This window comes from Xanthomonas phaseoli pv. dieffenbachiae (assembly GCF_008639345.1).
Lineage (GTDB): Bacteria > Pseudomonadota > Gammaproteobacteria > Xanthomonadales > Xanthomonadaceae > Xanthomonas > Xanthomonas phaseoli.
In genome coordinates, this window is sequence record NZ_CP041380.1 from 1,611,197 (window position 1) to 1,668,867 (window position 57,671).

47 protein-coding genes, 1 tRNA gene and 1 pseudogene (1 of these 49 cut by a window edge) are annotated in these 57,671 nt (G+C 65.3%); 21 read left to right on the plus strand and 28 right to left on the minus strand.

The annotated features are described in order from the left end of the window. The 4 genes from dnaK to FLG15_RS07430 form a co-directional block, all read left to right on the plus strand. On the plus strand, positions 1–446 hold the end of the coding sequence (gene dnaK / locus FLG15_RS07415) for a molecular chaperone DnaK (RefSeq protein WP_057679955.1). It extends 1,483 nt beyond the left edge of the window; the window shows 446 of its 1,929 coding nt (coding positions 1,484–1,929); its start codon lies beyond the left edge, outside the window; it ends in the stop codon at positions 444–446. A 143-nt stretch (positions 447–589) separates the two neighbouring features. Continuing rightward, a complete protein-coding gene (gene dnaJ / locus FLG15_RS07420) occupies positions 590–1,717 on the plus strand; it encodes a molecular chaperone DnaJ (RefSeq protein ID WP_008577236.1) in 1,128 nt (375 codons plus the stop codon). Positions 1,718–2,233: 516 nt separating this feature from the next. Next, positions 2,234–3,142: a pyridoxal kinase gene (pdxY, locus tag FLG15_RS07425; protein ID WP_057679956.1), complete on the plus strand. Its 909-nt coding sequence runs from the start codon at positions 2,234–2,236 to the stop codon at positions 3,140–3,142. After that, positions 3,139–4,260, plus strand: coding sequence for a prephenate dehydrogenase (locus FLG15_RS07430; RefSeq protein ID WP_057679957.1), 1,122 nt, complete (start codon positions 3,139–3,141; stop codon positions 4,258–4,260). The genes pdxY and FLG15_RS07430 overlap by 4 nt, the downstream gene beginning before the upstream one ends. Before the next feature lie 274 nt (positions 4,261–4,534). Here the strand turns inward: FLG15_RS07430 and FLG15_RS07435 are convergent, their stop codons facing one another. The 13 genes from FLG15_RS07435 to FLG15_RS07500 form a co-directional block, all read right to left on the minus strand. Continuing rightward, positions 4,535–4,729, minus strand: a complete 195-nt coding sequence (locus FLG15_RS07435; RefSeq protein ID WP_008577231.1) for a hypothetical protein — start codon at positions 4,727–4,729, stop codon at positions 4,535–4,537. Between the two features lie 440 nt (positions 4,730–5,169). After that, a complete protein-coding gene (locus tag FLG15_RS07440; RefSeq protein WP_039569039.1) occupies positions 5,170–6,573 on the minus strand; it encodes a TolC family protein in 1,404 nt (467 codons plus the stop codon). Continuing rightward, positions 6,570–7,655, minus strand: coding sequence for an efflux RND transporter periplasmic adaptor subunit (locus FLG15_RS07445; protein ID WP_057685027.1), 1,086 nt, complete (start codon positions 7,653–7,655; stop codon positions 6,570–6,572). Before FLG15_RS07445 ends, FLG15_RS07440 begins: the two co-directional genes overlap by 4 nt. Further along, on the minus strand, positions 7,639–9,327 hold the full coding sequence (locus tag FLG15_RS07450) for an ABC transporter transmembrane domain-containing protein (protein ID WP_017156784.1): 1,689 nt from the start codon (positions 9,325–9,327) through the stop codon (positions 7,639–7,641). The genes FLG15_RS07445 and FLG15_RS07450 overlap by 17 nt, the downstream gene beginning before the upstream one ends. A gap of 89 nt (positions 9,328–9,416) precedes the next feature. Then, positions 9,417–10,316 (minus strand): hydrogen peroxide-inducible genes activator, encoded by a 900-nt coding sequence (locus tag FLG15_RS07455; protein WP_057678269.1) that lies wholly within the window; start codon positions 10,314–10,316, stop codon positions 9,417–9,419. A 241-nt stretch (positions 10,317–10,557) separates the two neighbouring features. Then, positions 10,558–12,327 carry an ABC transporter transmembrane domain-containing protein gene (locus FLG15_RS07465; RefSeq protein WP_039569046.1) on the minus strand — a complete coding sequence of 590 codons (1,770 nt, stop codon included), beginning with the start codon at positions 12,325–12,327 and terminating at the stop codon, positions 10,558–10,560. Next, positions 12,324–12,926: an IMPACT family protein gene (locus tag FLG15_RS07470; RefSeq protein WP_057678268.1), complete on the minus strand. Its 603-nt coding sequence runs from the start codon at positions 12,924–12,926 to the stop codon at positions 12,324–12,326. Before FLG15_RS07470 ends, FLG15_RS07465 begins: the two co-directional genes overlap by 4 nt. 266 nt (positions 12,927–13,192) lie before the next feature. Then, positions 13,193–13,786 (minus strand): LOG family protein, encoded by a 594-nt coding sequence (locus tag FLG15_RS07475; RefSeq protein WP_057678267.1) that lies wholly within the window; start codon positions 13,784–13,786, stop codon positions 13,193–13,195. Positions 13,787–14,000: 214 nt separating this feature from the next. Then, a complete protein-coding gene (gene lpdA, locus FLG15_RS07480) occupies positions 14,001–15,437 on the minus strand; it encodes a dihydrolipoyl dehydrogenase (protein ID WP_150145772.1) in 1,437 nt (478 codons plus the stop codon). Positions 15,438–15,678: 241 nt separating this feature from the next. Continuing rightward, positions 15,679–16,893, minus strand: coding sequence for a dihydrolipoyllysine-residue succinyltransferase (gene sucB / locus FLG15_RS07485; protein ID WP_057678265.1), 1,215 nt, complete (start codon positions 16,891–16,893; stop codon positions 15,679–15,681). A gap of 42 nt (positions 16,894–16,935) precedes the next feature. Beyond that, on the minus strand, positions 16,936–19,764 hold the full coding sequence (locus FLG15_RS07490; RefSeq protein ID WP_057678264.1) for a 2-oxoglutarate dehydrogenase E1 component: 2,829 nt from the start codon (positions 19,762–19,764) through the stop codon (positions 16,936–16,938). A 180-nt stretch (positions 19,765–19,944) separates the two neighbouring features. Further along, on the minus strand, positions 19,945–20,877 hold the full coding sequence (locus FLG15_RS07495) for a GNAT family N-acetyltransferase (RefSeq protein ID WP_057678263.1): 933 nt from the start codon (positions 20,875–20,877) through the stop codon (positions 19,945–19,947). Then, positions 20,874–22,361 carry a ribosomal protein uL16 3-hydroxylase gene (locus FLG15_RS07500; protein ID WP_150145774.1) on the minus strand — a complete coding sequence of 496 codons (1,488 nt, stop codon included), beginning with the start codon at positions 22,359–22,361 and terminating at the stop codon, positions 20,874–20,876. The genes FLG15_RS07495 and FLG15_RS07500 overlap by 4 nt, the downstream gene beginning before the upstream one ends. A 343-nt stretch (positions 22,362–22,704) precedes the next feature. Between FLG15_RS07500 and FLG15_RS07505 the strand changes: the two genes are divergently transcribed. Next, the gene (locus FLG15_RS07505; protein WP_057678272.1) at positions 22,705–22,968 is read left to right on the plus strand and encodes a PDZ domain-containing protein; all 264 of its coding nucleotides are present in this window, start codon (positions 22,705–22,707) and stop codon (positions 22,966–22,968) included. Between the two features lie 120 nt (positions 22,969–23,088). Here the strand turns inward: FLG15_RS07505 and FLG15_RS07510 are convergent, their stop codons facing one another. Then, positions 23,089–23,589 carry a DUF3060 domain-containing protein gene (locus FLG15_RS07510; RefSeq protein WP_057678261.1) on the minus strand — a complete coding sequence of 167 codons (501 nt, stop codon included), beginning with the start codon at positions 23,587–23,589 and terminating at the stop codon, positions 23,089–23,091. A 259-nt stretch (positions 23,590–23,848) separates the two neighbouring features. Then, positions 23,849–25,216, minus strand: coding sequence for an adenylosuccinate lyase (gene purB, locus FLG15_RS07515; protein ID WP_041019230.1), 1,368 nt, complete (start codon positions 25,214–25,216; stop codon positions 23,849–23,851). Between the two features lie 166 nt (positions 25,217–25,382). On the opposite strand from purB, the gene FLG15_RS07520 reads away from it, so the two are divergent. Continuing rightward, a complete protein-coding gene (locus FLG15_RS07520) occupies positions 25,383–26,366 on the plus strand; it encodes a CAP domain-containing protein (RefSeq protein ID WP_150145778.1) in 984 nt (327 codons plus the stop codon). 10 nt (positions 26,367–26,376) lie between these two features. On the opposite strand, the gene FLG15_RS07525 is transcribed toward FLG15_RS07520, so the two are convergent. After that, the gene (locus tag FLG15_RS07525) at positions 26,377–27,762 is read right to left on the minus strand and encodes a hemolysin family protein (RefSeq protein WP_209228154.1); all 1,386 of its coding nucleotides are present in this window, start codon (positions 27,760–27,762) and stop codon (positions 26,377–26,379) included. Positions 27,763–27,982: 220 nt separating this feature from the next. On the opposite strand from FLG15_RS07525, the gene FLG15_RS07530 reads away from it, so the two are divergent. After that, the gene (locus FLG15_RS07530; RefSeq protein ID WP_057678258.1) at positions 27,983–29,386 is read left to right on the plus strand and encodes a class II fumarate hydratase; all 1,404 of its coding nucleotides are present in this window, start codon (positions 27,983–27,985) and stop codon (positions 29,384–29,386) included. A 125-nt stretch (positions 29,387–29,511) separates the two neighbouring features. On the opposite strand, the gene FLG15_RS07535 is transcribed toward FLG15_RS07530, so the two are convergent. The 7 genes from FLG15_RS07535 to FLG15_RS07570 all read right to left on the minus strand — a co-directional run bounded on the left by FLG15_RS07535 (position 29,512) and on the right by FLG15_RS07570 (position 34,149). Then, positions 29,512–29,934 (minus strand): hypothetical protein, encoded by a 423-nt coding sequence (locus FLG15_RS07535; protein WP_057678257.1) that lies wholly within the window; start codon positions 29,932–29,934, stop codon positions 29,512–29,514. Positions 29,935–30,289: 355 nt separating this feature from the next. Continuing rightward, positions 30,290–30,820 carry a DUF2884 family protein gene (locus FLG15_RS07545; RefSeq protein ID WP_057678256.1) on the minus strand — a complete coding sequence of 177 codons (531 nt, stop codon included), beginning with the start codon at positions 30,818–30,820 and terminating at the stop codon, positions 30,290–30,292. Positions 30,821–30,851: 31 nt separating this feature from the next. Continuing rightward, on the minus strand, positions 30,852–31,670 hold the full coding sequence (locus FLG15_RS07550) for a DUF4097 family beta strand repeat-containing protein (protein ID WP_057678255.1): 819 nt from the start codon (positions 31,668–31,670) through the stop codon (positions 30,852–30,854). A 10-nt stretch (positions 31,671–31,680) separates the two neighbouring features. Beyond that, the gene (locus FLG15_RS07555) at positions 31,681–32,667 is read right to left on the minus strand and encodes a hypothetical protein (RefSeq protein WP_041019234.1); all 987 of its coding nucleotides are present in this window, start codon (positions 32,665–32,667) and stop codon (positions 31,681–31,683) included. Then, the gene (locus FLG15_RS07560; protein WP_150145782.1) at positions 32,664–33,539 is read right to left on the minus strand and encodes an ABC transporter ATP-binding protein; all 876 of its coding nucleotides are present in this window, start codon (positions 33,537–33,539) and stop codon (positions 32,664–32,666) included. Before FLG15_RS07560 ends, FLG15_RS07555 begins: the two co-directional genes overlap by 4 nt. Continuing rightward, positions 33,536–33,898, minus strand: coding sequence for a GntR family transcriptional regulator (locus tag FLG15_RS07565; protein ID WP_003483692.1), 363 nt, complete (start codon positions 33,896–33,898; stop codon positions 33,536–33,538). Before FLG15_RS07565 ends, FLG15_RS07560 begins: the two co-directional genes overlap by 4 nt. 2 nt (positions 33,899–33,900) lie before the next feature. Further along, complete coding sequence (locus tag FLG15_RS07570) at positions 33,901–34,149, minus strand: hypothetical protein (protein WP_081022799.1); 249 nt, start codon at positions 34,147–34,149, stop codon at positions 33,901–33,903. A 133-nt stretch (positions 34,150–34,282) separates the two neighbouring features. Between FLG15_RS07570 and FLG15_RS07575 the strand changes: the two genes are divergently transcribed. The 5 genes from FLG15_RS07575 to FLG15_RS07595 are packed head-to-tail and all read left to right on the plus strand — an operon-like array spanning position 34,283 to position 39,554. Next, a complete protein-coding gene (locus tag FLG15_RS07575) occupies positions 34,283–34,840 on the plus strand; it encodes a glutathione peroxidase (protein ID WP_057678253.1) in 558 nt (185 codons plus the stop codon). A gap of 35 nt (positions 34,841–34,875) precedes the next feature. After that, positions 34,876–36,045 carry a LacI family DNA-binding transcriptional regulator gene (locus FLG15_RS07580; protein WP_370512615.1) on the plus strand — a complete coding sequence of 390 codons (1,170 nt, stop codon included), beginning with the start codon at positions 34,876–34,878 and terminating at the stop codon, positions 36,043–36,045. A gap of 13 nt (positions 36,046–36,058) precedes the next feature. Next, a complete protein-coding gene (fucP, locus tag FLG15_RS07585; RefSeq protein ID WP_033474070.1) occupies positions 36,059–37,369 on the plus strand; it encodes an L-fucose:H+ symporter permease in 1,311 nt (436 codons plus the stop codon). Further along, on the plus strand, positions 37,366–38,352 hold the full coding sequence (locus FLG15_RS07590) for a carbohydrate kinase family protein (RefSeq protein ID WP_057677689.1): 987 nt from the start codon (positions 37,366–37,368) through the stop codon (positions 38,350–38,352). Before fucP ends, FLG15_RS07590 begins: the two co-directional genes overlap by 4 nt. After that, a complete protein-coding gene (locus FLG15_RS07595) occupies positions 38,349–39,554 on the plus strand; it encodes an AGE family epimerase/isomerase (protein ID WP_057677690.1) in 1,206 nt (401 codons plus the stop codon). Before FLG15_RS07590 ends, FLG15_RS07595 begins: the two co-directional genes overlap by 4 nt. 140 nt (positions 39,555–39,694) lie before the next feature. Here FLG15_RS07595 and metH read toward each other — a convergent pair whose 3' ends face one another. The 3 genes from metH to FLG15_RS07610 form a co-directional block, all read right to left on the minus strand. Further along, a complete protein-coding gene (gene metH / locus FLG15_RS07600) occupies positions 39,695–42,448 on the minus strand; it encodes a methionine synthase (RefSeq protein WP_057677691.1) in 2,754 nt (917 codons plus the stop codon). Between the two features lie 316 nt (positions 42,449–42,764). After that, the gene (locus tag FLG15_RS07605) at positions 42,765–43,895 is read right to left on the minus strand and encodes a homocysteine S-methyltransferase family protein (protein ID WP_150145784.1); all 1,131 of its coding nucleotides are present in this window, start codon (positions 43,893–43,895) and stop codon (positions 42,765–42,767) included. Beyond that, positions 43,892–44,887: an ArsR/SmtB family transcription factor gene (locus FLG15_RS07610; RefSeq protein ID WP_057685053.1), complete on the minus strand. Its 996-nt coding sequence runs from the start codon at positions 44,885–44,887 to the stop codon at positions 43,892–43,894. Before FLG15_RS07610 ends, FLG15_RS07605 begins: the two co-directional genes overlap by 4 nt. 88 nt (positions 44,888–44,975) lie before the next feature. Here FLG15_RS07610 and FLG15_RS07615 point away from each other — a divergent pair, with 88 nt between their 5' ends. The 5 genes and pseudogenes from FLG15_RS07615 (at position 44,976) to FLG15_RS07635 (ending at position 48,481) form a co-directional block, all read left to right on the plus strand. Next, positions 44,976–46,157 carry an acyl-CoA dehydrogenase family protein gene (locus FLG15_RS07615; protein WP_057677694.1) on the plus strand — a complete coding sequence of 394 codons (1,182 nt, stop codon included), beginning with the start codon at positions 44,976–44,978 and terminating at the stop codon, positions 46,155–46,157. Between the two features lie 74 nt (positions 46,158–46,231). Then, positions 46,232–46,297, plus strand: coding sequence for a hypothetical protein (locus tag FLG15_RS23365; RefSeq protein WP_233125238.1), 66 nt, complete (start codon positions 46,232–46,234; stop codon positions 46,295–46,297). A gap of 74 nt (positions 46,298–46,371) precedes the next feature. Beyond that, entirely contained in the window at positions 46,372–46,437 is a 66-nt protein-coding gene (locus FLG15_RS23370) for a hypothetical protein (RefSeq protein ID WP_233125238.1), read from the plus strand. Between the two features lie 51 nt (positions 46,438–46,488). Then, positions 46,489–46,575: pseudogene (locus FLG15_RS07630) on the plus strand (acyl-CoA dehydrogenase family protein); the annotation flags it as partial. Positions 46,576–46,960: 385 nt separating this feature from the next. Beyond that, entirely contained in the window at positions 46,961–48,481 is a 1,521-nt protein-coding gene (locus tag FLG15_RS07635) for a platelet-activating factor acetylhydrolase IB subunit (protein WP_170922367.1), read from the plus strand. 349 nt (positions 48,482–48,830) lie between these two features. Here the strand turns inward: FLG15_RS07635 and FLG15_RS07640 are convergent. After that, a tRNA-Leu gene (locus tag FLG15_RS07640) sits at positions 48,831–48,917 on the minus strand. 121 nt (positions 48,918–49,038) lie between these two features. On the opposite strand from FLG15_RS07640, the gene rnr reads away from it, so the two are divergent. From rnr to FLG15_RS07665, 4 genes are all read left to right on the plus strand, one after another. Further along, positions 49,039–51,567: a ribonuclease R gene (gene rnr, locus FLG15_RS07645; protein ID WP_057677695.1), complete on the plus strand. Its 2,529-nt coding sequence runs from the start codon at positions 49,039–49,041 to the stop codon at positions 51,565–51,567. 280 nt (positions 51,568–51,847) lie between these two features. Continuing rightward, on the plus strand, positions 51,848–52,321 hold the full coding sequence (locus FLG15_RS07650) for a GFA family protein (RefSeq protein WP_057677696.1): 474 nt from the start codon (positions 51,848–51,850) through the stop codon (positions 52,319–52,321). 311 nt (positions 52,322–52,632) lie between these two features. Beyond that, positions 52,633–53,382, plus strand: coding sequence for a 23S rRNA (guanosine(2251)-2'-O)-methyltransferase RlmB (gene rlmB / locus FLG15_RS07655; protein ID WP_057677697.1), 750 nt, complete (start codon positions 52,633–52,635; stop codon positions 53,380–53,382). Between the two features lie 264 nt (positions 53,383–53,646). Further along, positions 53,647–56,682, plus strand: a complete 3,036-nt coding sequence (locus FLG15_RS07665; protein ID WP_057677699.1) for a ligand-binding sensor domain-containing diguanylate cyclase — start codon at positions 53,647–53,649, stop codon at positions 56,680–56,682. A gap of 232 nt (positions 56,683–56,914) precedes the next feature. On the opposite strand, the gene rnt is transcribed toward FLG15_RS07665, so the two are convergent. Then, a complete protein-coding gene (rnt, locus tag FLG15_RS07670) occupies positions 56,915–57,556 on the minus strand; it encodes a ribonuclease T (protein ID WP_104620487.1) in 642 nt (213 codons plus the stop codon). Between the last annotated feature and the right edge of the window lie 115 nt (positions 57,557–57,671).

A 57,671-nucleotide genomic window follows, 5' to 3' on the forward strand; every position in this document is an offset into this window, starting at 1 on the left:
ACAAGGAGCAGAAGGTCGAGATCAAGGCCGGTTCGGGCCTGTCGGACGAAGAGATCCAGCGCATGGTCGCCGACGCGGAAGCCAACCGCGAAGAAGACAAGAAGTTCCAGGAGCTGGTGCAGGCCCGCAACCAGGCCGATGGTCTGATCCACGCCACCCGGACTGCGATCACCGAGCATGGCAGCAAGGTCGGCGGCGATGTGATCGGCAAGGTGGAAGCGGCGCTGTCGGATCTGGAGACCGCCATGAAGGGCGACGACAAGGCGCAGATCGAAGCACGCACCAAGACGCTGGAAGAAGCCGGCCAGTCGTTGTATGCAGCCGCTGCGGCAGCAGAGCAGGGCGGCAGCGCCGATGCGGCCAGCGGCAACGCGCAGGCCTCCAAGGCCGCCGACGACGTGGTGGACGCCGAGTTCACCGAGGTCAAGGACGACAAGAAGGCCTGAGTGGGGAATAGGGAATCGAGAATGGGAGGAGCGGTGCCGCGGCATCGCTCCTTCCCATTGTGTGACTCTCCCACTTTCGATTGCGATTTACCGAGGATGTGCGCTTTGAACGATTCCCGTTTCCCAATTCCCGATTCCCTGTCATGAGCAAACGCGATTACTACGAAGTGCTGGGCGTTGCCCGTGGCGCCAGCGACGAGGAGCTGAAGAAGGCGTACCGGCGCTGTGCGATGAAGCACCACCCGGACCGCAATCCTGGCGATGCGGCTGCCGAAGCGGCGTTCAAGGAATGCAAGGAAGCCTACGAAGTGCTGTCCGATGGCAACAAGCGGCGCGCCTACGACGCGCACGGCCATGCGGCGTTCGAGCACGGCATGGGCGGTGGTGGCGGGCCAGGTGGCCCGGACATGGGAGATATCTTTGGCGATATCTTCGGCAATATTTTCGGCGGTGGCGCCGCCGGTCCGCGCGCTGCGCGACGTGGTGCCGACGTCGGTTACGTGCTGGAACTGGATCTGGAAGAAGCCGTTGCCGGCATCGAGCGCCGCATCGAGATTCCCACGCTGGTCGAATGCGCGCCTTGCCACGGCAGCGGTTCGGAAGACGGCAAGGTCGAGACCTGCGGCACCTGCCATGGGCGCGGCCAGGTACGCATCCAGCGCGGTATCTTCGCCATGCAGCAGAGTTGCCCGCATTGCGACGGCCGCGGCACGCTGATCCAGAATCCGTGCAAGACCTGCCACGGCGCCGGTCGCGTGGAAGAAGACAAGGTGCTGTCGATCAAGGTGCCCGCCGGCGTGGATACCGGCGACCGGATTCGTCTGGCAGGCGAGGGCGAGGCCGGTCCGGCCGGCACGCCGCCGGGCGATCTGTATGTGGAAGTGCGCGTGCGCGAGCATGCGATCTTCCAGCGCGACGGCGACGATCTGCATTGCGAAGTGCCGATCCGCATTTCGCAGGCCGCACTCGGCGATACCGTCCGCGTGGCGACCCTGGGCGGCGAAGCGGAGATCCGCATCCCGGCCGAGACCCAGACCGGCAAGCTGTTCCGTCTGCGCGGCAAGGGCGTGCGTTCGGTGCGTAGCCGCAGCGAAGGCGATCTGTATTGCCGCGTGGTGGTGGAAACGCCGGTGAATCTCACCGCCGATCAGCGCGAACTGCTGCAGCAGTTCGAAGCCACGTTCACCGGTGAGGATGCACGCAAGCATTCGCCCAAGTCGGCCACCTTCATCGATGGCGTCAAGGGGTTTTGGGATCGGATGACGTCCTGACCCAGGCGGCGTGATGTCATGATGGCCCGGCGTGCGGCTTGCTGCACGTCGGGCTTTTTTTGGTTTTTCCCGGTAGGTCGCACGCGACGTGGCCGATGTGCGACGACGCTGCAGATGCAACGCGATAAGCGCGTGAGAATGGCCGGTCGGCGCATGCTTTTCAGCAACGCCTCGGGGTGGGATTTCCAGGGACATGCACGCACATGGCACCTGCGTTTTGGAGCATCGTCCGTGCCTTCAGACGCCACGCTGCTGCCCGCAATGCGAGCCAAAGCCATCCCTGATCGTGCATTCGGGCCCTTGGATTGCAGCATCGTCGATGCGTCTCAGCGTCTGACCTTGTGCAACGACGGTGTTGCCGATCGTGCTGCACTGGCGGCTTTGAGTCTCTGGCCTTGGTGTACGTGACCGAATGCGCGTGTTCAACAGTGCCGTGCCGGCGACATCGTTCGTCCACGACATCCTTGCAAGGTTGCGCGGATAATCGGTGCCATCCTTTCCAGCACGGCCGCCCGCATGAGCGATGCAACCGACAGCCACCTCGTCCATGGTCGCCGCCAGCGTCCGGACGGCCCTTCGCCGATCGATGTGATTTCGGTGCAATCGCAATTGGTCTACGGCCATGCCGGCAACAGCGCTGCGGTGCCGCCGTTGCGCGCCCTGGGGCTGCGTGTGGCCGAAGTGCCCACCACGTTGCTGAGCAACGCGCCGTTCTACGCGACCCTGCGCGGGCGCATCCTGCCGGCCGACTGGCTGGCGGATTTGTTGCTGGGCGCCACCGAACGCGGCTTGCCGCAGCGTGCCCGCATGCTGGTGTCCGGCTATTTCGGCAGCCTGGCCAACGGCGAAGCCTTCGCCGACTGGTTGGAGCAGACCTTGCCGCAGGCGCCGCAGCTGCGCTATTGCCTGGACCCGGTGATTGGCGACACGCACACCGGCCCGTATGTAGAGCCCGGGCTGGAGCGCGTGTTCGCCGAGCGTTTGCTGCCGCACGCCTGGCTGGTAACGCCCAACGCATTCGAGTTGGGGCGGTTGACCGGCCTGCCGAGTCTGCAGCAGGGCGATGCCATCGTTGCCGCGCGCGCGTTGCTGGCGCGGGGGCCGCAGTGGGTGCTTGCACACAGCGTGGCCGGTGCTGCGGGTGAGCTGGTGACCCTGGCGGTCAGCGATGCGGCGGTGTATCGCTGGGCCAGCCCGCACCTGCCGGTCGATGTGGCAGGCACCGGCGATGTGCTGATGGCCCTGCTGATCGGGCTGCTATTGCGCGATGTGCCGTTCGAGCAGGCGGTGGGGCATGCGCTCAGCGGGGTGCATGGCGCCCTGGAAGCGACGCTGGCCGCAGGTTTCGAGGAATTCGACGTGCTGGCCGCGGCGCCGGCCGCACTTGCCGCGACGCCGCGATTTGCCGTCGAGCGATTGGCATGATTGCGCAGCCGGTGATCGGCATCGTCGGCATCGCCGGTGCGTATGGGCGTTGGCTGGCGCAGTTCCTGCGCACGCGCATGCAGCTGGAAGTGATCGGGTTCGATCCGGCCGACAGCGGCAGCATGGACGAAGCCACACTGGCGCAGCGTGCGGACGTACTGATTTTCGCCGCTCCGATTCGCCATACCGCCGCACTGATCGAACGGTATGTGGAACTCGCCGGCGCGCGCGCTGCAGCGCAGTTGTGGCTGGATGTCACCTCGATCAAACAGGCGCCGGTCGCCGCAATGCTGACCTCGCAGGCGGACGTGGTCGGCCTGCATCCGATGACTGCACCGCCAAAATCGCCGACCTTGAAGGGGCGCGTGATGGTGGTCTGCGAAGCGCGGCTGCGGCACTGGTCGGCCTGGGTGCAGACCTTGTGCAGCGCGCTGCAGGCCGAATGCGTGTACGCCACGCCGGAGCACCACGACCGCGTGATGGCGCTGGTGCAGGCGATGGTGCATGCCACTCACCTGGCGCAAGCCGGCACCCTGCGCGACTACGCACCGCTGCTGGGCGAGCTGCGCGCGCTGATGCCGTATCGCTCGGTATCGTTTGAGCTGGATACCGCAGTGATCGCGCGCATTCTTTCGCTCAATCCCTCGATCTACGAGGACATCCAGTTCGGCAACCCGTACGTGGGCGAGATGCTCGACCGCTTGCTGCTGCAATTGCAGCAGCTGCGTGCGCTTGTGGCGCAGGGCGACGATGCCGCGCGTGCGCAGTTCCGCACCCAATTCCTTCACGACAACGCGCAAGCCTTGCAGCACGACGCGCTTGCAGCAGCCAATTACACCTACGAGCGCGTGGGCTACCTGCTGGCCGATCTCACCGAGCCGTTGATACTGAGCGTGTACCTGCCCGAGGACCAGCCCGGCTCGCTGCGCGCCTTGCTGCATGTGTTCGAGCGGCATGGAGTGAACCTGTCCTCGATCCACTCATCGCGCACGCCAATGGGCGAGTTGCATTTCCGTATCGGCTTCGAGGTGGCAAGCGATCGTGCCGCATTGGCGCAAGCAGCAAGCGAGATCGATCGCAGCGGGATCGGTCGGGTGCTGGAGCGTTCCGGTGGCTAGTGGCGCGACCAAGCCCGCCCATTGTGATCGATTTCATCCACACAGGGTGTGGATGAAACTTGTACAAGCGTGTGGATAACTGCGGCTAGCCCTTGCAGCGCAAGGGCCAGGTAGTGGGTGGTCAAAAATTGACCAGTGCCGCCTGAGGCAGCTAACTACATGACGGCGCCAGCTTCCGAGCGCCGCCGTGCCACGAATTGTCTACTACGTCCTGATTATTCATGCGCCGCCCACGTCTGCAAGGCGACCACGCGCGCAGGGTTGACTGCCGTTCCTAGAGCGCGGAAAGGCGCAGCTCGCCGCCGTCGGTGACGAAGCGCTGCCCCTGACGTTGCAGATGTCGGCCGTCGGGAAGCTCGTAACGCGGCGCCGACTGTGGGTTTGCGCGCGGTTGTTGCTCGTCGCGAAATTCGATGATGACATAGGGCTCGCCATCTGCACCGATTGCGGGAAATTGCCGGAAAGACATACGCACCTCCGAAAGTTCCTAAGGTTGCAGTGCAGAGTTCGATGGATCCGCACGCCCGGCGTCGAGCCGGTATGGCGAGCATGCGCACGCGAGTGTTACCCAGATGTCGTGATGCAGTGAGGTCTGCAAGACCGGTTGGTTGAGCTCGTCAGGCGAGGTGGCGATCGTGTCTGGCCGCTCCGACAAGCGGCTGGGTACACGTGTGTTGCATGGGCGGCTGCCTGGCAGCAGACACCTGCACTATCGGGATCGATAAGGCTTCAGGCACGCTGAAACGTCGCTGGGCACAGCAGTCAGACACCTGCGGGGCGGTTGAATGCGTCCGTCGCGTAGGCTTTGCTTGAACCCAACGGATACCACGTTGCGGCACCGCGAAGTCACTTGCACAACGGCGCGATGGCTGCGGCATCACCGCGTCCGCCCGACGCACAGCCGCCCCGTCAACGGCTTAGCTGCAACGCATCCCGGTCGGCGGTGGCCGCCGCCAGTTCGGCACGCGCGGAGGCGATGCGCGCCTGCGCATCGATCAGGCGTACGCGTGCGTCGTTGGCGGTCTCCTCGCGCTGGTTGACCAGGAAAAAGTCACCCGAGCCCAGCTCGAAGCGCCGCCGCTCGGCCGCGGCCAGGCGGTCTGCCAGGCCGCGTTCCTCATCGGCGATCTTGGCCAGCCGTTCGGCGGCGTTGAGCGAGATGACGATCGATTCCACTTCGATCGAAATCTGGTCGCGCAGAAAACGGCTGCGCTGATCCAGCGCTTCGATCTCGGCACGCGCTTCGGCCACGCGGCCCCTGGCGGCGCGGTTTTCCAGCGGCACGCTGAAACGGAAGCCGATGATGGCGTCGGTCAGCGACCGGTTCGGGCCGCCGACGCCGGGCGGGCCCAGATCCTTGCTGACTTCCACGCTGACATCCAGGCGCGGTTTGAGATCATTCTGGGCCAGCATCAGCCGTGCGGTGGCCTGGTCGATGCGGGTCAGCACGGCGCGGTAATCCGGGCGCTCCACCGGCGCGGTGATCTTGCTGGCGCCGGCCAGTCCTTCCAGCGCCGTGGTGTCGGCCGGCAGGCGTTCGGCGGACACGATCAGCGGCATGCCGGCGTCGTCGCGCAAATACAGCGACAAGGCGTTGGCCGCATTGGCGAAGTCCTGTTCCGAGCGCACCACCAGGGCGCGACGACGCACCAGATTCTGGTCGTTTTCGGTCAGCAGGATGGTGGGGCGCGCACCAAGCGTGACCTGGCGCGAAATCGCATTGCGGCGTTGCTCGGCCAGTTGCAGCAGCTCGTTGTAGGCGCGCAACTTCAACCCGGCGGCGACCCAGTTCTGGTACGCATCCACGGCGCGCCGCTGCACGCCGATGGCCACCATTTCCGCCTCGTACTTGGCCACATCGATATCGGTGCTGGCGATACTGCGCTTGGTGCGGCGTTCGTCGATCACGCGGTCGCGCAGCAGCGCGTACAGCGCGCCGACCTTCACTTCGCCGCCGCGATCGGTATAGGACTTGTCCTCGTAGATCGGGAAGGAGCCACGCGAGGAGCGGTAGCCACCGTAGTAATAGCCTCCGTTCTCTTCGAACGGCCGCTTGACCCCGGTTTCGATCGTGCTGCCGTCGTAATAGCCGGCCTCGCGCGAACGGCCTTCGATGTCGAACACCGTGTCGAAGGCGCCATCGGCCGAGATGCCCTTGCCTTCGGCCTGGCGCACCTTCGCCAGCGCTTCGACGATCTGCGGTGCGGAGCGTGCCGACGACTGCAGTACCTCATCCAGGGTCAGTGCAGCGGTCTGGGCGAGTGCCGCAGCGGGGCAGAGTGCGATCAACAGGACGACAAGACGGCCGATCATTTCTTGCCCGTCGCTTCGTCTTCGGACTTGGGTGTGGCCGGCTTGGCCTTGCTCTCTTCCTGCGTGGTCGCAGCCGGGCGCCGGCCGAATTCCAGCGGGAAGTTGTTGAGCTGGCGCCACAGTTCGTAGCCGACCTTGACCGTTTCGCCCTGCACCCAGCCGCGCACCTTGCCGCCCTGGCGGGCGAATTCCTGCGCCGGCCACGCCGGCTTGCCCGGCATCGGCTCCACCAGGATGCGGAACAGCCCATCGGGCGCGGCGTTGGGGTCGATGGCGCGCACCCGGCCGTCGAACATGCCGTGCGCCACCGACGGCCAACCGCTGAACTGGATCGCCGGCCAGCCTTCGAATTCCAGCCGCACCGGGCGGCCGGGGCGGATCAGCGGCACGTCGCGGCCGTCGATGTACAGCTCGACCGCGCGTTCCACCCGTTCCGGCGCGATCACCGCCAGCACGGTGCCCGGCGAGACCATGGCGCTGCCGCTGGCGGCATTGAGCTGCTGCACGCGGCCGTCGCGCGGGGCGCGCACCAGCTGCGCAGACTGGCGATTCAACTGGATGTCGATGCGGGTCAGCTTGGCGCGCGATTCGGCCAGCTTGGCGTCGGCTTCGGCCACCTTGATCTGGGTCAGCTCGTAGTCGCGGCGGCCGGCCAGGCCTTCGGCCAGCAATTGCCTGCTGCGCGCCACATCGATGCTGGCCACCGCACGCGACTGCTGGATGGCGGCGATTTCCGCCTGTGCCTGCGCGCGTTCGCTGGCCAGGCGGGTGAGCAGGTCCGGGTCCAGGTCGCCGACACGCGCGATTGGGTCGCCCTTGGACACATGCTGGCCGTCATGCACGTACCAGCGCTCGACGCGGCCCGGCACGAAGGCGGTGACCGGCTGCTGGCGGTCGCTGGGATCCAGCGACACGACCTGGCCCTTGCCGCTGGCGGTCTGCACCCACGGCGCCAGTGCCAGGATCGCCGCAGCGATGCCGATGCCGATCAGCAGCATCCAGGCCACTGCCTTGGCGATGCTGGGCGGACGCATCGCCGCCAGGGTGGGGAAGTGCGCCAGGCGATCAGGAGCGTGCGGCATGCGACACCTCCTGCGTGGATGCGATCAGCTCGGCGCGCGTGGCGTAGCGTTGCTGGCGCTCCGGCTCCAGCCGGAACCAGCCATCCAGGGTGATGTCCTCCGGCCGCCCGGTGCACAGCAGCACCGTGGTTCCTGCATCCTTCAAGCGTCGCAGAACCTGGGTCAGGCGCTCGGCCGGGATCAGGTCGTACAGCTGCGACAGCATCAACACGCGCGGGCGCACCAGCAGTGCATTGGCCAGTTTCAGCGCCATGACCTCGCCAATCCACAATGGGAAGCCGGACGCGGCAAGCCGGGTGTCCAGGCCTTGCGGCAACGCGGCGATGCGTGCGCGCAGGCCCACCGCATCGATGGCTTGCAGCATCGCTTCGGAGGTCACATCGGCCGAGGCCATTGCCAGATATTCGCGAATGGTGACTTCCACGATGGTCGGGCGGTCGAGCACGGTGACTTCCGAACGCAGCAGGTACATATCGAAGGTGGCCATGTCCGCGCCACCCACCATCACCAGCCCGCGGTCGGGAACGACGTGGCGCTTGAGCACCATGGCCAGCAGGCGCTCGGCACCGCCATCGGCCAGCGTGACCAGCTGCTCGCCGGCTTCCAGCGCGAAATCGAAACGCGCGCCCTCGATCACCACCCCGTCCAGGCGGACCCCGCTATTGCGCGGCGCCTCGCCGGCGGCAAGCACCGGGCGCTCCTGGGGGATGGCGTACAGCAGCGACAATTCCTCCGCGCTGGCCACCAGGTCGTAGAACGTGTCCAGGTAGCTGCCCAGCTGTGCAATGCCGTAGAACACCGCACTCAGAATCAGTTCGGCTGCCACCAGCTGGCCGATCGACAGCTCGCCGCGCAGGATCAGGCTGCCGCCCAGCGCCAGCAGCGCCGCGCTGGCCACCGCATAGGTGAGCAGGAAGGCCAGCGTCTGGGTGAAGGTGTAGCGGAAGTGGCGCCGATGCCGGTCGACATAGTCGGCGGTCACCTTTTCCGAGCGATCCATCGCGAAGTTGAGATGGCGGCTGGATTTGTAGAACCCGTTGGAGCCGCCGACGCTTTCCAGCCAATGCGCGGCGTTGTGCTTGGCCTGGCTCAGTTCGACCGCCGAGCGGATCGAGCCGCGCGACCAGATCATCCAGATCGAGAAGATGGTCAGCAGCAGCAGCGCGTTGAAGCCGAGGAAGAACGGGTGATAGAAGCTGGTGACGATCAGGCCGACCGCCGACTGCAGCACGATGGTGAACGCGCCGACCGCCAGGCTGGGCACTGCCTTCTGCACCACCACCAGATCGAAGTAGCGGTTGAAGACATCGCCGCGGTTCTGGTCGGCGAAGAACGGGTTCTGCGCATGCACCGCACGCACGGTGATCTCCGCCACCACGCGTGCGAACAGGCGACGTTCGAACAGCGCCATCACCCACACCCGCATCGCGCTCAGTGCCGCCACCAGCAGCAGCAGGCCCAGCAGCAGGCCGGACAAGGTCCACAGCGGCGTGGGCAGCGCGGTGTTGGCAACGCTGTTGATCAGCAACTGCACCGAGATCGGCGTGGCCAGCGACAGCAGGCTGATCGCAACGCCGTACACCAGGGTCAGGCGCACATACGGCATGTCCGGGCCGACAACTTCCGTCAGCCAGCTCGCCGCTTCCCGCCATCCAATCCGCTTGGCCGCCATTCGATATCCGTTGATGAGTTCAGTGAAGCATTGACGAGTTGCCGGCCCGCAAACAAGGCCGAAGCGCTTATGTGCCGCATAGGATTTTCCTATGCAGCCACCGCGCGCAGCAGATCGGCGATCAAACCGAAGGCTGGTGCGCGACCGGCGCCCTGGCGCCAGAGCAGACCGATCTCCCTATAGTAGCGCCCGCCTTTGACCGGCCGAACCACCACGTCGTCGCCTTCGCGGATTTCCTGGCGCACGTACAGGTCCGGAAGCAAGGCAAGACCCATGCCCATGCCGGCCATCTGGCGGATCGCGTCCAGGCTGGTGCCTTCGTAATCGCGCAAGACATTGGCACCCACCTCCATGGCGATCGCGGCAACCTGTTCTGCCAGTCGGTATTCCGGCATCAAGGTCAGCAGGTTGGCGCCGCGCAGGTCGGCCGGGGTGATGCAGGCCTTGGTGCGCAGCGGATGATCGGCAGCCATGGTCACATGCAGCAGTTCGCGAAACAGCCGCTCGCTGTGCAGGCCGCGGCCGGCCACCGGCAGTTGCGCGAGGACCAGGTCGTGCGTGCCGTTGCTCAGGTCGGCGGCGAGGGCGGTTGGCAGGCCTTCGCGCACATGCACGCGCAGGGCCGGATGCTCGCGATGCAAGCGTGCCACCAGGCTGGGCATCAGATAGGCGCCGAGCGTGGGCGAGACGCCGAGGCGGATGGTGCCGATCAAGGTATCGGCGGCCGTGGCGCGGACCTCTTCCAGATCGGTGACATCGAGCAGGATGCTGCGTGCGCGGTCGAGCAGCTCGCGACCGAGCGGGGTCAGGATTGCCTGCGCGCCGCGCTCGAACAGCGGCGCGCCGATGATCGCTTCCAATGCGCGGATCTGTTGCGACAACGATGGCTGCGAGACGCCCATCTGCTCGGCGGCACGGGTAAAGCTGCCGGTATCGGCCAGCGCGACGAAATAGCTCAGCTGGCGAAGAGTGGTTTTGGGGCGGGGCATGGGGTCACATCGGATTGCGTGGGAGCGCACGGCCGGCGTGGCCGGTGAGACAAGACGGGCCACGTGCGGCGGGCGAGTGCAGCGGCAGCGCGTCCGGCGAGGGTGGGCGAACCGCGGTCACCGCAGTGTACGAGCGGCGCAGGCCGATGCCGAGCGAAGGCCGCGCCCGTCTCGCGGCGAGCGCAGTCGTTTCGCTGGCTGCGCCAGGTGCCATCGCTGGCACGACGGCGCCTGGCGACGCTCATTGGTCGATGAACTGCAGCCGCGCCAGCTCCGCATACAGACCGCCTTCGGCGATCAACTGCGCATGCGTACCCTGCGCAACGATGCGCCCGGCATCCATCACCACGATGCGGTCGGCCTTGAGCACGGTGGCCAGGCGGTGCGCGATCACCAGCGTGGTGCGGCCTTGCATCAGCCGCTCCAGCGCCTGCTGCACGGCGCGCTCGCTTTGCGCATCGAGCGCGCTGGTGGCTTCGTCCAGCAGCAGGATCGGCGCGTCCTTGAGCAGCGCACGTGCAATCGCCACGCGTTGCTGCTGGCCGCCGGACAGGCGCGTGCCGCGCTCACCCAGTTCGCTGGCGTAGCCCTGGGGCAGGGCGCGGATGAACACATCGGCTTCGGCCGCCGCCGCCGCCGCTTCCACCTCGGCATCGCTGGCCTGCAGGCGCCCGTAGCGGATGTTGTCGGCCGCGCTGGCGGCAAACAACGTGGGTTGCTGCGGTACCAGCGCGATGTGCTCGCGCAACAGGACCGGGTCGACCTCGCGCAGGTCGATGTCGTCGATACGCACCTTGCCGCTGTCCGGGTCGTGGAAACGCAGCAGCATCGACAGCACCGTGCTCTTGCCCGCACCGGACGGACCCACCAGCGCCACGGTTTCGCCGGGGCTGACATGCAGGTCGAACCCGTCCAGCGCCGGCGCGTCCGGGCGTTGCGGGTAATGGAAGACCACCCGGTCGAAATGGATCGCGCCGCGCAGCGGCTGCGGCAAGGCCTGCGGCGTGGCCGGCGCCACGATCAGCGGTTGTTCGTCGAGCAATTCACTCACTCGGCCCATGCCGCCGGCGGCACGCTGCAACTCGTTCCAGACCTCGGCCAGCGCCCCGACCGAACCGCCGCCGATCATCGCGTACAACACGAACTGGCCGAGCGTGCCGGGCGTCATGCGGCCAGCAATCACATCGTGCGCGCCAAGCCACAACACCGCGACGATCGCACCGAAGATCAGCATGATCGCCACCGCGGTCACGGTGGCCTGAGTGCGGATGCGCACCTTCGCGGTGTCGATGGCGGTCAACAGTGCCGTACTGAAACGTTGGCTTTCGTAACGCTCGCGCGCATGCGCCTGCACGGTGCGCACTGCGCCCAGGGTTTCGGCCGCCAGCGTATTGGCATCGGCCACACGGTCCTGGCTTGCGCGCGAAATCTTCTGCAGGCGGCGTGCACCCAGCACGATCGGCAGCACTGCCAGCGGGATGCCGATCAAGGTGAAGCCGGCCAGCCGCGGGCTGGTGACGAACAGCATGACGATGCTGCCGATCACCGTGACCGAACTGCGCAAGGCCACCGACATGGTGGTGCCGATCAGCCCACGCAGCAATTCGCTGTCGGCCGACAGGCGCGACACCAATTCGCCGCTGCGGCTACGGTCATGAAATCCGGCGTCCAGGCCGATCAGGTGCGCATACAGCCGGCCGCGCAAGTCGGCGACCACTTTTTCGCCCAGCAGTGCGACGAAATAGAAGCGCGCCGCCGTTGCCAACGCCAGCACGACCGAGACTGCGAACAGCAGCGAGAACGCCTGGTTGATCTGCGCATCGCCGGAGAAGCCTTGGTCGATCATGCGCTTGACCGCTGCGGGCAGGCTCAGCGTGGCGGCAGCGGAAATCGACAGTGCGACCAGCCAGGCGGCGAACAGGCCGCGCTGGCGTTGGACGAATGGCCACAAGGTGCGCAGGCTGCCCAGCTTCCGCAACGGGCTGGGACGTGCAGCGGCTGGCTCGGTCATGCGGCTTCCGGGGTTGAGAGATGGACACGATTGCGAGTGGCGTCGCACAGGCGGGTTTTCAAGCCGGCGAGCTGATCGGCAGGCAGTTGCACGCGCAACGCTGCACCCTCGGCGTCGAAGTGTTCGTCCAGTTTGTCGGCATGGAAGGCCGCCAGTGCTGCGTGCACCAGGCCCAGATCGTCGAACCGGCACTGTACCTGCACCAGCGACAACGCGATCAGTGGTTGTCGCGTTGCCAGCCGCAGGCACTCGGCCGCGGTACCGCCGTAGGCGCGCACCAGCCCGCCGGCACCGAGCTTGATGCCGCCATACCAGCGCGTGACCACCACCACCACCCGATCGAAGCCCTGGCCATCGATGGCGGCCAGGATCGGCCGGCCGGCGGTGCCGCTTGGCTCGCCGTCGTCGCTGGAACGGTAGTCCTGCCCGAACCGGTAGGCCCAGCAGTTGTGCGTTGCGTCCGGCACTGCCACGCGCTGCACGATCTCCAGCGCATGCGCGGGAGCCTCCAGTGCGGCAGCGTGGGCCAAAAAGCGACTGTGCTTGATGTCCAGACTGTGGTGCGCATCAGCGGCGAGGGTATCGAGCATCGCCGCCATTCTATGCGAGGCGGTACGGCGGATTGCCGCAGCCATCGTGACTGCCGTTGCAAGCTGGCAACACCGCGCCGTGTACGTGCCATCGTGCTGCAGCACCTGCGCAGGGTCGCAGTGACGACAGGTGGTGCGACCACGTGGCATCGTGCTTGCCGACGCCGCTGCAGCCGCGACGTGCGCCTGTCATCGTGGGTCGGGCGACCAGAGAGCGGCGCCTCGGCAAGCCGGCCGACGCGCGGTGAGACGACGTTTGTCTTGGCTGCTTTCGCTCACACCAGGGTGGAGCGACGCTTCTCGTCGATCCACTTCGATGCCTGCGCGGGCGTGTAGTGCTGCATCCATTCGAGCATCTGCTCGATATCTGCGCCGTACCACAGGTCGGTGCGTTGATCCGGATGCAGGAAGCGCTCTTCCACCATGCGATCGATCATGCCGATCAGCGGCGCGTAGAAATTTTCGATATCCAGGAAGGCGCAGGGCTTGTTGCCGATGCCGAGCTGCCGCCAGGTCAGCATCTCGAAGATCTCTTCCATGGTGCCGAAGCCGCCGGGCAGGGCGACGAAGCCATCGGACAACTCGAACATGCGCATCTTACGCTCGTGCATCGAGCCGACGATCTCCAGTTCGGTCAGGCCGCGGTGGGCCACTTCCCAGTCCGCCAGTTGCTTGGGGATCACGCCTGTGACCTGGCCGCCGGCAGCGAGGACGGCGTTGGCCACCGTGCCCATCAGACCGACGTTGCCGCCGCCGTAGACCAGTCGCAGGCCTTGCTCGGCAATGCGCGTGCCCAGGGCAGTGGCGCGTTCGGCATAGGCCGGTTTGTTACCGGCATTGGAGCCGCAATAGACGCAGATGCTTTTCATGGGATTCGGAATTGGGGATTGGGGATTCGTAAAAACGGGCGCCCGATGCGTCGATGCCATCTAGAGGCCCGCCGAAATGAACGTTGCGGATTGTTTTGACCGTGCCTGAAAAACATAACGCCGGGTTTTTAGCCCGGCGTCATGTGCTTGCCGGGAGAGGATCAGGAGAGGGAGTCGTTTACGAATCCCCACGCCCGAATCCCGAATCCCGGTGTTAGTTGGCCTTGTGGATCGCGCGCTTGCTGACCGCCATGGCGGCGTCGTGGATCGCTTCGGACAGCGTCGGATGGGCGTGGCAGATACGCGCCAGGTCGTCGGCCGAGCCGTTGAATTCCATCGTCAGCACACCTTCGTGCACCAGCTCGGACACGCCCACGCCCACCAGGTGCATACCCAGCACGCGGTCGGTTTCGGCATCGGCGATCACCTTGACGAAGCCGGCCGGCTCGCCCATGGCCACCGCGCGACCGATCGCCGCGAACGGAAAGCTGCCGGCCTTGTAGGCAACGCCTTCGGCCTTCAACTGCTGCTCGGTCTTGCCGACCCAGGCAATTTCCGGCTCGGTGTAGATGACCCACGGAATGGTGTCGAAGTTAACGTGGCCGGGCAGGCCGGCGATCAGTTCGGCCACCGCGATGCCTTCCTCGAAGCCCTTGTGCGCCAGCATCGGGCCGCGCACGCAGTCGCCGATCGCCCACACGCCATCGACGCCGGTGTGGCAATGGCCATCGACCTCGATCTGGCCGCGGTCGGTGACATTGACCCCGGTGCCCTCGGCCAGCAGGTTCTTGGTCGCGGCCTTGCGGCCCACGGCCACCAGCAGCTTGTCCACGGTCAGGGTCTGCTCGCCGGTCGCGTCGGTGTAGCTCAGCACCACCTGCTTGGCGTCGCCGCTGCCGGTGATCTCGGTCTTGCTGACCTTGGCGCCCAGCTTGATGTCCAGGCCCTGCTTCTTGAATTCCTTCAGTGCGGTCTTGGCCACTTCGGCATCGGCCAGCGCCAGGAAGTCCGGCAGCGCTTCGAGGATGGTGACCTCGGCGCCCAGGCGCTTCCACACGCTGCCCAGCTCCAGGCCGATCACGCCGGCACCGATGACGGCCAGACGCTTGGGCACGGCGGTGAAGTCCAGGCCGCCGACGTTGTCGACGATGGTGTCGCCGTCGAACTTGGCGAACGGCAGTTCGATCGACTCCGAACCGGCCGCCAGGATCACGTTGGTGCCCTTGAGCTCGATCTCGCCGCCTTCGTGCTGGCTCACCTTGACGATGTTGCCCGGCTGCAGCTGGCCGAAACCGTAGTACGGGGTGATCTTGTTGGCCTTGAACAGCATCGCGATGCCGCCGGTGAACTGCTTCACGATCTTGTCCTTGCGGCCGATCATGGTGGGCACGTCCATCTTGGCGTCGTTGAAGCTGATGCCGTGGTCGCCGAACAGGTGACCCATGTTCCAGAACTGGCGCGAGGAATCCAGCAGCGCCTTGGACGGGATGCAGCCCACGCGCAGGCAGGTACCGCCCAGGGCGGGCTTGCCGTCCTTGCCCAGTGCTGCGTCGATGCAGGCGACCTTCATGCCCAGCTGGGCCGCGCGGATGGCGGCGTGATAACCGGCCGGACCAGCACCGATGACGACGACGTCGTAGTTTTCAGCCATTTCTAGAGTCCTTTGCCTTTCCCTTCTCCTGCGGGAGAAGGTGGCGCGTAGCGCCGGATGAGGGTGCGCTGTGGTCGCTTTCCGGGTATTCCCGATATGAAGCAAACCACTGCGAAATGGAGTTAGTGAACAGCCGATAGTTCGCCCCTGTGGCTCGCGGCGGCTCATTCTTCATTGCTGAGTCGGACGCAGTTGCCTGGCGCCCCCAACCCCTCTCCCGATGGGAGAGGGGCTTTGAGGCTTACAGGCCGAACAGCATGCGGCCCGGGTTTTCCAGCTGGTTCTTGATGTCGACCAGGAACTGCACCGAATCCTTGCCGTCGATGATGCGGTGGTCGTAGGACAGCGCCAGGTACATCATCGGGGCGATCACGACCTGGCCGTTCTCGGCGATCGGACGCTCCTTGATCGCATGCATGCCCAGGATGGCGCTCTGCGGCGGGTTGATGATCGGCGTCGACAGCAGCGAGCCGAAGGTGCCGCCATTGGTGATGGTGAAGGTGCCGCCCTGCAGGTCGTCCAGGCCCAGCTTGCCGGCGCGCGCCTTGGCGGCGTAGTCGGCGATGCCCTGCTCGACGTCGGCAAACGACTGGCGCTCGACATTACGCAGCACCGGCGTGACCAGGCCCTTGTCGGTCGATACCGCGATCGAGATGTCGCTGTAGCCGTGATAGATGATGTCGTCGCCGTCGATCGAGGCATTGACCAGAGGGAAGCGCTGCAGCGCGTTTGCGGCGGCCTTGACGAAGAAGCTCATGAAGCCGAGCTTGATGCCGTGCGCCTTCTGGAACTCGTCCTGCAGCTCCTTGCGTGCGGCCGACACCTTGGCCAGGTTGACCTCGTTGAAGGTGGTCAGCATCGCGGTGGAGTTCTTGGACTCCATCAGGCGCTTGGCAATGGTCTTGCGCACGCGGGTCATCGGCACGCGCTCTTCCGGGCGGGCGCCCGAGGCCTTGCCGACGCCGCCGGCCTTGGCGAAGTTGACGATGTCTTCCTTGGTCACCGCGCCACGACGGCCGGTGCCTTCGACCTGCGACGGATCCACGCCCTGGGTGATTGCGGAGAAGCGCGCACCTGGCGGCAGCGCATCGGCAGCGGACTTGGACGCAGCCGCAGGCGCGGCGGCGGCAGCCGGTGCCGGAGCGGCTGCTGGCGCAGCAGCGGCAGGCGCCGGTGCAGCGGCCTTCTTCTCTTCAGCCGGTGGAGCGGCAGCCACGGCGCCTTCTTCGATGATCGCCAGGATCTGGTTGCCGGTGACCGTGCTGCCGGTGTCGAACTTGATTTCCTTCAGTACGCCGTCGACCGGCGAAGGAACTTCCAACACGACCTTGTCGGTTTCCAGGTCGACCAGATTCTCGTCGCGCTTGACCGCTTCGCCGGCCTTCTTGTGCCAGCTGGCGATGGTGGCGTCGGAAACGGATTCGGGCAGTACCGGAACTTTGACTTCGGTGGCCATTCGGGGAGCGTCCTAGGGTTTTCGTTCTTTGGGGAAGAGGAGTTATTCAGCGACTTGGTCGTTGAACGGGTTGAGCAGCGCATCGGCAACCAGCTTCTGCTGCTCGATGATGTGGTCGGCCATGTGGCCGGCGGCAGGCGAGGGCGAACGGGCACGGCCGGCGTAATGCAGGCTCTGGCCGCTGGCCAGGCAGAAGTTGAGGTGGTGGCGGATCTGGTACCACGCACCCTGGTTCTGCGGCTCTTCCTGGCACCACACCACGTCGGTGGCGTTGGCATAGGCCTTCAACTCGGCGGCCAGCTGCGCACGCGGGAACGGATACAGCTGCTCCACACGCAGGATGGCGACATCGTCCTGGCCGCGCTTGGTCTGGTCTTCGAGCAGGTCGTAATAGACCTTGCCCGAGCACAGCACCACGCGCTTGACCTTGGCCGCGTCGGCCTTGGCGTCCGGGATCAGGTGCTGGAACTGCCCGTCGGCCAGCTCTTCCAGGCTCGACACTGCCAGCTTGTGGCGCAGCAGCGACTTGGGCGTCATCACCACCAGCGGCTTGCGGGTGGTCATGCGCATCTGGCGGCGGATCATGTGGAAGCACTGCGCCGGCGTGGTTGGCACGCAGACCAGCATGTTCTCCAGCGCGCACAGCTGCAGGAAACGCTCCAGACGTGCGGAGCTGTGCTCCGGGCCCTGGCCTTCGTAGCCATGCGGCAGGAACAGCGACAGGCCTGCGATGCGGCCCCACTTGGCTTCGCCGGCGGCGATGAACTGGTCGATCACCACCTGCGCGCCGTTGGCGAAGTCGCCGAACTGCGCTTCCCAGATGCACAGCGCATTCGGGTCAGTAGTGGAGTAGCCGTATTCGAAGCCCATCACCGCTTCTTCACTCAGCAGCGAGTCGATGACGGTGGCGTCTTCCGGGTTCTGCACCAGCTGGCGCAGCGGCAGGTAGTAATCGTCGGTCTTCTGGTCATGCAGGATCGCGTGACGGTGGAAGAACGTGCCGCGGCCGGCGTCCTGGCCGACCAGACGCAGCTTGTGACCTTCGGCCAGCAAGGTGGCGTAGGCCAGGTTTTCGGCAAAGCCCCAGTCGCCAAGCTGGTCGCCTGCCGCCATCTTGACGCGATCTTCGTAGATCTTCGCCACGCGGGCGTGCAGTTCGACGCCTTCGGGGATGGTGGTGATCAGCTTGGCCAGACGGTCCAGCTGCTCGCGCTTGACGCGCGTGTCTACCGGATCGGCAGCGGTGCCGACCAGGTACTTGGACCAATCGATGGCAAATTCGTCCGGCTTGCGCTTGGCCAGTTCGGTGGTGTACTCGCCCGAATCGAGCTTGTTGCGGTAGCCGTCCACCAGGGCCTTGGCCTCGTCGGCGCTCAGCACGCCTTCGCTTTCCAGCTTGGCGGCATACAGCTCGCGGGTGGTCTTGTGCTTGCGGATGGTCTGGTACATCACCGGTTGGGTCGCTGCCGGTTCGTCGGCCTCGTTATGGCCCCAACGGCGGTAGCAGACCAGGTCGATGACCACGTCCTTCTTGAACTGCTGGCGGAATTCGTAGGCCAGCTTGGACACGAACATCACCGCGTCCGGATCGTCGCCGTTCACGTGGAAGACCGGCGCGCCGATCATCTTGGCCACGTCCGTGCAGTACAACGTGGAGCGGGCGTCGTCGCGGGTGCTGGTGGTGAAGCCGATCTGGTTGTTGACCACGATGTGCACGGTGCCGCCGACCGCGAAACCGCGTGCCTGCGACATCTGGAACAGTTCCATCACCACGCCCTGGCCGGCGAATGCGGCGTCGCCATGGATCAGAATCGGCAGGACGGCCTTGCGCTCGGCATCGCCGAAACGCTCCTGGCGCGAACGCACGCTGCCGACCACGACCGGGTCGACGATTTCCAGGTGTGAGGGGTTGAACGCCAGTGCCAGGTGCACCTGCTTGTCGGTGCCGACTGCGATATCAGCCGAGAAACCCATGTGGTACTTGACGTCGCCGGTGTGCGCGCGGTCGTCATGGGCGTGCTCGAACTTGCCTTCGAATTCGTCGAACAGCTTGCGCGGGTTCTTGCCCAGCGTATTGACCAGCACGTTGAGGCGGCCGCGGTGGGCCATGCCGATCACGATGTCCTTGACCTGATCGTTGCCGGACTGGCGAATGATCTCGTCCATCATCGGGATCAGCGAATCGCCGCCTTCCAGCGAGAAGCGTTTCTGGCCAACGTACTTGGTGTGCAGGTAGCGCTCCAGGCCTTCGGCAGCGGTGAGCCGCTCCAGGGTGCGCTTGCGGCTGGCCGCATCGCCGGCAATCTTGCCGCCGGCGTCTTCCAGGCGCTTGTAAATCCACTGGCGCTGGTCGAACTCCTGGATGTGCATGAACTCGGCGCCGATGCTGCTGGCGTAAGTCGCCTTCAGGCGCGTCAGCAGATCCTTGAGCTTCATCCGCGGCTGGCCACCGATGCCGCCGGTGCTGAATTCGCTGTCCAGATCTGCCTGGGACAGGCTGTGGAACGGCAGGTCCAGGTCGGGCGGGTTGACCGGCGGGACCAGGCCCAGCGGGTCGAGCTGTGCGCCGAGGTGGCCACGGGCGCGGTAGGCAGTGATCAGACGACCAACATTGCGCTCGCGCTCGTCGCTGGCGCCTGCGCCGGTACCGGCGTTGGCAGCCTGCTTGGAGGCTGTGAGGATGTGGGCGATGGCCGCCGAATGCGGTACGTCACCGGCACCGCGACCTTCGAAACCATCGAAGTAGCTCTTCCACTTCGGATCGACACTGTCCGGGGCGACGAGGTACTGCTCGTACAGATCCTCGATATAGGCGGCGTTGCCGCCGGCGAGCTGCGATGACTGCGCGAACTGCTTTAGGAGATTATCCACGATGGTAAGTCGGGTCTGCTGTGGGGATGATTGTGCGGAAGCGGCAGGGCGAGATGCCCCGTCGGTCGGTCTCAAATCTCGAAAAATTATACCCCCTTGCGCTAGTGAGGGGGCGTCTGCAAGCTGACCGGCGGGGTAGACCAATTGCGCGCGCGCCTACGTGCGAGGGGCGCTGTGGGGTCAGATGCCGAGCGCGCGCGGCCCGTTCCAGAGCGCGCTGCGCTCCCATATCTGCGCGAATTCGCGCTCCAACTGGCGGCTGCGCGCTGCACCCGACAGCCAGGTTTCGCCATCATCGAAGCGATGACCCGTTGGACGAAAGTAGTAGGCGTCGTCGCCGACAACATAGGCCGATGCAAAACTTGCATCGACCGGGTCGCTGACCGCGCGGAACCGGAACACGCTGGGCAGGCGCTGTGCCAGGCGCAGCATCGCGCTGCTGCTGGCCGCGGCGCTGGCGGTGTCTTGCACCAGGACATGCACGCGCTTGTCGTGGCGGGCGGTGGCGAAACGGCGTAGCGCATCGAGCACCGCGGGGTTGTCGAACAGGGGCGGGTCCAGGGCGCGGGTGTAGATCAGCACCTGGCGGCGCGCGGCGCACAGCAGCCCGGTAGTGGCGGCCAAGGCTGCGGTGAAGGTGTCGACTGCCATCGGGCCGTCGAGGCGACGGTGCACGACGGTGCCGGGTGCATCTTGGGGCTGGCCGATGCGCTCGGCTGAAAAGAGGGGGGCAGCGTCGGGCAGGAAGCCCAGGCGTGCGAAGACCGCTTCCGCTGTGGGGGTGGGGCATGCGCGCAGGCTGGGCCAGCCGTGCCGCCGTGCCGCGTCGACCGCGGCAGCGAGCAGTTGGTCCGCCACGCCACGGCGGCGCCAGCCGGGCAGCACGCCGAGTCGGTCGAGACGGCGGTCGGCAGTGAGCCGCACCGAGGCGATCAGTTGGCCGTCGTCGGTGCGCGCTGCCAGATGCAGGCTGAGCGGGTCCAGTGCATCCCACTCGGCACCGCCGGTGTCGCCAGCGGTGTCGGTGGCACAGGCCAGCCGCAGCGCACGCAGTGCCGCGGCGTCGGCGGCCGGGTCCAGCGTGACGATCTGCGGTCTGGCGTGCGCGCTCATGCAGGCTTGGTAGCGTCGTGGCTGTTGTCGGAATCGGGCTCGTCGGCGATCGCGCTGTCGAGGTCCTCCGCGGCGTCGGCGTCATCGCCAGGTTCAACATCGGCCTCCAGCGCCTCTGCCGGGGTGTCGGCAGCGTCGGCAACCTGTTCGACATCGGCGTCGGTATCGATGTCTTGGTCCGTCTCCGGCGCATCATCCTCGACGTCTTCATCGTCGTGGTCGGCCGACACGCTCAGGGCATGCGCGTGGTCGTCGTCTGAAATGTCGTCCTCGGCATCTTCGTGGGCGCGCTGGTAGTGCCCCTGTGCCAGCAGCTCCAGCACCACCTCGCGGCCACGCGGCGACAACTGCGCGTACAACGTGCCGTCGATCTCTTCGACTGCAGCCAGCCGGGACGCATCCTTGGCCGACAGCGCAAACTCCAGGCCGCTGCAGAACAGCGTGGCGCCACGCTTGGCGCGCCGCCAGGCCAACCGCGACCACGGGTGGCGGTGCAGCAGCACGCCTTCTTCCAGCGCCTGCTCGACCGCTTCGCGCGGGATCGGCTCGGGCGCCGGCACCACGTCGCCGGAGGCGCGATAGGTGGTCATGAAACGGCCGAACCAGTCGCCCAGACGGTCGGGGTCGTTCATGCGCAGCGCGTTGAGCGCAGCGACCACGCGGTTCATCGCGGTGACGTCGATCTCGTAGGGGTCGGCCGGCAGCTTGAGGTCTTCGTCGTGATAGCGCACGGCCTCGTCCGCTGCGGCGATCAAGGTGTCCAGATAATCGCCGATCAGCTCGGCCGAGGAGGGGGCGCGGGTGCCGATGGAGAAGGTCAGGCAGGCGTCTTCGGCCACACCGTGGTGCGGGATCAGCGGCGGCAGGTAGAGCATGTCGCCCGGGCCCAGCACCCAATCGTGGGTGGGCTTGAATTCGCGCAGCAGCTTGAGCTCGACATCGTCGCGGAACGCCAGCGGCGTGGCCTTGCGGCCCTGGACGGTGCGTGCGTCGATCTGCCAGCGGCGGTGGCCCTGGCCCTGCAGCAGGAACACGTCGTAATGGTCCACATGCGCGCCCACCGAGCCGCCAGTGGCGGCGAAGCTGATCATGATGTCGTCGATGCGCCAGCGCGGCAGGAAGCGGAAGTGCTCCAGCAGGGCACGTACGTCGGCGTCCCATTTGTCCACGTCCTGCACCAGCAGGGTCCAGTCATGGTCGGGCAGGCCCGGGAAATCGGCTTCCTGGAACGGGCCGGTGCGCACGTCCCAGCGGTCGGTGGCTCGGTCGTGGCTGATCAGGCGCGCCAGCACGCCGTCTTCGCAGGCCAGCCCAGCCAGGTCTTCCGGCTGCAGCGGCGAGGCGAACTCCGCGAACGCGTTGCGGATCAACAGCGGGTGCTTGTGCCAGTAATTGCGCAGGAAGCGCTCGACCGGCATACCCAGCGGCTGTCCCGGACGGGCCTGGACTTCGATGGCAAGTGGGGTCGCTTTACGTACGGCCATGTGGGGTCCTTACACGATGTAGAAGAGAGTGCGGTGCGCGGCATCGGCCGGCGCCAATGGCCTATTGTCGACTGCCCGAGCCGGATGTGCACCTGTGCGGGGTGCATCTCACGCGTTGCCGGCGGCTGCCTTGGCACTGGTCAGGGTGTCCGACGGCACATGAGTTGGAAGTCCCTGACTGGAACACTGCGGCATCGCAGCCGTGGGGTGCTGCTCCCCTAGTCGGGAAATCGGGTGCGTGAATCGGCGGACGCTGATGTTGCTGTTGTTGACGGCGACGCTGGGGGGGCACGGCGCTGCGCAGGCCACCGATGACAAGGGTTGGTTCGGCCTGGGTTTTGAAGTGGAGGGCGAGGGGTTTTCATTCAATCCCACGCTGACCTCGGCCACGATCGATTCGGTGAAGCCGGTCTCGCCCGCAGCGACTGCCGGGCTGCAGGTCGGCGATGCGATCGTATCCGCGCAAGGCATCACGGTGGCCGGAAGCGGGGCCGACGTGCCCAAGCAGGCCGCCAACCGCAAGATCGGGCAGACCCTGCGTTTGGTCATCGTGCGTGGTGCGGCCGAGCCGCGCGAGGTGGCGCTGGTGGCCGCGCGGTGGCCGTGACGAGGTTCTACATCCGCATTGTCCCAAGCGGTATTGCTTGAGGGCATTGTCCAACGACGCGGCCGTGCAGCAACGCGCTGGTGCGCACGCCCACCTCTGCGGGTGTCGCACCAGCACGCATCACATCACTTTGTTACCGCTGCCACGGTCGTCCAGTGCGGGTTTGCTGGATGGGTTGACGGTGTTGTCGTTGCCCGAAAACCGTACCTGTTTGACGGCGCGCGCCAGCACCAGATTCTTGTTGCCCTGGATATCCACGGTGTCGACATCGGTCAGATTGAGCGTGTTGTCGTGACCGCTCACGCTGAGCTGACCGAGTTGCTCGTTGAGCACCGTGAAGTTGCTTCCCTCCAGCCGAATGCTGCGTGCGGTGTCCAGATTCATCGCGCCACGCGAGGCGGTGATGGTGACCGTGCCGCACTCGCCGTGCAGGATCCATTCGCTGTCATTGCGGGTCAGTCGGACGTCTTTGCCGGCACAGTCTGCGCCGCTGGCCGGATCGGTCAGGGGAGTGGAAACCCCCGACAGCGCCTGCGCAGCGGGGCCCTCGCCGCCGCATCCGTTCAGTGCAAGGACGCTTGCCAGCGTCAACAGTGACAGTGCCGTGTGAGTGACGCGCATCGCCGATCTCCTGAAGGTGAGGCCGGCACGATAGCAGTGCGGTTGGGTCATCCATGTGCAGGCGCTGGCCGGGCGTCCAATACGCCAACGACGTGCAATCCGTCCGGTGCGAGGTGTCTTGGACTCGTTATCACTGGGCCTGATCGGGCTGCATCGGCATGTGGTCATGTCGATGCAGGCTCGCCGATGCAGCTTCGCCGATGAGGTCGATGACGTGACCCGCTGCGCAGGCTCCCTCCGCGCGTGCGGTTCGGTCAGCTCAGATCGCGCGCGCCAACTGCTCGGCCAGGCCGGTGTAGGCGCCCGGGGTGAGCGCGCGCAGGCGCTGCTTGTCGTCTTCGGGCAGTTGCAGGCTTTCCACGAAGGCCTGCATCGAGGCGGCGGTAATGCCCTGGCCGCGGGTCAGCGCCTTGAGTTGTTCGTACGGATTGGGCAGGCCGTGGCGGCGCATGACCGTCTGCACGGCTTCGGCCAGCACTTCCCAGGCCGCATCCAGGTCGGCATCCAGGCGCTCGGGGTTGACGGTGAGCTTGCCCAGGCCCTTGGCCAGCGAATCCAGCGCGACCTGGGTGTGGCCGAACGCGGTGCCGAGTGCGCGCAGCACGGTGGAATCGGTGAGGTCGCGCTGCCAGCGGCTGATCGGCAACTTGGCGGAAAAGTGTTCGAACAGCGCGTTGGCGATGCCGAAATTGCCCTCGGCATTTTCGAAGTCGATGGGGTTGACCTTGTGCGGCATGGTCGAGGAGCCGACTTCGCCCTCTTTGAGCTTCTGCTTGAAGTAGCCCAGCGAGATATAGCCCCAGATGTCGCGCGCCAGGTCGATCAGGATGGTGTTGGCGCGGCGGCTGGCATCGCCGATTTCGGCCACATTGTCGTGCGGTTCGATCTGGGTGGTGTAGGGGTTGAACACCAGGCCCAGGCTTTCCACGAAACGCTGTGCGAACGCCGCCCAGTCCAGGTCCGGGTACGACACCAGGTGCGCGTTGTAGTTGCCGACCGCGCCGTTGATCTTGCCGGTCAGTTCGACTGCGGCGATCTGCTTGCGCTGGCGCTCCAGGCGCGCGACCACGTTGGCGATTTCCTTGCCGAGCGTGGTGGGCGAGGCGGTCTGGCCATGGGTACGCGAGAGCATCGGCTGGGCCGCCTGCGCATGCGCCAGGCTGCGCAGCGAGGCGACGATGCCGTCCAGGCTAGGCAGCAGCACCTCGCGGCGGGCCTGCTCTAGCATCAGGCCGTAGCTGAGGTTGTTGATGTCTTCGCTGGTGCAGGCAAAGTGCACGAATTCCAGTGCCGGCCCGAGCTCGGCGTCGTCGGTGAGCTGCTCCTTGATGAAGTACTCCACCGCCTTGACGTCATGGTTGGTGGTGCGCTCGATCTCCTTGACGCGGGCGGCATGGGTGACGCTGAAGCCATCGGCCAGCGCACGCAGGCGCTGCGCGGCGCTTTCCGAGAACGGCGCCAGTTCGGCGATGCCCGGCTCGCTGGCCAGTGCCAGCAGCCATTCGATTTCGACCTTGACCCGGGCCTTGATCAGGCCGTATTCGGAGAAGATCGGGCGCAGCGCATCCACCTTGGAGGCGTAGCGGCCGTCGAGCGGGGACAGGGCGAGCAGGGCGGAATCCGACATGGGCAAGGGAGGCAGCGGTGACGGTGGGGCCAGCATTCTACGCCGCCAGGGCCGCGGGCAGGTCCGCAGCGCTGCAAAACCGGTCCTCCAACCCCGCGCCGACGTGGGCTGAATGGCGGGCTATCCGCGCGGCAGAGAAGCCCCGACATGGCGCGAGCTGCACTTTATGGTAGAGCTCCCCGCGCTGTTCCGGCCTGCCATGCGCCCGATCTTCGCTCGCCTCGCCTTCGCGATCTTGTCCGCCGCGCTGCCCGCCGCCGCGCAGGATGCCGACTTCGCCGCGCAGGCGGCGGCGCTGTATCGCACCCCGCCCGCGATCGCCGGCTGCCGCGCCGGCGAGCTGCAGCCGGCGCAGCGACAACGCGTGCTGGCGCTGATCAACGACATCCGTCGGCTGCACGGTCTGGAGGCGGTCGACGACGACCCGGCGGCCGAGACCGAAGCCACCCAGGCGGCCTTGGTCATTGCCGCCAACGGCCGCCTCAGCCATACGCCGACGCCTCACTGGCGCTGTTATTCCGACACCGCAGCCAGGGGCGCGCGCCGCAGCCTGATCTATGGCGGGGTCAGCTCGCCGCTGCTGCGTTTTTCCAGCGCCGAACAGATCGTGATCGAGTGGCTGACCGACGCCAACAACGTCAGCGCCGGTGGATTGGGGCACCGGCGCTGGCTGCTGGATCCGTTTCTGCAACGCGTCGCCTTCGGCATGGTGGCCGGTCGCGACGGCGCTGCGGTCAGTAGCGGTGCTGCGCTGCGCTTGGTTCCCGCGGTCGGCGTCGCTGCGCGCACGCGTGAGGATTTCATCGCCTGGCCGATCGGCGAGTACCCGCGCCGCTACTACGTCGACGATGCGCTGTTGTCGTTCACCGCCTTGCCGGACCGCAAGCGCAAGTTCGCCAATCGCGATGTCGACTACGCCGATGCGCATGTGCAGATCCGCGAGCGCGATGGACGCCAACTGCAGGTGCGCAACCTGAGCGACGACCACGAAGGTTTCGGGGTGCCCAACAGCCTGCAGTTCCGGGTGCCGCGCCTGCAGCCGGGTGTGATCTACGACGTGACCATTCGCGGGGTGCGGTTCGGCGGGCAGTCGCGCGATTACCGTTACTGGTTTCGCATCGGCCAATCGCCTGGCGCGTCCGCCGAATGACTCGACGGCTTCAGCTTGCCGCGTCGACGGCTTCGCCCACCGGACGCACCGTGACGGCCTGGATGCGGTGGCCTGCCATGCGCCGCACGGTCAGCAGGTGCCCATCCAGTTCCAGCGTTTCGCCTTCCTCCGGCAGGCGCTGCAGCTGATACAAAATCAGCCCGCCGACCGAATTGACGTGGTCCGGTGCGCTCAGATCCTGACCGAGCAGGCGTTCCAGGCGGAAGATCGAGGTGCTACCGGCGACCAGCAGCGAGCCGTCCTGGCCACGGATCGGGGCATCGCGCACCACATGGCGGTGCTCGTCCTCGATGTCGCCGACCACCACTTCCAGCAGGTCTTCCAGGGTGAAAAAGCCCAGGATGCGGCCTTCTTCTTCCACGCACAGCGCCAGGTGGGTGGTGCCGGTGCGGAATTGCTCTAGTGCGTTGGGAATCGGCGTTTCCAGGGTCAGCACAGTGGGCGGGCGCAGCAGCGGACGCAGATCGTCCAGGTTCTGGCCGCGCGCCATCGCCACCAGCAGATCCTTGGTGTGCAGGATGCCCAGCACTTGCTCGCCATCGGCATCGAACCAGGGGTGGCGGCTGTAGCGCGACTCACTGAATTCGGCCAGCACCGCTTGCAGGTTCATGCCTTCGCGCAGGCTGCGCATGTGCTCGCGCGGACGCATCAGATCGCCGGCGACCAGATCCGGCAATTCCAACGCGTGGCTCATCAAGGCCAGCCCCTGGTCGGGCGTCGCGGCGTTCGGGTCCTGGCGGCCGACGATCAGCATCAATTCCTCGCGTGAGTAACGATGCGAGTGATGTTCCACTTCGCCCCAGCCGAGCAGGCGCAGGAAGCGATTGGCGCTGGTATTGAGGACCCAGATGGCCGGGTACATCAGCCAATAGAAAACGTATAGCGGCGCGGCGGTCCACAACGACATGCGTTCCGGGCGGCGGATCGCCATGGTCTTGGGCGCCAATTCGCCCAGCACGATGTGCAGGAACGAAATCAGGCTGAACGCGATTGCCAGCGCAGTGAACTGTGCCGCTTCCGGCGACAGGCCCAGTGTGTCGAATAGCGGTTGCAGCAGATGCGCGAACGCCGGCTCGCCGACCCAGCCCAATCCGAGCGAGGCCAGGGTGATGCCGAGCTGGCAGGCCGACAGATACGCATCCAGATGCGCGTGTACACCGAGCAGCAAACGCCCGCGCCAGCCGTTGGTCTGCGCCAGGCCCACCGCTTGCGTGTGCCGCAGCTTGACCAGCGCAAATTCGGCGGCGACAAAAAACCCATTCAACAGCACCAGCAGCAATGCCACCAACAGTAGCAGGACGTTACCCCACATGGCCGCCTCCATGCGCTGCGGGAGCGGTACATCGGCATGCGACCGCATGTGCAGCGGCGACAAGCGGTGTCGCGGAAATCGATGCGGAACTTACGTTTCTACAGTCAGGCTCATCGCCCATGGCGGCTTGGTATCTCGTCAGGATCAGCAGGCAGTCTAGCCGACGGCGTGCGACGACATCGTCGCAACGCGGCGAGCGAGTATCGTAGACAGCCTCGCCAGCGTGGGTACGCCCGCCGCCAGCCATCCATCACCACAAATCAGCAATGTGCGGAGAGTGCAGATGAGCGAACGTTTCAGGACCGAACACGACAGCATGGGCGAACTGCAGGTGCCCGCCGATGCGCTGTGGGGTGCGCAGACCCAGCGCGCGGTGCAGAATTTCCCGGTGTCCGGGCAGCCGATGCCGCGCGGTTTCATTCGCGCGTTGGGCTTGATCAAGGCCGCGGCAGCCGGCGTCAACGCCGAGCTTGGATTGCTGCCCAAGTCGATCGGCAAGACCGTGCAGGCCGCTGCGTTGCAAGTGGCCGAGGGTCGCTTCGATGCGCAGTTTCCCATCGATGTCTACCAGACCGGTTCGGGCACTTCATCCAACATGAATGCCAATGAGGTGATTGCCACCTTGGCCACGCGTGCCGGCACGGATGCGGTGCATCCCAACGACCACGTCAATCTCGGCCAGAGTTCCAACGATGTGGTGCCCACCGCCATTCGCGTGTCGGCCTTGCTCGCCGTGCAGGAACATCTGCAACCTGCGCTCAAGCATCTGCGCAAGACCATCGACAAGCGCGCCAAATCGCTGGACAAGATCGTCAAGACCGGTCGCACGCATTTGATGGATGCGATGCCGCTCACCTTTGGGCAGGAGTTCGGCGCGTGGTCGGCGCAGCTGAGTTCGGCGCAGGAGCGTATCGACGACGCGCTCAAACGCTTGCGCCGCTTGCCGCTGGGCGGCACGGCGATCGGCACCGGCATCAATGCCGATCCGCGTTTCGGTGGCAAGGTGGCCAAGGCCTTGTCCAGCCTGAGCGGAGCCAGGCTCCAGAGCGCGGAAAACAAGTTCGAAGGACTCGCCGCACAGGACGACGCGGTGGAGTTGTCCGGCCAGCTCAACGCGCTGGCGGTGGCGCTGATCAAGATCGCAAACGACCTGCGCTGGATGAATGCCGGCCCGTTGGCGGGGCTGGGCGAAATCGAACTGCCGGCGCTGCAGCCTGGCAGCTCGATCATGCCGGGCAAGGTCAATCCGGTGATTCCCGAAGCCACCGTGATGGCGTGCGCGCAGGTGATCGGCCACCACACGGCCATCACCATCGCCGGGCAGACCGGCAACTTCCAGTTGAACGTGACCTTGCCGCTGATCGCCTACAACCTGCTGGATTCGATCACCCTGCTGGGCAACGTGTCGCGTCTGTTGGCCGACACCGCCATTGCCGGGCTGAAGGTGCGTCAGGAACGCGTCCGCGAGGCGCTGGACCGCAACCCCATTTTGGTGACGGCACTGAATCCGATCATCGGTTATGAAAAAGCCGCGGCGATTGCCAAGCGCGCCTACAAGGAGCAGCGCCCGGTACTGGATGTGGCAAAAGAAGACAGCGGGCTCGGCGAAGCGGAACTGCGGCGATTGCTCGACCCGGCGGCATTGACGCGTGGCGGTATCCAGGCCGGCGGTGGTGGCGGGGGTTGATTACCGCAGTGCTTGCGTAGAGCGCACTTGCGCGCGATGGGGCGTTGTCGATGACGCCTGTCGCGCGCAAGCCCGCTCCTACAGGTTTGACGGCCTGGTCGTCGCCTGGCTGAGGTGCCCGAGCGTCAGTGCCGCTCGGCTTGCACGTTACTGAAACTCTCGCGATACGGCTGCAGCGACGGAATTTCATCCAGCAACTCGCCACTGAGGGTCTGGATTTCCGGCGTAGCGGTCAGCTTGATCGACTTGTACTCCGGATCCGGACCGGCCTCGTTGACCGCCTGCTGACGCAGCATCTGCAGGTGGCCGAACAGCAGCTGCAGCTTGGCGCGTGTCGGCTCTTTCTGCGGCAGCGCGATGTCGTCGATCTTGAGCGTGCCGTCGGGGGTGATTTCGGCATTGGCAGCCGGCGGGCGGCGGATCATCACCGATTGCGTGGTGACCGCAACGCGCGGCTTGCCGCGTTCGGCGCGGCGAGACGACTGGTCGCCACAGGCAGCAAGCGTGCACAGCAGCAGCGCCACGCAGAGCATCACGAACTTGTTCATGGGGTCGATGGAATGAGGGGAGCGCACTAGTGTAATCCCGCCCCGGTCTTCGAATCGGCAAAGCGGCGGTCCGGCGCCTGCCAAAATGTCGCAGGGCGTCGATCTGTTTGGTCGCCGTGCACGCATCGCCGGCTCGGAGCGCATTCCGGGCCGGCCACTCAGCCCCCGCACTGGCTGCGCAGGCGGTGAGATACGCAGTTGCCGAGCGTTGCTGAAACAAGCGCTGCCACATCCCCGCGAACGGTCGTCAACCAGGCGTGTGGCGCACAAGCATTGCAGTGGACGAGCGGCACATGCCGCGCCGTGCGACGACCACGCCCGGCCGGCGGTGGGCGTGGTCGGTTTGTCGGCCGCTCTACTTGCGGCAATCGTCGATGTCGTGCTGCGTCAGCGTCGAATACGGCGCAAAGGCCGGCACCAGGTGCGCGGCTGCATCCTGTGCGGTGCGCAGCGTGGCCAGCTGATCGCAGATCTGCAGGGCCTTGTTCTTGAAGGTGTCTGCCTCGGCCTCGATCCTGTCGCCGATCTGGTCGGAGTTGCCGCTGAGCACGCCCTTGATCGCTTCGCCTGCCGCATGTGCGCCAAACGCCGCGCCCTGGGTGCCGATGTCGATGCCCTTCTTGGCCACGCCTTGCACCTGCGCGTAGTAGCTGCGCATCGCCTGACGTTGCGCGTCATTCAAGTCAACCGGCTTGCCGTCGATGCTGAGCGCGCCATCGACGCTGATGGTGGCGGCCGGCAAGCCATCGCGCTTGAGCGTCAGGCTCTTGCCGATAAAGGTCACGCCGGCACCATTGGCCTGGCCGGAGACGTTGACGGTGGGTTCGGACTTGCCGCAACCCACCAGCAACACGCTCATCACTACCGCCGAAACAAGCAATTTCATCAGCAATCTCCCCACATCCTGAAAGAAGTCGTCATTTGTCTGCCGGCACTCGCGTGCTGCCGGTGACATCGCTCACCCTGATATCGCCGCTGCCCTTGCGTGCCACGTTCAGATCGCCGCGCACCTTGCGGACGTTCAACGCGCCGGAAGCGACCGACTCCACGTTGACATTGCCTTGCACATCGCGGATATCGACATCGCCCGAGCCGATCGTGCCGATCTTGATGTTGCCTGCGACGCCGTGCAGCTTGACCTCGCCGGACTGCACTTTCGCCACCTCTGCCGCACCGTGCACCTCGCGCGCCTTGAGGTCGCCCGAGCCCACTGCCAGCACGCGCAGGGCGCCCAGATCTTCCAGCTCGACATCGCCGGAACCCACCTTGGCGGTCACGCGGCCCTTGGTGTGACGAATCGTCATGTCGCCGGAACCCACGTCCGCGCTCACTGCCGCGGCCCCGTTGATCTGCGCATCGCCGGAACCCACGTCGAATTGCACCAGCAGCGTGTTCGGCACGCTGCCGCGCAGGTCCAGGTAGGAATAGCTGTTGCCGAAGGAAAACCGGCGGTCATCGTTCAAGCTCACCACCAGCTTGTCGCCGACGCGCTTCTGGGTCACGGTCAGGTTCTCGAGCAATTCGGCCCTGGCAGCACAGGCGCGCCCGCTCAGTTTCCCGCCGCCGCTGGGCGAGGCGTCCAGATGCAGGTCGTTGGAAGCGACTTCGAACAGGACCGACTTCACGCCGGTCAGTTGCAGGTCCAGGCTGCGTGGCTCGGAGAATTTGCACTGCTCCTCTGCTGCTGCAACAGCGGGCAATGCGAGCAGGATGGCCAGGCTCAGGGTCAGGCGCATGCGATGTCCCTCAGGCTTCGGAGCGCCGGCGGCGCAGGTAGATGGAAGCGGCGATCAAGGCGATACCGACGGCTGCGCCAATCCAGATGTCCGCGCTGCCATAGACGCGCGTGCTGTCGGTGTGCTGCAGGGCCCATTGCACCAGGTCGCTGGGGTTTTGCAGGGTGCTGCTGTCCAGATTGCCGCTGACGGCAAGAGGCGACCAAGTGCCGGGCAAGGCGCTGAGCAGGCCGCGGTAGACGACGACGTACCAGATCCAGCCGATCGGCAGCGACACGCCCGGCATCGCCGAGAGAATGCTCAGCATCACGCAGGCCAGCAGCGGGAACAGCACCGCCCACAGGAACGGCTTGCTGTTGGCCCAGGCCGAGCAGAACATCAGCCAGCCCACGGTCGGCAGCGCCCACAACAGGCTCATCGGCACGGTCTTGAGCAACAGCCACAGCAGCGAAAACGGGTGCGAATGGGTCGCCAGCGCCCAGGGGCTGGGCACACCGGCAATCAGGGCGCCAACGATGGCAATCAACCACAGCGCCATGCCGACCGCCGCACCGATGGCGATGGAGATCAGCGGCGCCAGCAGCAACGCCCAGGCGGCCTTGGACAACACCGTCTGCACGTCCGACACCGGCAACGATTTCCAGAACAGCACGCTGCGGTCGCGACGGTCGTCGTACAGGCTGCCGAGCGCGTAGAAAAACACCACGAACGCCAGGACCACCGAGGCGATGCCGATGCCGCCCAGCAGCAGGCCGTCGCCGACCTGGCCCAGCGTACGGGTGTATTCGGCCAGATCGTCCATGGTGATGCTGTCGCCGACCATGTTGCGGCGCGCACTGATCGCACCGATCACCGCGCCCAGCAGCGCGAAGAACACCGCAATGCCGCCGGTGATGAACTGTGCCCACACGAAGCCGCCACGGTGCTCCCAATATTCGCGCTTGAGCAGCCAGGCGAAGGTACGTGCGGGTGATGCTTGGTTGGTCACTGCATTCATGCGTAGGTCCCCTTCATGACCGCAACGAACAGGTCGGCTAGGCCGGGATTGCGGGTTTCGCCGAAACGGGCGAGCTGCTCTTTCGGCGCGCCATCGAACAACATCACGGTCTTGCCGAACGGCAGGCCGCGCTCGTCGATCGGTTTCAGGGCGCGCGCTGCATCCAGCTGGTCGGCACCGACAAGGACTTCGGTATAGCGCTCAGAGACGCTTTCCATATCGGCGGTGAGCACGATGCGGCCGTCGCGGATGAACATCACATCGGTGAGGATGTGTTCGATCTCTTCGACCTGGTGGGTGGTGACGATGATGGTCTTCTGCTCGTCGAAGTAATCCTCCAGCAGTCGCTGGTAGAACTGCTTGCGGTAGAGGATGTCCAGGCCCAGGGTCGGTTCGTCCAGCACCAGGATGCGTGCGTCGATGGCCATCACCAGCGCCAGATGCAGCTGCACGATCATGCCCTTGGACAACTCGCGCACCCGCGATTTGCGGTTGAGCTGGGTGTTGGCCAGGAAGCGCTCGCATTTGGCACGATCGAAACGCGGATGCACGCCGGCGACGAAATCGATCGCTTCGCCGACCCGCAACCAGCGCGGCAGCACCGCCACATCGGCAATGAAGCAGACCTCGTTCATCAGCGCATTGCGCTGGGTGCGCGGGTCCATGCCGAGCACGCTCAGTTCGCCATCGAAATCGGTCAGCCCCAGCACCGCCTTGAGCGCGGTGGTCTTGCCGGCGCCGTTGGGGCCGATCAAGCCGACGATGCGGCCGGCGGCGATGCTGAAGCTGGTGTTGTCCAGCGCGAGCCGATGCTTGTAGGCCTTGCGCAGGCCACGTGCGTCGACCACATGGTCGGAGGAGACGGCGGTCATGGTGTTTTTCCCTGTGGCAACAGATCGTCGATGGACAGTCCCAGGCGCTGGATCCTTTCCAGCACGGCGGGCCATTCTTCATTCAAGAAACGCTCGCGTTCGCTGCCACGCAGCTTCTGTGCGGCTTCCGGGGTCATGAACATTCCCAGGCCGCGGCGTTTCTCCACCAGGTTCTCGTCGGCCAATTCCTGGTAGGCGCGCGAGACGGTGATGGGGTTGAGTTGGTAATCGGCTGCCACCTGGCGCACCGAGGGCAGGGCATCGCCGGGCTTGAGAATTCCATCGAGCATCATGGCAATCACCCGTTCCTTGAGTTGGCGGTAGATGGGAGCGCCGTCGCTCCACTGAATGTCGTTCATGATCAGCTCCGTGGGCGCAGGGCCTGCGCGAAGGAGAAATAGGGCATCGACAGCGAAGCGCACACATGCCGGCCAGGCCGGGAACGCGCTTCGGGGGGAGTTGTCGCGTTTTCCGTAACCGCCTCCGACACGCCATAATCGGCGCCGGACTCCGTCACCTGACTGGAAGCGGCTCCCAGGCAACCAATGGCAAACAGGGTGCTGCCGAACAGCAACAGCGGAACTGGTCGCGTCAAGCGTGTGCTGTTCATGCTTTCCCCTGCGTTGGGTGACTGGTGTTGTATTCAACTATAACACCGACACGCAGGCAGTCAACTGTTTGTCATCCCCAACTGATGGCACCCCTTGGCGGTGCGCCGCCTCAACTCTGGAAGGGCATTGCTCATGTTGCTCAATCGTCTGCTAGCTCTTGTATTGACTGGCTTTTTTGCAACCTCCGCGTTCGCTGCCGGCACTCCGGTGCTGGATGTGGAGTACCGGCCGTTGGCCGGCAAGACGCCAATCAACCTGAACCGTACCTACGGCGGCAAGGTCGTCATGGTGGTCAACACTGCCAGCAAGTGCGGCTTCACCCCGCAGTACGAAGGACTGGAAGCGCTCAACCAGCGCTTCGGCAGCCGCGGCTTCACCGTACTGGGCTTTCCATCCAACGATTTCCAGGGACAGGAACCGGGATCCGAGAAGCAGATCCAGGAATTCTGCACGCTGACCTATGGCGTGAAGTTCCCGATGTTCGAAAAGGTCCATGTGCTGGGTACCGAGGCAACGCCGCTGTATCAGCGCCTGACCCAGGCCACTGGCGTGGCGCCGGGCTGGAACTTCCACAAGTATCTGATCGGTCGCGATGGCCGGGTGGTTGCGCAGTTCCCCAGCAAGATCAAACCGGACGATCCGAGCGTGCTGGCAGCAATCGAACGCGAGCTCAAGGCGCCGGCGCGCTGAGCGCAGCGCTCGCATCGCCGCGCGCGCATGCGACAATGCACATTCAGCGCCATCGGTGGCGTGTCTTTTCACTTTTGGGAAGTGCATCGAATGAAGATGGGAAAGCGCGGCGCGGCGGCGTCGTTACTGATGGTGGCAATGGCGGGTTACGCGATATCGCCAGCGCCATCGGTGTCTCGCGCGCAACGGTGTCGCTGGTGCTGCGCGGAAGCCCGCTTGTGCATGCAAGTACGCGCGCGCGCGTGGAGGCCGAATTGGATCGGCAGAACTACGTCTACAACCGCGCCGCGGCGAATCTGCGCCAACGCACCTCGTCCAGCGTCGCGCTGGTCATCAACGATTTGTCCAACCCGTTTTTTGCCGAGTTCGCCGCCGGTGTGGACGAGGCGCTGGGCGCAGCCGGTTATGTCACGTTGCTCGGTAGCACCGGCGAATCGACGCAGCGTCAACAAGCAGTGCTGACCTCGCTGATGGAGCACACGCCGGCGGGCATCATCCTGTCGCCGGCCGAAGGCAGCCAGGCGCAGGCGCTGACCCAGGTGCTCGGCCGCCAACGCAACGTGGTGCTGTTCAATCGCGAGGTGGAAGGCGCGCAATGGGATCTGCTGGCGCTGGATAACGCACAAGGCGCGTTCGTGGCCTGCTCGCATCTGATCGCGCAAGGTCATCGGCGTATCGTGTTTTTCGGTGGTCATGCCGCATCCAGTTCCTGCCGGCAGCGTCGCGCCGGTTACGCGCGCGCGATGCAGGCGGCGGACCTGCAAACGCATTACGTCGAGTCGGCCCCAAACCGCCAGGACGCAGCAGTGTGCGGGGCGCGCTTGCTGAGCAGTGCGGCGCACGCGGCGACTGCAGCGGTCTGCTACAACGACAGCGTTGCGCTCGGTTTAATGGCGGCGTTGGCCAAGCACGGCATCGTACCTGGCCGCCACTTTGCGGTGACCGGCTTCGACGATATCGCCGAAGCGGCGCTGTTCACGCCTGCATTGACCACCCTGGCTGCAGACCCGCGTGCGCGTGGCAGGCAGGCTGCGCAACTGGTACTGCAACGCATCGGTAGCCCGGGGCTCGCCGCACAACAGCTGACCGCTGCAGTCGCCTTGAATATTCGTGCGAGCAGCGCCTGCGGACCGACAACGCAGCTGTCATCACCTCCCCCGAGCGGTCCATCCGCCCATTCCCCCACCAAGGCCTCAGGCCGCTGACCAGGCAACTCCTATGGTTTCCCTTTCCACGCAATCCTCCGTGCCTAGCGGCAGCAAGGCGCCTGTCAATAACGGCGTCGCGCTGTCGGTGGTCACCACGATCTTTTTCATGTGGGGCTTTCTGACCTGCCTCAACGACATCCTGATTCCGCACCTGAAGGCGGTGTTCGAGCTCAACTTCGCGCAGGCGATGCTGGTGCAGTTCACCTTCTTCGGCGCGTACTTCCTGATGTCGCTGCCGGCTGGTTGGCTGGTGAATCGGTTGGGCTATAAGCAGGGCATCGTGGCGGGGTTGGCGGTGGCGGCGGTCGGCGCGCTGGGTTTCTGGCCGGCGGCGGAATTGCGCGTATACGGCGCATTTCTCGGCGCATTGTTCGTGCTGGCCACCGGCATCACCATCTTGCAGGTGGCGGCCAATCCCTACGTCGCCTTGCTGGGTCCCGAGCGCAGCGCCTCCAGTCGCCTGACCCTGGCCCAGGCACTGAATTCGCTCGGCACCGCCATCGCGCCACTGTTGGGCGGCTGGTTGATCCTGTCCAACACGGTGATGAGCGGCGACCAGCTGAAGGCATTGCCGGAAGCCGAGCAACTGGCTTACCGCGTGCAGGAAGCGCAGGCTGTGCAAGGCCCGTACATCGGGCTGGGTATCGTGCTGTTCTTGCTGGCGGTTTTCGTGTTCTTGTTCCGTCTGCCGGCGCTGACCGATGCCAGCGCACAGAAAGACGACAGCACGCATTCCTTGCTCGATGCCTTGCAACACCCGCATGTTCGATTCGGTGTGTTGGCGATCTTCTTCTATGTGGGCGCAGAAGTGGCGATCGGCAGCCTGATGGTCAACTACTTCTCGTTGCCGCAGATCGGTGGGTTCACCGAGCGCGAGGCGACCAAGTATGTGTCGGCCTACTGGACGCTGGCGATGATCGGCCGCTTCATCGGCTCGGCGCTGCTGGCCAAGCTGTCGCCGCGCGTGTTGTTGTCGGTGTTCGCGGCAATCAATGCGCTGTTGCTGGGCCTGACCATGGCCAGCGGCGGCATGTTGGCGGTGTATGCACTGGTGGCGATCGGCCTGTTCAATTCGATCATGTTCCCGACCATCTTCACCTTGGGCATCGAGCGGCTTGGTCCGCTGACCGGGCGCGCGTCGAGCCTGCTGATCATGGCCATCGTCGGCGGCGCCATCGTGCCGTATCTGCAAGGGTTGCTCGCCGATGGCATCGGCCTGCATGAGTCGTTCGTGCTGCCGTTGCTGTGCTACCTGTACATCGTGTTCTACGGTATCTGGGGCTCGCGGTTGCGCGGTGCACTGGCGGAGGCACGCGCATGAGTGCGACCAAGCATCAGGTGGTGTGTTTCGGCGAAGCGCTGATCGACATGCTGGCATTACCGCAGACCCAACCGGACCAGGCGCGTACCTTCGCGCAATATGCCGGCGGTGCGCCGGCCAATGTCGCCGTTGCGGTGGCGCGCCTGGGGGGCGCTGCGCATTTTGTCGGCATGCTCGGGCGCGACATATTCGGCGATTTCCTGCTGCAAAGCCTGCAGCAATCCGGCGTGGCGACCGACGGCATCGTGCGCACCGATCAGGCCAAGACTGCGTTGGCGTTCGTTGCGCTGGACGAAGCCGGCGAGCGCAGTTTCAGTTTCTACCGTCCGCCGGCAGCGGACTTGTTGTTCCGTCCCGAGCACTTCGCTGCGGACGGGTTTAAGCAGGCAGCGGTCTTGCATGTGTGCTCCAACAGCATGACCGAGCCGGAGATTGCCCAGTGCACGCTCGACGGCATGCGCCGTGCGCGCGCCGATGGCGCCATCGTCAGCCTGGACCTCAACCTGCGCCCGATGCTGTGGCCGCAGGATGTGAACCCGGCGCCGCTGCTATGGGAGGCGTTGGCGTTGGCCGATGTGGTCAAGCTGTCGCGCGAGGAACTTGAGTATCTGGCGGGAACGCTCGACAGCGATGCCAGTGCGGTCACGCAAAAGCTGTGGCAGGGCAAGGCCAGTTGGTTGCTGGTCACCGATGGCGGCGGGCGGGTGCATTGGCAGACACGCACCGATTCTGGCCAGGTGCCGGCGTTCCAGGTGCAGGTGCGCGATAGCACCGCCGCTGGCGATGCGTTCGTCGGCGGGCTGCTGTATCAGCTGGCAACGCGTGCTGCATCGCTGGAGCAGCTATGCGGCGATCCTGCGGCAGTCAATGAGGTGATTCGGTTTGCTGCCGCGGTCGGCGCGCTGGCGGTGACGCGCAAGGGCGCGTTCGCGGCAATGCCGAGCATCGATGAAGTCCATTCCTTGATCCAGGAACAATCATGAGCCGTTTGCCTGCAACACCCGCACCCGATTTCCGTTTGGCTGACGTCTTGCGCCAGCACATCGCCGACACCATGGCGTTCTACCATCCGCGCGCGATCGATCCGGCAGGCGGGTTTTTCCAGTATTTCCGCAATGACGGTTCGATCTACGACGCTGGGCATCGGCACCTGGTCAGCAGTACGCGCTTTGTCTTCAACTACGCGATGGCCTACCGCGAGTTCGGCGATGCGGCGTACCTGCAGGCGGTGCGTCACGGGCTGGATTATCTGCGCAACGTGCATCGCAACCCGCAAACCGGTGGTTATGCGTGGACGCTGCGCGACGGCGTGGTCGAAGACGACATGAATCACTGCTATGGCGTGGCCTTCGTGCTGCTGGCGTATGCGTGTGGTTTGAAGGCCGGTGTCGATGAGGCGCGTGCGTGGATGGACGAGACCTGGCAGCTGCTGGAAAAGTACTTCTGGGACGCGCAGTTCGGGCTGTATCGCGACGAGGCCGACGCGCAGTTCAATTTCACCAGCTACCGCGGCCAGAACGCCAACATGCATATGTGCGAGGCGATGATTGCGGCGTACGAGGCCAGCGGCGAGCAGCGTTATCTCGATCGCGCGCTGGTGCTCGCGGAGAACATGACCCTTCGCCAGGCAGCCAAGGCCGATGGGTTGGTGTGGGAGCATTACGACCTGCAGTGGAATATCGACTGGGATTACAACCGCGACAATCCCAAGCACCTGTTCCGCCCCTGGGGTTTTCAGCCCGGCCATCAGACCGAATGGGCCAAGCTGCTGATGCTGCTGGATCGCTATGCGCCAGCCGATTGGTTGCTGCCCACTGCGCAGCATCTGTTCGATGTAGCAGTAGCGCGCTCATGGGACGCGCAGCGCGGTGGGCTGTATTACGGGTTCGACCCTGACGGCAACGTCTGCGACGACGACAAGTATTTCTGGGTGCAGGCCGAGTCGTTGGCCGCCGCTGCGTTGCTGGCGCAGCGCAGTGGCGACGATCGCTACTGGCAGTGGTACGACAAGCTATGGGCCTATTCGTGGGCGCACATGGTCGACCATCGGTATGGCGCGTGGTATCGCATCCTGGATGCGGACAACCGCAAGTACAGCGATGAGAAAAGCCCGGCGGGTAAGACCGATTACCACACCATGGGCGCGTGCTACGAAGTCTTGAACGTGTTGCGGCCGGCTGCTTGATGCTGGCCTGATCCAGGCGCCGCCGCGCAATGCGGTGGCGTTGCCGCGTAGGAGCGCAGCCCGGCGCGATGGCCTTTTACCTGTGAAGCCTCGTCGCGCCCGGCTGCGCTCCTACGATATCTGCGGTCTGCAGATGCCCCTTACTCCGGGTCGTAATCCAGGTTCGATGCCAGCCAACGCTCGGCCAATGCCAGCGTGATGCCCTTGCGCTTTGCGTAATCGGCCACCTGTTCCTTGCCCAGTCGCCCGACCACGAAGTACTGGCTCTTGGGGTGGCTGAAGTAATAACCGCAGACCGCGGCAGTGGGCAGCATCGCGAAGCTTTCGGTCAGCGACATATCGGCGTTGCGCTCGGCATCGAGCAGATCGAACAAGGTGCGTTTTTCGCTGTGTTCGGGGCAGGCCGGGTAGCCGGGCGCAGGGCGTATGCCGCGATAGCGCTCGGCGATCAAGGCTTCGTTGTCCAGTGCTTCGTCCTGGACGTAACCCCAGAACTCGGTGCGCACGCGTTGATGCAGGCGTTCGGCCAGCGCCTCTGCCAGACGGTCGGCCAACGCCTTGAGCAGGATGGAGTTGTAGTCGTCGTGCGCGGCTTCGAAGCGCGCCACATGTGCATCGATACCGATGCCGGCGGTCACCGCGAAGGCGCCGATCCAGTCCTGCTTGCCGCTGCTCTTTGGAGCGATGAAATCGGCCAGGCAGAAGTCGGGGCGGTCGATGGGCTTGTCGACTTGTTGGCGCAAGAAGTGCAGGAGTTGCCGGGATTGGGGAGTGGAAATTCGGGATTGGCTCTGCCGCTGCCAATCTCCAATCTCCACTTCCGAATCCCGGTGGTCCGTCAGGACCACCTCGACATCATCTCCGACGCTATTTGCCGGCCACAGCCCGAACACGGCCTTGGCCGTCAGCCACTTCTCTTCGACGATGCGCTTGAGCATGCGGCGCGCGTCGCGATACAGCTCGCTGGCCTGGGTGCCGACGATGTCGTCGCTGAGAATCGCAGGGAACTTGCCGGCCAGTTCCCATGCCTGGAAGAACGGCGTCCAGTCGATGAGTTCGATCAGCTCCTGCAACGGGTAGTCGCCGAATACGCGGATGCCTGGCTGGCGTGGGGCCGGTGGGGTGTAAGTGTCCCAATCGCCATCGAAGCGCTGCGCACGGGCTTTTTCGAGCGACACCAGGCGCTTGGCATCGCCGCGGTTACGGTGGCGTGCACGGATTTCCGCGTAATCGGCATCGTTGGCGGCGACGAAGGCCTGGCGCAGGTCGCGCGAGATCAACGATTGCGCCACGCCCACGGCACGCGAGGCGTCCTTCACCCACACGGTGGGTGCGCTGTAGTGCGGGTCGATCTTCAGCGCGGTGTGCGCGCGCGAGGTCGTTGCGCCGCCGATCAACAACGGAATCTCGAAGCCCTGCCGCTGCATCTCGCGCGCCACGTGCGACATTTCTTCCAGAGATGGCGTGATGAGGCCGGACAGCCCGATCAGATCCGCGTTTTCTTCGCGTGCGCGATCCAGGATCACCTGCGCCGAGACCATCACGCCCAGATCCACCACATCGAAGTTGTTGCAGGCCAACACCACGCCGACGATGTTCTTGCCGATGTCGTGCACGTCGCCTTTGACGGTGGCCATGATGATCTTGCCGTTGGACTTGCCGACATCGCCGGTGCGCAGTTTTTCCGCTTCGATGAAGGGCAGCAGATAGGCCACCGCCTTTTTCATCACGCGCGCGGACTTGACCACCTGCGGCAAAAACATCTTGCCGGCGCCGAACAAATCGCCCACCACGTTCATGCCGTCCATCAGCGGGCCTTCGATCACTTCCAGAGGGCGTGTGGAATGCTGGCGCGCTTCTTCGGTGTCGGTTTCCACGAATGCGTCGATGCCGTGCACCAGCGCATGCGCCAGGCGCGCGCGCACCGGCTTGTCGCGCCAGGCCAGGTCTTCGACTTTCGCCGCCCCCTTGGTGCCCTTGTAGCGCTCGGCGATTTCCAGCAGGCGTTCGGTGCCGTCGCGGCGTCGGTTGAGGATCACGTCCTCCACGCGTTCGCGCAGTTCCGGATCCAGCTCGTCGTAGATCGGCATGCCGCCGGCGTTGACGATGCCCATGTCCATGCCGGCCTTGATCGCATGGAGCAGGAACACCGAGTGGATCGCCTGGCGCACGGTTTCGTTGCCGCGGAACGAGAACGAGACGTTGGAAACACCGCCGGAGACATGGCAGTGCGGCAGCGTGTCCTTGATGATGCGGGTGGCTTCGATAAAGTCCACCGCGTAGTTGTCGTGCTCTTCGATGCCGGTGGCCACGGCAAAGATGTTTGGGTCGAAGATGATGTCTTCCGGCGGAAAGCCTACCTGCTCGGTCAGCAGCGTGTAGGCGCGCGTGCAGATCTCGACCTTGCGCGCACAGGTGTCGGCCTGGCCTTGTTCGTCGAAGGCCATCACTACCGCTGCGGCACCGTAGCGCAACACCTTGCGGGCGTGTTCGATGAACACTGGCTCGCCTTCCTTGAGCGAAATGGAGTTGACCACGCTCTTGCCTTGCAGGCACTTCAATCCCGCTTCGATGACGCTCCACTTGGACGAATCCACCATCACCGGAATGCGCGCGATATCCGGCTCGGACATGATCAGGTTGAGAAAGCGCGTCATCGCCTTCTCCGAATCGATCAGGCCTTCGTCCATGTTGACGTCGAGGATCTGCGCACCGCTGTCCACCTGCTGACGCGCGACCTCCACTGCTTCCTCGTAGCGCTCCTCCTTGATCAGCTTGCGGAACTGCGCGCTGCCGGTGACGTTGGTGCGCTCGCCGACGTTGACGAACAACAGGTCTGGCGTAATGACCAGCGGCTCAAGGCCGGACAGGCGGGTGTAGCGGGGAGTGCTCATGCAAGGCTCTGCTGGACGGTGACGGCGCGGACGGTCTTGGTGGGGTGGTGCGCATGGCCGAACGATGCGGCGCGATGGAATGCGGCCCTCATCCGGCGCTGCGCGCCACCTTCTCCCGAAGGCGGGAGAAGGGCAGTGCGCTGCGCTCGGAGCATCCTTGTGGCAAGCCGAGCAATGCGGATCCCTTCTCCCTCCAGCGAAGGACAGGGTGTGTACTGCGCATGGCGCTTCCTCGTGGCAGCCCAAGCGCTGCGCTGTCCTTCTCCCGCCAGCGGGAGAAGGTGCCCGAAGGGCGGATGAGGGCTCACTTGCCGCATCACGCCGCCAACTCCTGCGTGCCGGGCAATTGGCGCGGTGGAAGATCGGCGACCGCTTCGGCGATGGCGCGGATATGGTCGGGCGAGGTACCGCAGCAGCCGCCGACCAGGTTGAGCAGGCCGGCCTGTGCGAATTCGCGTAGCGTGGCCGCCATTTCTTCCGGCGTCTCGTCGTATTCGCCGAAGGCATTCGGCAAACCGGCGTTCGGATGTGCGCTGACATAGGCGTCGGCGATCTGCGCCAACGTTTCCACGTGCGGGCGCAACTCCTTGGCGCCGAGCGCGCAATTCAGGCCGATCGACAACGGCCGGCCGTGCGCGACGGAGGCATAAAACGCTTCGGCGGTCTGTCCGGACAAGGTGCGACCGGATGCGTCGGTAATGGTGCCGGAGACCATCACCGGCAAACGCCCGCCGCGCGCTTCGAAGACCTCTTCGATCGCATACAACGCAGCCTTGGCATTGAGCGTGTCGAAGATGGTTTCCACCATCAGGGTATCGGCGCCGCCATCGATCAAGCCCTCGATCGCTTCGCGATAGGTTTCGCGCAGCGCGTCGAAACTGGTGTTGCGGTAGCCGGGATCGTTGACGTCCGGGCTGATGGAGGCGGTACGGCTGGTGGGGCCGAGCACGCCGATCACAAAGCGCGGTTTGTGCGGGGTCAACGCCTCCACTTCGTCGCAACAGGCGCGGGCGACCTGTGCGCCGGCCTTGTTCAACTCGTAGACCAGATGTTCCAGGTGATAGTCGGCCTGGCTCACCGACGTGGCGTTGAAGGTATTGGTTTCCAGCAGATCGGCACCTGCATCCAGATAGGCGCGATGAATGCCGGCAATGATCTGCGGCCGGGTCAGCAGCAGCAGATCGTTGTTGCCCTTCAAGTCGTGGCCCTGCGGTACGTGTGCGTGGTCGCAACCGGGCGCGTGCACGTGCGCACTGTCGTAGCCGTCGGCAAAACGGGTGCCGCGGTAATCCGGTTCCTGCAGGTTGTGGCGCTGGATCATGGTGCCCATCGCCCCATCGATGATGAGGATGCGCTCGCGCAACGCGGCAGTTAGCTTGGCCGCGCGCTCGGGGTGCAACCAGGGCAGCGCGTGCACAAGGGGGGAGTGGAGTGCTGCAGGCGTCATGATGCGATGCTCCGTGAGGCAGTGGTGCTGCTTTCGACGATTCCCGATTCCCGACTCCCAATTCCCGGCTTCACCGCAATCAGCGAGATCACCTCGAAATGCGGCGGTCGTTTTTCGCGCGTCACCGTCTCCAGGCTGGACACGTCCAGCCCGGCTTTTTCGACGAACTTGCGCAACTCCTTGGCAGCAAACCCCAGATTGACGTGACCGTACGCATGCACCGCGGCGCGGTGTTCGTGCTTGGCCAGGCTGCACAGCAGCAGGCGGCCGCCCGGGCGCAGCACGCGCGCCGATTCGGCCACCGCCTGCGCCGGTTTGGCCGCATAGGTCAGCGCATGCATCAGCACCACCAGGTCGAAGCTGGCATCGGGGAATGGCAGCGCATGCATGTCGCCTTCGCGCACTTCCACATTGCGGAGTTTGCGCAGGCGCTCGCTGGCGGCCGCAACCACGCGCGCGCTGGTGTCGATGCAGATGTAGCGGGTGGCATGCGGTGCCACCAGCTCGGCCAGCACGCCGTCGCCGGAAGCGATATCGAGTACGTCGCCGGTTTCCAGCAGGGGCAGGGCGGTGCGCGCCAGCGCTTCCCAGGTGCGTCCGGGCGAGTAATGCCGTTCCATGTCGCCAGCCACCGAATCGGCCCAGTTCTGGTCCGCGGCACGGTTGGCCAGCACGGCGGCCACGCGCTCGGCATCCTGGCGCAATAACGGATCGTCGCTGCCTGTGCTCAGCGCCAGCCAGAGCGCCCGCTGGGCCGGGTCCAGCGACACTTCGTCGAAGCGGTAATACGCCGACACCCCGGCGCGGCGGTCGCGGACCAGCCCGGCTTCCTTGAGTTTGGCCAGGTGCGTGGACACCCGCGGCTGCGCCAGGCGGGTGATGGCCGACAGCTCGGCCACGGTGAGTTCTTCCTGCTCCAGCAAGGCCAGCAGGCGCACTCGGGTGGCGTCGGCAAACACCTTCAGGCGGGCCGACCAGTCTTCCAGATCCATGAATATCTCTATATCGCGATATGGAGATATTTTCGGTCCGGCGGCAGGTGCGGTCAACTACATACGCATGCGAATGGTTGGCGCTACAATGGGGCTCAGCTCAGGCCTGAAGGGGTGCGACGTGGATTTCAGCTTTACCGAAGAACAATTGATGATCCAGGATGTGGCGCGCCGCATCGCCCAGGAAAAGATCGCGCCCAGCGCCGAGCACTTCGACCGTAGCGGCGAGTTCCCGCTGGAAAATATCCGCCTGCTGGGCGAAAACGGCCTGATGGGCATCGAGGTGCCGGTCGACTGCGGCGGCGCCGGCATGGACCCGATCAGTTACGCGTTGGCGATGATCGAAATCGCCGCGGCCGACGGCGCGCATTCCACCATCGTCTCGGTCAACAATTCGCTGTTTTGCACCGGCATTTTGAAGAACGGCAGCGAAGCGCAGAAGCAGCTCTATGTGCGCGCGATTGCCGAAGGCACCCACATCGGTGCCTTCGCGCTGACCGAGCCGCAGTCCGGCTCGGATGCCTCGGCAATGCGCTGCCGCGCGGTCAAGCAGGCCGATGGCAGCTTCGTCATCAATGGCAAGAAGAGCTGGATCACCTCCGGCCCGGTCGCCAAGTACATCGTTTTATTTGCGGTAACCGAGCCGGACAAGGGCTCGCGCGGCATCACCGCCTTCATGGTCGACACCGACCGCGCCGGTTTTCACCGCGGCAAGACCGAACCCAAGCTCGGCATCCGCGCCTCGGCCACTTGCGAAATCGAGTTTGCCGATTACGTTGCGCAGCCCGACGACGTGCTGGGCGTAGAAGGCGAGGGCTTCAAGACTGCGATGAGCGTGCTGGATGCCGGGCGCATCGGCATTGCGTCGCAGGCGGTCGGGATTGCACGCGCGGCGTATGAGGCCACGCTGGCCTACGTGAAGGAACGCAAGGCATTTGGCGCGGCCATCGGCACGTTCCAGATGACCCAGGCCAAGATCGCCGACATGAAGTGCAAGCTGGATGCAGCGCTGCTGCTGACGTTGCGCGCGGCGTGGTTGAAAGGGCAGGGGCAGAAGTTCGGTACCGAAGCGGCCGTGGCCAAGCTAACCGCATCCGAGGCGGCGATGTGGATCACCCATCAGGCCGTGCAAATTCATGGCGGCATGGGGTATTCGAAAGAAATGCCGCTGGAGCGCTACTTCCGCGACGCCAAGATCACCGAAATCTACGAGGGCACCTCGGAGATCCAGCGCCTGGTGATCGCGCGCGGCGAGACCGGCCTGCGCTGAGGTCGACCGCGCTCCAGCGCTGACGCTACGCGCGGCAACGCTGGAGCGCTCTCCGCGACGCCAAGATCACCGAAATCTACGAGGGCACCTCGGAAATCCAGCGCCTGGTGATCGCGCGTGGCGAGACCGGCCTGCGCTGAGGTCGACCGCGCTCCAGCGCTGCCGCTACGCGCGGCAACGCTGGAGCGCTCTCCGCGACGCCAAGATCACCGAAATCTACGAGGGCACCTCGGAGATCCAGCGCTTGGTGATCGCGCGCGGCGAGACCGGCCTGCGCTGAGGTCGACCGCGCTCCAGCGCTGCCGCTACGCGGCAACGCTGGAGCGCTCTCCGCGATGCCAAAATTACCGAAATCTACGAGGGCACCTCGGAAATCCAACGCCTGGTGATTGCGCGCGGCGAGACCGGCCTGCGCTGAGGTCGACCGCACTCCAGCGCTGCCGCTACACGTGGCAACGCTGGAGCGCTCTCCGCGATGCCACGATCGCCCAGATCCACAAAGGTGCTCCCGAAATCCGTGGTGACCGCTCCGGCGTCGGTGTGTACTCGATCGCCAGGTATCGCTTGGTAGGAGCGTGCCCGCGTGCGACGAAGCGTTGTCGATCAGTCCACATCGCGCGCAGGCATGCTCCTGCACCGGCTGGCGCGCGTGGCCTGGATGCAGTTGCCTTGCGTGAGCCGCCGAGCCGCCCGCACACATTCGCTATCGCGCAGCGCCTGAGCACGGGCGCTGCATGGGCACGCTTGTCGTTCGCTGCGCCCGCGGACCACAATCGCCGCTTCTTCCCGCTGCTGGTGCGCGCATGTTCCGGTCGTTGCACGCTGTGCTTTCCCGTCCTTTGCTGTCTGCCGTCGCGCCCGCGCTGGTGTGCTGCGCGCTATTGCTGGTCTGCGCCACGGCAGGTGCGCAGACGCCGCCTTCGATCGTGCCAACCGATCGTCTGCGCGAGTCCTGGTGGGCGCAGCGGCATGCGCAGGTGCTGGAACAGGTCAAGCAGCACCCGGATACCAAGTTGCTGCTGATCGGCGATTCGATCACTCAAAACTACGAAAAAGCCAAGGCGCCGGACGAAGACTTCCAACCGACCTGGCAAACCTTCTACGGCAGCCGCGGTGCGCTCAATCTGGGTTTCAGTGGCGACGGCACCGAAAACGTGCTGTGGCGGCTGGCCAATGGCGAAGTCGACGGGCTGCAGCCGAAGGTCGCGCTGGTGCTGATCGGCACCAACAACACCGGCCATCTCAGTCAAACTGCCGAACAGACCCAACTGGGTATCGATGCGGTGGTCGCGACGATCGAACAGAAGCTGCCGCGCACGCACATCCTCCTGCTGAGCGTGTTGCCCAGCGATCTCTCCAGCGAAAAATCGCGTCGCGATGTACAGATCAATCAGGGCCTGGCCGTGCGTTACGGCGACAATCCGCGCGTGACCTATCTGGATGTGAGCTCGGTTTTCCAGTGCGACGGCAAGCTGCGCACCGAGCTGTTTTACGACACCCGGTTCCGTCCGGCGGCCGGTGCCTTGCATCCAGACACGCGGGGGCAGCGCATGCTGGCCGAAGCGATCGAGCCCACGCTGGCGCGGCTGCTGGGCGAGCCACCGGTCAAGCCGGTGGCCGAACTCGGTCGTGACGCGGCGACCTCGCTGATGCCGGTCGACTGGCTGGAGCAGGATTCCTACGACTGGTACGCACGCCACCACGCGGCGCTAGCCGTTGCGCGCAGCCTGAAGCCGGAGGTGGTGATGATCGGCGACTCGATCACCCATTTCTGGTCCGGGCCGCCGCAGGCCACCCGTGTCAGTGGCCCGGAATCGTGGCAATGGCTGTATGGCACGCGACCGGTGCTGAATCTGGGCTTCGGCTGGGATCGCACGCAAAATGTGCTGTGGCGCATCCGCCAGGGCGAACTCGACGGCCTGGATCCGCAATGGGTGGTGTTGCATATCGGCACCAACAATCTCACCGGCACCGCCCAGTCGCGCGCCAGCACCCCGGCCGAGACTGCCCAGGGCGTGGAGGCGGTGGTCGCCGAGCTGCGTCGCCGCTTGCCCAACAGCAAGCTGATCCTGATGGCGATCATGCCGCGTGGCCGCAACGCCGACGATGCGCGGCGCGCGCCGATCGCCGAGACAAACCGACTGCTGGTTGCGCGCTATGCCAAGGATCCAGCGGTGCAGTTGGTCGATATCGGCCCGAAGATGCTGCAGCCCGACGGCACGCTGCCCGACGCGTTGATGCCCGATGGCACACATCCCAGCGAGTCCGGCTACCGCATCTGGGCGCAGGCGCTGCGCGACGCGGGGATTACCGCTGCGCCGTAACGGGGGCGGCACGCCGGGGTGTTCATGGAAAGGCGAGCGCGGCTGGTAAGTGGTGCAGTGCGGCCGCCCGCGCGCCGCTGCATCGTGCGGGCCGACAGTCGCGCTTGATTTTTAGCATTGCGCGGGCCCGCATTCCTGCATGGAGCTGGTAACGGCCAACCGGCTCAAGCCGGGCCTTCTGCGTCTCAGGTACGGCCGGGCATGGCCTGGTCTGCAGTTCCAACGCCGAACGGCCGAGCCGGGGGCCGGGCTCCCGGCAAGGGCTTGGCGCGGCAATCGAGTGCAGAGCACTGCATGTTCGAACCCCAGAAACCAGAAGACCCCCGATTGCTCGGAGGTCTTTTTAAACTGGTGCCCAGAAGAGGACTCGAACCTCCACGAAGTTGCCCCCGCTAGCACCTGAAGCTAGTGCGTCTACCAATTCCGCCACCTGGGCAGGTGAGCCGCGAATTTTGCAGGCTCCTGGAAGTCTTGTCAATGGTTTCTATACGGCAATCCTCGGCGGTCGCGCCGGCCTTGCCGCCCATCTCGCCGCGCCACGCAGTACCATGTAGGCAATGACAAAGAAAAAAACCCCAGATTCCGATCGGCCGAGTCGCCGCAAATCCACCGGCGCAGGCGATTCCAGCACTGCCGAACAGCAGAAGTTGCCGGGCTGGATGCCAGACTTCCTGGTCCGCGCCGCAGCCGGCGCATCGACCAAGTCCGCCGACAAGCGCGCTGCCGACAAAGCATCCAACCCCTCCAAAGCCTCGCCCCAGCCGGCGGCCGCGCCGCCTGCGCCGCGCGCCCCGCATCCGCGCAAGAGTGGTCCGTCTGCGCCGCCGCCGGAACGCTTCCAGACCGCTGCGCCTGCGACTGCCGAATTCAAGGATCCGCATGCCGAGCGCGAGGCGCTTCGGTATGCCGAGCCGATTGCCAGCCGCGAGGCCATCCTGCAATTGCTTGAAGCCTGCGACGGTCCGCAGACCGCCGAAGAAATTGCCGAGCAGCTCAATCTGAGTGGCCGCATCGATGCGCTGGGCAAGCGTCTGGCCGCAATGGTGCGCGAAGCGCAACTGGTGCAGAACCGCCGCGGCGGCTACGCGCCGGTGCAGCAGACCAGCCTGATCGCCGGTGTGGTCATCGCCAATCCGGAGGGCTTCGGTTTCCTCAAGCCCGACGAGGGCGGCGATGACCTGTTCCTGCCGCCGTTCGAAATGCGCAAAGTCATGCATGGCGACCGCGCGCTGGCCAATGTCACCGGCATCGACCGCCGCGGCCGTCGCGAAGGCGCCATCGCGCGCGTGCTCGAGCGTGGCATGTCGCGCATGCTGGGGCGTTTTTTCTATGAGCACGGTGTGGCTTACGTCGACCCCGACGACAAGCGCATCCAGCGCAATGTGCAGATCGCCCCGGACGGTATCGGCGAGGCACGCGAAGGCCAATTGGTGGTTTGCGAACTGATCGCGCCGCCGGACGCGCGTCGCCCGGCGATCGGCAAGATCATCGCGGTGCTGGGTGACAAGCTGACGCCGTCGCTGGTGGTTGAAATGGCCATCCACGGCCACGAACTGCCGCACGAATTCCCGCAGGAAGTGCTGGACGAAGCCGCGGCCGTGCCGCTGGTGGTCGAGCCACAGATGATCGGTGGGCGCGTGGACCTGCGGCAGATGCCACTGGTCACCATCGATGGCGAAGACGCCAAGGATTTCGATGACGCAGTGTATTGCGAGCCCAACGCCGACGGCTTCCGTCTGGTGGTGGCAATCGCTGATGTGTCCAACTACGTGCGTCCCGGGACGCCGCTGGACGACGAGGCGCAAAAGCGTGCCACCTCGGTGTATTTCCCCGGCTTCGTGGTGCCGATGCTGCCGGAAACGCTGTCCAACGGCATCTGCTCGCTGATGCCCAAGGTCGACCGCATGTGTTTCGTCTGCGATATGCAGGTGGGCCGCGATGGCGAAGTGACCGGCTCGCGCTTCTACGAAGCGGTGATGAATTCGCACGCACGCCTGACCTATAACCAGGTCTGGAAGGCGGTGGGCGAGGACGATGCCGACACCAAGGCCTTCATCGGCCCGCTGTTGCCGCAGGTGCAGCGCCTGCATCAGCTGTATCACGTGCTGTCGAAGGCGCGCACGCAGCGCGGGGCGATTGAGTTCGAAACCTCCGAAGTGCGCTTCGTGCTCGACAACACCGGCGAAGTCACCCAGGCCGGCATGCTGGTGCGCAACGATGCCCACAAGCTCATCGAAGAATGCATGATCGCCGCCAACGTCGAGGCGGCGCGCTACCTGCTGAGCGTGCACGTGCCCGCGCCTTACCGTGTGCATGAGCGCCCGCCGGAGAGCAAGTACGAAGACCTGCTGGAGTTCCTCAAGGAGTTCCAGCTGAGCTTGCCGGCATGGAGCAAGGTGCGCCCCGGCGACTACACCAAGTTGCTGAAAAAAGTGCGCGCCCGCCCGGATGCGGCGTTGCTGGAATCGGTGTTGCTGCGCAGCCAGAGCCTGGCGGTGTATTCGCCGGAGAACAACGGCCATTTCGGTCTGGCGTTGGAGGCATACGCGCATTTCACCTCGCCGATCCGCCGTTATCCGGACCTGCTGGTGCACCGCGCGATCAAGCACGCGCTGACCGGCGCCAGCCGGGAAAAATTCATCTACACGCCGCGGCAGATGGCGGCACTGGCGCTGCAATGCTCCGAGCGTGGACGGCGTGCCGATGAAGCCGAGCGCGAAGTGGACGAGCGCTACCGCGCAGCGTGGATGGAAAAGCACGTCGGTGGCCAGTTCGATGGCGTGATCAGCGGTGTGACAGGATTTGGTTTGTTCGTGGAGTTGACGCAGTCCAAGGTCAACGGACTGGTGCATGTCACGCAGCTGCCGCAGGACTATTACCAGTTCGATCCGATTCGCAAGACGCTCAGCGGCGAGCGCCGTGGTCGCGAGTTCCGCCTTGGCGACCCGGTGCGCGTGCTGGTGCTCAAGGCCAGCATGGAGGAGCGCAAGATCGACTTCCGCCTGGCCGAAGAAAATGGCGCAGCGCCCGAAGCGCCGCTGCCGCCACGCGAGAAGCCGACCAAGCGCAAAAAGAAATCGTACTGAGATGCAGAACGCCGCTGCGGGCCGCCGAAACGGCAGCCCGCCACGCGAGGTGGTGACAAGAGCAGCCACTAACAATTGAGTGCGGGTGGTCGGGTAGGTGTAGACGACGCTGATGAACCGCAGCGTGCCGGCGCTTCCGGCCAGGTCCCACTCCCACTGCCAGCCGCGTCCGCTTGGTGATGAGCGCAGTCGTGTTATTAGCTGTTAGCAAAGCAGGTGGGGCCATTGCAGGGAAGCGGGTCTGCAATGGTGTCCGTAATAGACTGACGCGGAGCAGGGCATGGACACTTCAAGCGAATATAGCGGTGGCTGCCAGTGCGGGGCGGTGCGGTTTCATGTGCGTGGTGCGTTGATGGACGCTTCGATCTGCCATTGCCGCATGTGCCAGAAGGCATTCGGCGCGTATTACGCGCCGCTGGTGTCAGTACGAGGCACCGAGTTTCGCTGGACCCGTGGCGAGCCCAGGCGCTTCGCATCGTCGAACGTCGTGCAGCGCGGTTTTTGCGCCGACTGCGGCACGCCATTGACGTATGAGGCACCCGACGGCGTGGCAGTTGCGGCAGGTGCCTTCGATATGCCGGAGCGGCTGCCGCCGCATATCCAATATGGTTTGGATCGCAAGCTGCCCTTCGTCGATGGCCTGGCGCAGCTGCCCACGCGTCCACCCGAAGACGATGCCGCCGCGGAGGCTTTTTTGGCCAGCGTGGTGTCGCGGCAGCATCCGGATCACGACACTGCGCATTGGCCTGCGTGAGACATCGCCCTGGTTGGAGTGTGCTGCTGATCGCGGCATGCGAGCAGTAACGGCGAAACCTCGCTCGCGGCTGCACTCGCCGCGGCAAGACGCGCCGGTGCACCGACTGGCAGGCATCCATCGGCACAAGGGGGTGCGCGGCCAGCATGCGGTCCAATGCAGGCATGCGCCCTCGACCTCGGGCGCTGCGCGTCCAGTACCAGTGCCATCGCCGCATCGCGTCGTTGGCATCGCCGGGCTGCATGCCCCGGCCGTGACGTGACAGGCCGCAAGCCCTACCATTCCCCTTTACCTTTTCGTATGCCCGCGCAATGAGCAAGCAGAACCAGTGGATCGTCGGCGTCAATGCTGTCGCCTCGTCCGTCGAGAACGACGCCGACAACGTGCGCGAGGTGTTGATCGAGGCCGGCAGCAAGAACCCGCGCCTGACCGAGATCGAGGAACAGGCGCGCCGCAAGGGCATCGACGTGCGCCGGGTCAACACGCAGGCGCTGGACGGCGTGGGCGGGCAGGTGCGCCACCAGGGCGTGGCCGCACGCTATGCCGCCGCGCGGCTATGGGCCGAGAACGAGCTGGAAGGGTTGGTCGAGGCCGCCGAAGGACGCGCGTTGGTGCTGATCCTCGATGGCGTGCAGGACCCGCACAACCTTGGCGCATGCCTGCGCAGTGCGGCAGCAGCGGGCGTCACCGCGGTGGTGATTCCCAAGGACAAGTCGGCCACGGTGAACGCCACCGTGCGCAAGACCTCCGCCGGTGCGGCCGACCGCATTCCGGTGGTGGCGGTGACCAACCTGGCGCGCTGCCTGCGCGACCTGCAGAAGCAGGGGGTGTGGTTGTATGGCTTGGCCGGCGAAGCACAGGCTTCGTTGTATAGCGTGGATCTGCGCGGCAATGTCGGGCTGGTGCTGGGTGGCGAGGCCGATGGCCTGCGCCGTCTCACCCGCGAGCACTGCGATGGCCTGGTCAAGATCCCAATGCCCGGCGAAATCGAAAGCCTCAATGTGTCGGTCGCGACCGGTGTGACCTTGTTCGAGGCCGTGCGCCAGCGCCTGGGCACCTAACGGCCTGCATGCATCAGGTGCGGGCGCAGGCGTGCCGGCCTGCGTATCGCACGCGCGTTAGGCGATGCACCGCAGCGCCAACGCTTGATCGTTGCATTGCCGATGGGCAACTGCGCAATGTTCCGCGCAGATGCAGGTCGCGGGGCGCTGCCAGGCGCACGCGCAGGGAGTTGCAGCAAGGCTTTCCAGACCTGCGCAGACATCGTCGAACGCAGTGCGACGTTTTTGCCTACCATATCGCCAGCGAACGGCGCGTTGTGTGTGATGAACGATGGGGTGGGCGCCTGGCAAACAGGCGAGAGCAGTTGCGGCGTCCAGGCGTCAGCACGACGAAACAACAGACGCCAGCAGCGCTGGCTCGGTGTCGGCGCCTGCCTGCTGCTGGCGCTGTGTTCGCTTGTTGCGGCTGCCTCGCCGGCCGGAACGGCGCGCTTGCGCGATTACGCCATCGACAGCTGGAGTTCGCGCAACGGGCTCCCGCACAACTCCTTGCGCGACATCGCCCAGACCCGCGACGGGTATCTGTGGTTCGCGACCTGGGAAGGCCTGGTGCGCTACAACGGGCTGGAATTCAGCGTGATCGACCGCAGCACGCGCCCGGGGCTGCCCGATAACGGCGTCGGTGCGCTGTATGTAGATCGCGATGGCGCGCTGTGGCTGAGCGATGCGCGCGGCAATCTGGTCCGGCATGGTGCCGACGGACAATGGCGACAGTGGCAGCGGCAAGGGCAGTGGCCGCAGGCGTTGATCCATGCCATGACCATGGATGCCGAAGGCCGCATGTGGCTGTTGTTCGAAGGGCACGGGCTGGGTTGCCTGTGGCCGGATGGGCGCTTCGACTATTTCCCGCCGCACGATGACGCACCGCTGCAGAGCAGCTTTCCGCGCATGGCGGTCGATGCGCAGGGGCGCTTGTTGATCGGTACCTTCGATGGATTGATCTATCGCGAACCGGATGGGCGCATGCACCGCGCGCCGGCCGCGTTCGGGTTTCCACCGGGGTTGGCATGGCCGTATCGCGCAACGGACGGCACGGTGTGGGTGGTTGCGGGCGATCAGCTGTATCGCCTGCAGGGCGAGCGCGCCGAGCTGGTGCATCGGGTGCCGGGGCAGGGCCACTTCACCGCGATGCTGCAGGATCGCCACGGCGACCTGTGGCTGGGCAGCGAAAACCAGGGGCTGCTGCGGATCGGGCCTTACGGCGTGGAGCATCTGCCGGCCGGTCGCAGCCTGCCGACCGGGCGCATCGTCAGCCTGCGAGAGGACGCCGAAGGCAGTATCTGGGTCGGCGCCAACGGCGGTCTGTTCCGGCTACGCGAGACCTTGTTCAGCAGCTACAGCCAGCGCGATGGATTAAGCGGCGACTACAGCCGTGCCATGTTGGAAGACCGCGATGGCAGCCTGTGGATCGCCGGAACCGCCGGCCTGGACCGGATGCTGCCGGACGGGCGCATCGTGCCGGTGCCGGTGGTCACACCCTCCCGGCGACGCCTTTCGGTGCTCAGTCTGGCGTTGGACCGGCGCGGCGATCTCTGGGTGGGCACCTATGCCGATGGCGTGTTCGTATTGCGCGCTGGGCGCGTGCTGCGCCACTACGGCGAGGCCGAGGGCATTCCCGGCGGGCATATCCGCGCGATCGTGATCGACGACCGCGATGCGGTATGGCTGGCAACCCAGCGTGGCGTGGTGCAGCTGGTGGATGGCAAGCGCGCGCCGTTGGCGATCGCAGGCTTGCCTGTCAGCGTGGTGACCGCATTGGCCAGCGTCGATGGCGCGGTGTGGATCGGTTCGGTCGATGGTGCGGCAGTGCTGCGCAACGGCAAGCTGCGCCAGTTGAATCTGGAGCAACTGGGCGGCGCGCGCAGCGTGTTCGGGTTTCAGGCCATCGGCGATGCCATGTGGATTGCGACCGACCGCGGTCTGTATCGCGAGCGCAATGGCGTGCTCGCCCGCGTCGGGCTGGAGCAGGGCATGCCGGTTGACACGGTGTTCCAGCTTGTCGAAGACCGGCTTGGCAATGCGTGGATCAGCAGCAACCGCGGCGTGCTGCGTACCGAATTCAAGACGCTCGATGCAGTGGCCGATGGGCGCGGCACGCTCGCGATCGAACGCTATGGCGAGATCGACGGCATGGGCAATGCGCAGGCCAACGGTAGTTCCGGCCCCAGCCTGTTGCGGCGTGCCGACGGCACGGTGTGGGTGGTGACAGCTGGCGGGGTGAGCATGGTCGATCCCTCGCGTCTGCAGCGCTTTCGCGAACGTCGCCCGCCGCCGGCAGTGATCGAGAACGTGCAGCAAGATGGCAACCCGTTGGTGTGGCGCCAGCGCGCACAATTGCCTGGCGGGCATCGCTTGAACGTGTCCTACGTCGGCATGAGCTTTCTGCTGCCGGAGCGAATCGAATACCGCACCCGACTGGAAGGCCTGGACAATACCTGGACAGAACGCGGCCGGCAGCGCAGCGTGGAATTCATCGGCCTGCCGCCGGGCCGATATCGTCTACACGTGGCTGCGCGCCATCCGGGCGGGGCATGGAGCCCGCACGAAGCGGTGTGGGCGTTCGAGGTATTGCCGCTGTGGTGGCAACGCCAGGATGTGCGCTTTGCCGCGGCGCTGGGGGCGCTCTTGCTGCTGGCCTTGCTGTATCGCGTGTTGCTGCATCGCTACCAGACCCATAACGCGCGCCTGGCCGAGCTGGTGCGCAAGCGCACCGAAGACCTGCAACGGCAGGCGCAGCGTTTGCTGCAGGCCAACCAGGAAAAGAGCGAACTCTTGACGCGTTTGCGCATCAAGTCCGATGTGTTCGAGCGCCAGGCGCACGAAGATGCGTTGACCGGGCTGCCAAACCGTCGCCATTTCGACGAAGCGCTGGCGCGCGATATCAGCCGTGCAAGGCGCAGTGCGCGGCCGCTGGTGCTGGCGATTCTGGATATCGATCACTTCAAGCGCATCAACGACCATTATTCGCACGCCAGCGGCGATGCGGTTCTGCACGAGGTGGGAGTGCTCCTGACCGCGGCCGCGCGCGCCTCGGATCTGCCGGCCCGCCTGGGCGGCGAAGAATTCGCGCTGCTATTGGCCGACACCACGTTGGACGAGGCACAGGCGCTCTGCCTGCGCATCCGCGCGCTCTTCCATGCCCGCCACAACTGGGCCAGCGTCGAGGGCTTGCAGGTGACCTTCAGCGCCGGTGTTGCCGCGCTGCGCGACGACGAGACCGGCTCGTCGCTGATGCAGCGTGCCGATCATGCCTTGTACGAGGCCAAGAGCGCCGGCCGCGATCGGATCTGTGTGGGTTAGACGCCGGGATTCGGGAATCGGGATTTGGGATTCGCAACGGCAGTGCAGGTGTTCCTTCTCCTGCACGAGAAAGTGCCCAGAAAGGCGGATGAGGCTACGGCAGCAAGCAGCCGTGCTGCGTCGTGATCAGACGGTTGCGGCTCGTGTTTGGTAAACGTACGCGATTGGCCGCCTCAATCCAGAAACCACGACGCTTCTACCAATCCCGAATGCCCACTCCCGCATCCCGCCCTCACACCGGCCCGGGCCAGGCGTTGGCGATCTTGCAGAACAGGCGTGCGGTTTGTTCGGTGTCGTAGACCGCGCTGTGGGCGTCGGCGGCATTCCAGTCCAGTCCTGCGGCCTGGGCGGCGCGTGCCAGCACGGTCTGGCCGTAGGCCACGCCAGCCAACGTCACCGTGTCGAACACGCTGAAAGGATGAAACGGGTTGCGTTTGTGGCCCACGCGCGCCACGGCCGCGTTGAGAAAATTCAGGTCGAAATGGGCGTTGTGGCCGACCAGGATTGCGCGCTGGCAGCCGTATTTCTTCACTGCCGCGCGCACCGGCGCGAACACATGATCCAGCGCGTCCTTTTCCTGTTTCGCGAAGCGGAACGGGTGGTCGAGCACGATTCCGGTGATTTCCAGCGACTTCGGGTCGATCTCCAGCCCGGGCGCCGGTACCAGGTGGGCGCTGGCGGTCTCGCCGGGAAAGAAGCGTCCATCGGCATCCATTTCGATCGGCACGCAGGCGATCTCCAGCAGTGCGTGCCTGTTCCAGTCGAACCCGCCGGTTTCCACATCCACCACCACGGGCAGATAGCCACGAAAGCGGCGCGACATCGGCAAAAAGGAGGGGGCAGGCTGTGCATCGACCGGTTCGTTCATCCGCATAGCCTAGCAGGTCGCACGCCGGGCTCTGCCCTGGCTGCAGCTGGCACGCTCACACCGGCGGCAGCGCAGACCCACGCGATCCGGTGCATGACCTAACGCCACTGGCCTTGGCATG

Excerpts from the sequence above, each read along its gene's own strand:
- rlmB (WP_057677697.1), top strand. The coding sequence starts at position 52,633 with ATGAGCAAGCAGAACCAGTGGATCGTCGGCGTCAATGCTGTCGCCTCG.
- FLG15_RS07465 (WP_039569046.1), bottom strand. The coding sequence starts at position 12,327 with ATGACCGAGCCAGCCGCTGCACGTCCCAGCCCGTTGCGGAAGCTGGGC.
- FLG15_RS07450 (WP_017156784.1), bottom strand. The coding sequence starts at position 9,327 with ATGGCGGCCAAGCGGATTGGATGGCGGGAAGCGGCGAGCTGGCTGACG.
- rnt (WP_104620487.1), bottom strand. The coding sequence starts at position 57,556 with ATGCGGATGAACGAACCGGTCGATGCACAGCCTGCCCCCTCCTTTTTG.
- lpdA (WP_150145772.1), bottom strand. The coding sequence starts at position 15,437 with ATGGCTGAAAACTACGACGTCGTCGTCATCGGTGCTGGTCCGGCCGGT.
- FLG15_RS07610 (WP_057685053.1), bottom strand. The coding sequence starts at position 44,887 with ATGGATCTGGAAGACTGGTCGGCCCGCCTGAAGGTGTTTGCCGACGCC.
- FLG15_RS07560 (WP_150145782.1), bottom strand. The coding sequence starts at position 33,539 with ATGACCGCCGTCTCCTCCGACCATGTGGTCGACGCACGTGGCCTGCGC.
- purB (WP_041019230.1), bottom strand. The coding sequence starts at position 25,216 with ATGTCGGATTCCGCCCTGCTCGCCCTGTCCCCGCTCGACGGCCGCTAC.
- FLG15_RS07565 (WP_003483692.1), bottom strand. The coding sequence starts at position 33,898 with ATGAACGACATTCAGTGGAGCGACGGCGCTCCCATCTACCGCCAACTC.
- FLG15_RS07595 (WP_057677690.1), top strand. The coding sequence starts at position 38,349 with ATGAGCCGTTTGCCTGCAACACCCGCACCCGATTTCCGTTTGGCTGAC.
- FLG15_RS07590 (WP_057677689.1), top strand. The coding sequence starts at position 37,366 with ATGAGTGCGACCAAGCATCAGGTGGTGTGTTTCGGCGAAGCGCTGATC.
- FLG15_RS07535 (WP_057678257.1), bottom strand. The coding sequence starts at position 29,934 with ATGAACAAGTTCGTGATGCTCTGCGTGGCGCTGCTGCTGTGCACGCTT.
- FLG15_RS07615 (WP_057677694.1), top strand. The coding sequence starts at position 44,976 with ATGGGGCTCAGCTCAGGCCTGAAGGGGTGCGACGTGGATTTCAGCTTT.
- FLG15_RS07530 (WP_057678258.1), top strand. The coding sequence starts at position 27,983 with ATGAGCGAACGTTTCAGGACCGAACACGACAGCATGGGCGAACTGCAG.
- FLG15_RS07440 (WP_039569039.1), bottom strand. The coding sequence starts at position 6,573 with ATGATCGGCCGTCTTGTCGTCCTGTTGATCGCACTCTGCCCCGCTGCG.
- FLG15_RS07550 (WP_057678255.1), bottom strand. The coding sequence starts at position 31,670 with ATGCGCCTGACCCTGAGCCTGGCCATCCTGCTCGCATTGCCCGCTGTT.
- FLG15_RS07475 (WP_057678267.1), bottom strand. The coding sequence starts at position 13,786 with ATGAAAAGCATCTGCGTCTATTGCGGCTCCAATGCCGGTAACAAACCG.
- FLG15_RS07575 (WP_057678253.1), top strand. The coding sequence starts at position 34,283 with ATGTTGCTCAATCGTCTGCTAGCTCTTGTATTGACTGGCTTTTTTGCA.
- rnr (WP_057677695.1), top strand. The coding sequence starts at position 49,039 with ATGACAAAGAAAAAAACCCCAGATTCCGATCGGCCGAGTCGCCGCAAA.
- FLG15_RS07510 (WP_057678261.1), bottom strand. The coding sequence starts at position 23,589 with ATGCGCGTCACTCACACGGCACTGTCACTGTTGACGCTGGCAAGCGTC.
- FLG15_RS07500 (WP_150145774.1), bottom strand. The coding sequence starts at position 22,361 with ATGGCCGTACGTAAAGCGACCCCACTTGCCATCGAAGTCCAGGCCCGT.
- FLG15_RS07445 (WP_057685027.1), bottom strand. The coding sequence starts at position 7,655 with ATGCCGCACGCTCCTGATCGCCTGGCGCACTTCCCCACCCTGGCGGCG.
- pdxY (WP_057679956.1), top strand. The coding sequence starts at position 2,234 with ATGAGCGATGCAACCGACAGCCACCTCGTCCATGGTCGCCGCCAGCGT.
- FLG15_RS07495 (WP_057678263.1), bottom strand. The coding sequence starts at position 20,877 with ATGAGCGCGCACGCCAGACCGCAGATCGTCACGCTGGACCCGGCCGCC.
- FLG15_RS07635 (WP_170922367.1), top strand. The coding sequence starts at position 46,961 with ATGTTCCGGTCGTTGCACGCTGTGCTTTCCCGTCCTTTGCTGTCTGCC.
- FLG15_RS07570 (WP_081022799.1), bottom strand. The coding sequence starts at position 34,149 with ATGAACAGCACACGCTTGACGCGACCAGTTCCGCTGTTGCTGTTCGGC.
- dnaJ (WP_008577236.1), top strand. The coding sequence starts at position 590 with ATGAGCAAACGCGATTACTACGAAGTGCTGGGCGTTGCCCGTGGCGCC.
- FLG15_RS07470 (WP_057678268.1), bottom strand. The coding sequence starts at position 12,926 with ATGGCGGCGATGCTCGATACCCTCGCCGCTGATGCGCACCACAGTCTG.
- FLG15_RS07665 (WP_057677699.1), top strand. The coding sequence starts at position 53,647 with ATGAACGATGGGGTGGGCGCCTGGCAAACAGGCGAGAGCAGTTGCGGC.
- metH (WP_057677691.1), bottom strand. The coding sequence starts at position 42,448 with ATGAGCACTCCCCGCTACACCCGCCTGTCCGGCCTTGAGCCGCTGGTC.
- FLG15_RS07435 (WP_008577231.1), bottom strand. The coding sequence starts at position 4,729 with ATGTCTTTCCGGCAATTTCCCGCAATCGGTGCAGATGGCGAGCCCTAT.
- FLG15_RS07520 (WP_150145778.1), top strand. The coding sequence starts at position 25,383 with ATGGTAGAGCTCCCCGCGCTGTTCCGGCCTGCCATGCGCCCGATCTTC.
- FLG15_RS07555 (WP_041019234.1), bottom strand. The coding sequence starts at position 32,667 with ATGAATGCAGTGACCAACCAAGCATCACCCGCACGTACCTTCGCCTGG.
- FLG15_RS07455 (WP_057678269.1), bottom strand. The coding sequence starts at position 10,316 with ATGCCCCGCCCCAAAACCACTCTTCGCCAGCTGAGCTATTTCGTCGCG.
- FLG15_RS07545 (WP_057678256.1), bottom strand. The coding sequence starts at position 30,820 with ATGAAATTGCTTGTTTCGGCGGTAGTGATGAGCGTGTTGCTGGTGGGT.
- FLG15_RS07650 (WP_057677696.1), top strand. The coding sequence starts at position 51,848 with ATGGACACTTCAAGCGAATATAGCGGTGGCTGCCAGTGCGGGGCGGTG.
- sucB (WP_057678265.1), bottom strand. The coding sequence starts at position 16,893 with ATGGCCACCGAAGTCAAAGTTCCGGTACTGCCCGAATCCGTTTCCGAC.
- FLG15_RS07605 (WP_150145784.1), bottom strand. The coding sequence starts at position 43,895 with ATGACGCCTGCAGCACTCCACTCCCCCCTTGTGCACGCGCTGCCCTGG.
- FLG15_RS07430 (WP_057679957.1), top strand. The coding sequence starts at position 3,139 with ATGATTGCGCAGCCGGTGATCGGCATCGTCGGCATCGCCGGTGCGTAT.
- FLG15_RS07580 (WP_370512615.1), top strand. The coding sequence starts at position 34,876 with ATGCACATTCAGCGCCATCGGTGGCGTGTCTTTTCACTTTTGGGAAGT.
- fucP (WP_033474070.1), top strand. The coding sequence starts at position 36,059 with ATGGTTTCCCTTTCCACGCAATCCTCCGTGCCTAGCGGCAGCAAGGCG.